Here is a 42,984-nt window from a genome sequence, read left to right as displayed (position 1 = left end):
CGTGCCCACGGCGTTCCAGCCCAAATTTTCTGACCGACCGGTTGTGCCCACAATATCATCCATGATTAACGCGCCAACGAAGCCAATTTTCACAAACTTCGCACACTGTCGCTGGACACAAACGACATGTAACTAGTTATCTAGTAACAACAAAAAACGCACATCGTACCAGCCTTACTGGTACAACATGCGTTCAAATTAATCATTGTCAGTCAAAATTTGGTAAATCGGTGCGCCTTCACACTGTTCAGGTACATGCGTCCCAAGTAGGGTGGCAATGGTAGGTGCAACGTCCACTTGGCGGATGACGCGCTTGGTGGTGTAGTTGGCCTTGATGCCAGGGCCAGCGGCGACGAAGGTTGGGGTGACGGAAGTGCCGAAGTAGCCTTCAGCGGTGGATAAACCATCACCGTGGAGCCGGTTGAAACCTTCGTTGACGGTGAAGAAGATGTCGCCGGCTTCGTCACCATTGGTACCGAAGACGACAGCGTCCTTGTTGCGGACGGCCAGCCCGACAACCCGTTTTCCCGTTGCGGGGTCGCGGTAGTTGTAGAGGTCGTTGATGACCTGTTCTTCAAGGTCGTATTTGTCCTTTGGATCCACGATACCGTGCTTGTCACGACCCTTGACGTTGATGTAGATGTAGTTACTACGAATCTGAACAGCGGTGGTTTTATCCCAATCCACTTCATCGATCTTGTTACCATCAGCGTCCGTCTTCAGGGTGGTGTAGCCGAGTTGTTCCATGACGGAGACGTTCAAGCCACCGTATTCACCCAAGATTGGGGGAACGTTTTCGCCGACCAGCAACCCGTGATCGGAAACGACGAAGATCGTGTAGCCTTCGTCCAAGAAATGCAGGAAGCGGCCGATGTAGTCGTCGGTTTGTTGGAAGACCCGTTCGATGAAGCCTTGGTAGACCTTTTCATCGGTATTTTTCCAAGGTTCCAAGGTTTTACCTAAGTGCCAGAGTTGGTGACCAGCGCAATCCACGTTGTGCAGGTGACTGAAGATGGCGTCGAACTGCTTGTGCTGTAGGAGGTACTCTAGGCAATCTGCTTGCCACTGGCAGTAGATGTCCCAAGATGGGATGAAGACTTCGCGAACGAGTTCGGCGTCTTCACCGCCGATGAGGCTAACGGGAGGAATTGGGCCGACGTTTTTGACGATGTCGTGGAACAGGTCGTTATCCGACCACAGCATGCTGTTAGTGGTATCTAGCGCGTTGCTGATCCAGAAGCGGAGGTTTTTACCGTCTGGTGAGAGTTCCAAAATCTTGTAAGAACGGCAGCTTGGCTTTGTGGCACCCTTTTTGGTGACGTCATCGATGATGCCAGAAACCATTTTCCCCTTGGGAATGACCGCGAATGGTTCGGCGTCATCCTTGGTGTGGTAGAGGGCAACGGCATCGTAGTCACCGTTGGCGCCCTTGGTGATGAGGGCGATGCGTTCCTCAGTCCCGCCGGAAACGACGAAGTGGAATTCTAAGGCACCTTCTGGGGCGTTGGCCCAACCTTCAGCGGGTTTGATGCCAGTGAAGAATTGATCGTACGCCACTTTAGCGCCAATCATCATTTCGGTGTCGTCTAAGGTTTTGATGTAGGTCCGAATCTCGTTGCCTTCACGGGATTTGTCGCCCCACCAGAGTTCCATCATTTCGTCTTCTTCGTCGGAAGCTTCACTAGATGGGTTCTTTAGCACTTCACCCAAATCGGTGATGTTGCACCCAACCCCGGCAGCTTTATCGGTGTGGCCGGTGAAGTGGTCCTTTTCGATATCGGCATTGGCGTAGATGATCTTTTCCCAGTCCATTTGCGCAACACCCATGTTTACGGAACCGGGTTGGGTACCATCAACAACGCTCAAGAGGGGACTCTTTGAAGTTGGGGGCCATGAACAACCTGGCCAGTGCCAGACCATGGTTTTCTTACCGTTCTTGGTGGTTTCGTTCCAGATTGGTTCGGCCTTGCAGTTGCGGGAGTCCATGTTGTAGACCACGGCGTCCAGACTTTCAGGGGCTTGGCGCCAGTAGCAGGTGATGCCGTGCGTGCCCGGATAGGCGCCGGTGGCTAACGTCGTCCAGCAAGGTGGCGTAATCGTGGGAACGGATCCCAGTAGTTTGATGCCTTTGTGGGCGGAACCCCGTTCAAGGTATTTTTTCAGATTGGGCATCTTGCCCTCGTTTACAAGTCGGTTGGCGGTGCGGGAGTCTAACCCGTCGATGCCAAGCACGATGACTTTATCGGTACGTGGTTTTTCGGTCATTCAAATGCCTCCAGTAATAATAGTAGTTTTTTAGTTTGATGACACCTGATTCACCGCGTTGAGGCGCTCTTGCAGGGCCTGCGTAATGACTTGGTGGTCTTCTAGGGTTGGTAAAAAGATGCTGTCGGGTTGAATCGCTGTGACCCGGTCACGAATCCGGTTGGCCAAGCGCCCGTCCGTCAAGAAAAGGCGTTGGACGATCAGTGGCTCGCTGTCCGGTTTGACGACGTTTTGAATCAGGTGATGTCCGATATAGTTAGCGCAACGCACGGTGACGCCTAAGTCGTCTTCAAGGTGTTCGGCGATGGCCTTCAACTGGGTGTAAGGTTCGTTGTAGTGCGGGGTACCGTGAGCAATCAGGAGAACTGGTCGCTCGGGGTTCTCCGCTAAGGCGTCGCTGATTTGGTCCCGCAGAAAGTCGTAAACGGCGTTGGTCGTTGCCAGCGGTTTGAGGAACGTCAGCGACACATCCGGTGAGACCGTTGCCAGTACCCGTCGTGGAATGTCTTGTTTCACGTGGGTGGCAGCGAAGAGCAGCACCGGCGCGATGATAATGTGGTCAACTTGTTCCTGCAACTGGCGTAAGCCATCTTCAAGGGTGAGTTGCTTACCTTCAAGGAAGCCGATACAAGCTGGCGTTCCAGTCGTTTCGATGAAGTCGCGGAGTAGTTGAATGTTGGCCTTAGGAAGCTTATTACGCCGGCCGTGAAGCACGTAAATGATGCCTGTCGCCATAACTTGTCATCTCCTTTAAATTAAATGATGGGTGTTAAATGCTGGTGATCGTTGCTGCAAGTTGCTTGAGGGCTTCGGTCGCTTCGTCATCGGGGGCGAGTTCAATCTTCAGTCCGGGCGCGATGATGTTGGCGCCGGCTTCTTTGACGCGACCTTCGATGTCGTCAACGGCACTGCAGAAGTCGTCGTAACTGGTATCGCCGGTACCGATAACCGAAACGTTAAACCCGTTGAGATTGGCATCCTCAACGTCATCGGCAAAATCAATGATGCCGTCTGGCAACTCAGCATCGCCATCGGTGTAACTCGCAATCACGTACGCATCGGCATCGGTAAAGAAGTCGTCCACTTCGATGCCATCATCACCGTCAAATGCTTCAACATCGGCGCCCTTATCGGTGAGGGCGTCACTGAGAACGTCCACGGCTTCTTTGGTGTTGCCGGTTAGGCTGGTATAAATAATCTTCACTTTCATTTCGCAATTTCCTCCGGTTTCAATTGATCAAAGTAGTGGGTCAGGACCGTTTGGAAGTGGTCCGTTCCTTGACGCTGGTAGTACTCGTAGAAGCTTTCGCTGTTTTGCAGATTATCTTGGTAATCTTGTAGCAGACTGGCCGTGGCGTCGACGATTTGGTCGGCTACCACCTTGCCTTTAAGGTTCTCGTTAAAGTGACCGCCATCGAGAAGGCTACCACCAACCGAGAACTGATAACCTTCCACCTTATCGCCGTCAGCGGTCCGGGCATGGACCCCTTCAATGCCGATGTCGGCAATGCTCCGGTGCGCACAGTTGTTACCACACCCGGTTAAGGTGATGGCAACTGGTTTTTCAAAGGTGAAGCGGGCGTCCAAGGCGTTGAGGATCGGCTCGAAGATTTCCTTAGTATGTGAATTGGCGAGGTTACAATATTCAGCGCCGGTACAGGTTGTTGCCAAGTCTAGTAATGTTTCAGGCTTCGTGTTGAAGCGGGTGAAGATCTCGTTGGCCTTAACCGTTTCGAGGTCGGCCGCTGGAATCCACGGGATGATGAGATTCTGTTCGTGATCAAAGCGGATTTCGTCACGACCGTATTGCCGGGCAATGTCGATAAATGCTTTGAAGTCTTCGGCATTGATCCGACCGGTGGGAACAGAAACACCAACGTAGTAATAACCCTTTTGGGCTTGTTCGTGGATGCCCAGTGCGCTACCTCCGTTGGACCAGCCGCGGACTTCACTGTGACCAGCCGTTTCGAGGTCGGGAAGTTGTTCGCGGATGGCAGCTTCAAACTTGTTGATGCCCCAGTCTTGGATCAGGAATTTTAACCGCGCCTTCGCCCGACTACGACGAGGACCGTTGTCCCGATAGAGTTGAACGACGACTTCCGCTAGGTCAGCGACTTGGTCGGGGGTCACGAAGATGTTGGTTGAAAGGCCTAAGTAAGGGACCATGCCGAGGCCGCCACCGATTTTAACGTTGAAGCCCTGAACGGTTTGACCGTTGATTGCCTTGGTCGCTGGAATCAAAGCTAAGTCGTTGATTTCCGCGTTGCCGGCGTTGTAGATGTTACTGTTGATCGAGATCTTGAACTTCCGGGGCAAGTTTGAATAATCGCGGTTACCTTGGAACCGTTCGTAAACTTGGAGCACCGTTTCGCGGGTATCGAATAACTCGTTGGGGTCGATGCCGGAAAGCGGGTTATCGACCACGTTTCTGGTGATGTCACCTTCGGCCCCGGCCGTGGTCAAACCAACTTCGTTCAGTTGGTCGAACAATTCCGGCAGTTTCACAAAGGGAATCCAGTGGTACTGAACGGCTTGCCGGGTCGTTAAATCAACGAAGCCGTGGCCGTAAGTCTCGGCGATCCAAGCAATCAAGTCAGCCTGTTTCAGGTTGATGCGCCCGCCGGGAATCTTGATCCGAAACATGAAGTTACCTTGTTCCTGCGGCTTTTGAACCGTTAGGCCAGCGTATTTAAAATACATGTAGTAACTCTTATCAACTTCCGAGAAGGGATGCTTGATCAACTCCGGAAGGTCCTTGAAGACGTCTAGGCCGTCCTCTTTTAACTTACTTTTTTCATTCTTGTTGATGCGTTGATCCGCCCAAATTGCGTCGTAACTCATAACAACACCCTCTATTCATCATGGTTGGTGGACCAAAAAACGCGCCCTTTTTCAGATTGCTCTGAAAAAGGACGCGCTTGGCGTGGTACCACCTTTTTTTAATTCAACATCATTGTTAAATCCTCAAGGTCAGCGGCATCACTCGAGATGACGCTGACAGCCTGATAACGGCGGCTGATCGTTACGGGCTTACACGTTGGCTCACCCGTAAAACTCCAAGACCATCTTCGGAGGCCCCACGTGACCTGCTTGCACCATCTCAGGCTCGCTATTAATGGTGGGGTGACTCGTACTCATCTTGTCATTGTTCCTGTGCGGTATTTAATTTTGATGTTATTCTAATCAGTTTTTAATTGACTGGCAAGGCGTTCGCAATAGCTAAAATTTATCACTGACGAGAATTTGAACCGCTTTGATGATGATGATTGCCGGTAATTCGCACGGACCGGCATAGTTAAATTCTATCAAGCCCCGATTTGTTGGTGATGGTTAAAATACTGTCGGAGCTCGTGCCGGGCCGCTGCCACGATTGGCGGAATGTCGGTGTTGGCGGTTCGAATCAGGAGGACGTGGATCGTATTAGCGCCCGTTAACTTTTTGGCAATCAGCCCAACCGAGGCTGGTGTCGTGAGTGGACCGAGGTCGGTGGCGTAAGCATCGGACTCTCGGATGAGGTCGACCGTTGTTAACGGATCATTGCAAGTAATGGTCGGGGTCGAACTAGGGTGGGTGTCGGGGGTGGCGATAACGTGAGGGTACGCGGTCAGATCAGCTAACCGGAGTTCGGCCTTGTCAGCTAACGGATGCGTTGGTCGCAGAAATACTTGCGTTTGATAAGTGCTGAGGGTTTCGTAAACGAGGTGTTGTTGCGCCAACGTGTTGGTTAATTGTGGTAAATCAAGGTCTGCCACGGCGAGAATGCCCAGTTGGCAATGAAACTGAGCAACTTCCGCAATGATTTTTTGGTAGTCGCCATCGACTAAGCGAAATGATTGATAGTCGGGATAGCTTGTCGTGAGTGACGTTAATAGGGGCGACAATGCCGCACAGTATTGACTGGCGATAGCGAAGCTTTGATGGTCGTGATGCACGTTCGCAAAGCGGTGCTGTAAGTTCTCAACATCGCCAACGATTTTACGGGCGTGTTTCACGAACTGGGTACCGGCAGGCGTTAAAAAGTTGCCCTGCCGCGTCCGTTTAAAGAGTTGTGCGTTGAGCTCCAGTTCTAGTGCTTTGATACCGTGAGAGAGGCTGGGCTGTGACACGTATAATTTTTTGGCAGCGGCGTGGAAGCTGCCGTTATCGACAACGGCGAGTACGTAACGCATTTGTTGAATGTTCATAAAAATCACCTTCCTTGGGGATACAAAAAGCCCTTCACAGCTTAAATGCTATGAAGGGACGCAGTTTGCGTGGTACCACCCAGTTTTGTATGGCAGTTGCCATACCTCAATTCGGTACCGGTTTGATACCTAGTCTGGTAACGGGGACGACCGGTCAATCAGCGTGAACTGACTGACAACTCCGAGTTCATATTCGCTGTGGTCACGGGGGTCCCTTTTTCACCATCCGGGTTCTCTGACGACGTGACTGACAGTTACTCATCTCTTCAACGTGATTCGTATTATTAGAAAATGATTAAAGAATACGGGCTAGTCTAGCGAGTTTCAGTGACCGTGTCAAGACGAAGATTTTTATCAGGCGGTGCCGAATTTAGCGATGTAGTAGTGACAAAACGGTTGGTGGTGCGGTTATCAATGGGGTCAAAAATAACGGATCGTTAGTCTGCGGCGTGAATCGCTGCTTGACAGTTATCTTGTGGAAGTGATAAATTGCCGAGTATTAAGTTTAAGGATAACTGGTGCTTACATAGTCATGTGAGGTTAAACCAACCAGTTTTTAGGAGGCGTGCTGATGCAAAGTGATGAGCATTTATATGATTTAACCGTCGTTGGCGGTGGTCCCGTGGGGATGTTTGCGGCCATGTATGCGGGAATGCGGAATTTGGATACCCAGTTAATCGAAAGCCTGCCAGAGTTAGGTGGCCAGGTCGAAGCGCTGTATCCGGAAAAAACGATTCACGATATTGCAGGCTTTGTGTCAGGGAAGGGGTCTGAGCTGATCGCCAACTTGAAACAGCAATTGGCCGAGGTCCAAGATCAAGTGTCGATCCACTTATCAGAAGAAGTGACTGGACTTGAAAAAAAGGCGGACGGCACGTTTATTCTGACCACGTCTAAGCGAACGACCCACACGAAAACGATTTTGATTTCAGTAGGGAGCGGTGCCTTTACCCCACGTCAATTAGCTTGCGATTACGACCACGCGTTGGATGGTAGACAGGTCCGCTACTTCGTTAAACGGTTAGCTGATTTTGCCGGTAAAAACGTGGCGGTTGCGGGTGGTGGGGACGCTGCGATTGACTGGGCGTTAGCGCTGGCGCCAATCGCGAACCACGTCTCAATCATTCACCGGCGTAATAACTTCCGGGGCTTGGAATCCAGTGTTGCACAGTTGCAGCAGTCTAGCGTGGAACTAGTGACACCGTTTAACATTACTGGTGTGACCGCTCAGGGTGAGGGCGTTCAAATCGAATTACAGGAAAACAAAGGTGACACCGCTAAGTCACTTACGGCTGATACCTTATTAGTGAACTACGGCTTTATTGCGGATAATCATTTGTTGAAAGACTGGGGCCTTGAGCTGGAGCGTCGGGCGTTGGTAGTTAACGAGTTTATGATGTCGTCTGAACCCGGCATTTACGGTATTGGTGATGCCTCAACCTATCCCGGTAAAGTGAAGCTGATTTCTAGTGGGTTTGGGGAAGCGCCGGCCGCAATTAATCATATTTCGACTGAGTTGTATCCGGATCGGCGGCAACCGTTGCACAGTACGTCGATGTAGTGTGGTGGCTGACAGTGTTTCACGTGAAACAGGCTAGATTGTTGATTTGACACCAATTTGACACATCATTAGATAGCTAGTTATCTGAAAATAATCATCATTCAGCTAATTTGCTGAACAATTATCGCTAAAATGTTCCACATGAAACATTTTTGTCACTTGATTTAGGTCAAGGTAGCCAATCGTTAATCAGACTATGCTAGAGACAAGTTGGAAACCAATGAGGGACTTAAGCTTTTTATTACTTCTTTTTTGGGTTTCCTTAAGGTTAATTCGGCATACTATAGTCATCAACAACGATAAGGAGCGTGAGGCACATGTTGCTTGATCACGATACAAAAATGGCAAATATCATTGCTGCTCAAATTACGAAGGTGTTCTACCCCTTCGTTGTAGCAAAAACCGAAACCGGTGAGTACTTACACCTCAATGTATCCGACACGGAACGTGCAGATCCGCTGTTCTGGGATGAACTTCGGAGTATCCTCCAAGCGAAATTGTGGGTTCCCGTTGGTAAGAAGTACCACCAACTACTTGATAACGGCTGGTTAGTGACAGACCCCGTTTTGGATTAACTTAAATTTGAATTGATTGCGTGCAACCGCCGACGTGTTTGTTGGTGGTTGCTTTTTTGCTGTCGCTTGGTGTCCAGCGTAAGCATTTTTCTGCTTAGTTTGTGAAGTGAAATTTGCGTAAACGGTCGATTCCGGTCAGCGGCTAGGTTCCTGCTGTGGGGCCGGCCTGAGCCAAAGGGCGGTCTCAGCCCTCGAATCTAAGCCTCGCCAAAACCCGCGCGAGTCTTAGATTCGTCCCCGATAATTGGCGGTTGTCGGAAGAGCGCCAACAACCACCAATTATCGCGACACAGCATCCACCTAGCCGCTGACCGAAATCTTACGTTGGCGCAATTCGGCACTGTTGTAGACCATCTCAAGTGCTTAGCTGGACATCTTGCGGCGATATCGCAATAACACTAACGTTGATTCGACAAACGCAGAATTGATCAGCAGTTACCGTTCCATAATCGCGATGGATAAGCATCAATACCTGCTTAATGCCAACGCAACGGTATTAAGTTCACGCAAACATGACGTACAACCGGCAGATTTAGCACTGCGCAATCGTTGATTCATTACGGTTACTGAACATTGACCACGATTATTTTCGCGTGTTGGGTTATCATTCAACGTTGTCATCACGCAGTTTCGTCAGCTTCAGAATGTGACAATCAGATGTTCTGGTCAACTACAGCGCGCCATGTAGCGGGAGGCGGAGGCGCGCGGGGCTCAGCAGTGTCGGTATGACTTAAGCAGTCGTGCCCCGTGGGGTTCGGGGTGCGAGTGCTTTAGTCATACGCCAGTCCGGAGAGATCCGGCATGGGCGGTTTTTGCCCATTCCTAGCTCGTAGGCTGGCCACTGCGTTCCAGTCCCCGCATAGCGCCGGAGCCTCCCGCGGCATCCTTCCACTATAGAAACCCATAATCATTTCACAAACTAAACATGCTTACGCTGGGCACAAGCGTAAATACGATAAATGTCTCAAAACGAGAACATCAGACTAAAATGTTTGACATCGTTAGCCAACCAACGTAAGCTTTGGACAGAGATTTAGAACTTACTTTTCGTAACCAGAAGTAAAAATGGTTAATTAAAATTGAAGGAAGCGTTACCCCTATGACAAAAGCTTTGATCGTATTAACCAATCATGCAAAGTTCGACACGCTTAACCGCGCAACTGGCGTATGGTTGAGTGAAGCGACTCACTTTAACCAAGTGATGGCAGACAACCAGATCAACGTCGATTACGTCAGTCCCGCTGGTGGCTATGTACCATTGGATCCCGGAAGCATTGCAGCGGATCAGTTAGACGATGTTAACTTAACGTTTTACACCGATGCCGATTTCCAAAACCGGGCGTTAGGACAGTCGTTGAAGCCAAGTGACGTAAACGCGGCTGATTACGACATCATCTACTTTGCGGGTGGTCACGGGACCGTTTGGGATTTCCCCAAGAATCAGGAACTGGGTCAGTTGGCGAAACAAATTTATGATAACGGTGGCATTATTTCGGCCGTTTGCCACGGAGTAGTGGGGTTGCTGGCGATTCAAAATGCTGATGGCAACGCCTTTATCGACGGGAAGCAATTAACCGGCTTTACCAATGAAGAAGAGGCAATCAATCAGTTGACTGATGATGTGCCATTCTTAGCTGAAGATGCGCTTAAGGCAGCTGGTGCCCACCACACCAAGAGCGACCCCTACACCGAACACGTTGTCACTGATGGGCGGTTAGTCACGGGACAGAACCCACAATCCGCTAAGGGTGTCGGTGAGGCTGTGATCGCGGTATTGAACAAGTAATTAGTCATTGATTGGGGTCGGTTGCAATCCGCAGTCGAACCCTATTTTAGATAGTGGAGGGTTTTATTAATGGTCACTTATGATGACGCATTTAAATTTAAATCAGGGATTACGGTTAAAAATCGGCTGTTTATGTCGCCGATGACGACGTTGCAGAGTTTCTTTGACGGGACGATCACAACCGATGAATTGAACTATTACGCCGAACGGGCTAACGGAGTCGGTGCGGTAATTACCGGCGTTGCGAACGTTGAAGCTGGTGGTAAGGGCTGGGAAGGCGAACTGAGTATCGCCGATGATGCCTATTTGCCAGGATTAACGAAACTTGCTAGCACAATCAAAAACCAAGGTGCGCGCGCAATTCTTCAGATTTTTGACGCCGGTCGAATGAGTACGCCGGAAGCCTTGAACGGCAAGCAGGCCGTATCTGCCAGTGCCGTTGCCGCCCAACACGGGAATGGTAAGGCCAAGTCGGCAGTCCCACGTGAAATGACGGTTGATGAAATTCACACCACGATTGCGGCCTTTGGCGAGGCAACTCGCCGCGCGATTCAGGCGGGTTTTGATGGCATCGAACTTCACGGGGCCAACTTATACTTGATTCAACAGTTCTTTTCACCACATTCTAACCGACGGACGGACGAGTATGGCGGCAGTCGCGAGAATCGCTACACCTTTATTAAGGAACTACTGGCGAGCGTTTTCGCGGCGGTTGACCAGTACGCTGACCGGCCATTCTTAGTGGGCTATCGGTTCTCACCAGAGGAATTTACAGAACCGGGAATTACGCTGGACGATACGTTCTATTTAGTTGATCAACTCGCTGAAACACGCTTAGATTATCTCCACGTCTCACTCAGTAACTACGACCGGAAGTCGCGTTCGACTGAGTATCAAGATAAGTCGATCTTAGCCTACCTCCACGACTACTTAGCTGGGCGCAAGCCACTAATTGGTGTCGGCGGCGTTCGCAATCGGCAAGACGTGACGGGGCTATTACAAAATGCCGAGTTCGCCGCAGTCGGGCAACAACTCCTCGTTGACCCAACTTGGGTGCAAAAACTTGAGACTGGTCACGATGCCGACATGGTGACCGCTGACTTTGTGGATGCCATCGAATACACGCATTTCAACCGACCACTGTATAATTTCTTGGTCGCTCGGTATGCGTCAGAACCAAATTTCTAATCGACAAACCGCTTATTTTGCGGTAGGATAAGCTACACTGAAATAGCGTCACGGATCCTTAGTCCTTACTAGGTTGAGGGGATTCGTGCGCTTTTTTTGTGCGTTTTTTGAGAAGTGAAGCTAAACAGACGGCATTTTAGCGCATCGCTGGTATATTATAAGTGATTTAATGACCTTGTGATCGTCAAGCTTTGCCATTTGTCAGGAGAGAAAGTGAGTTGAGGAACCTTGTTTGGCATTATTTTGCAACACCTGCATCATCGAGCGCGGTGGTGCTTCTTTTTAGCCCCGCTGATCATGCTGGGGGAAGTCTCGTGTGACCTCCAACAACCCACCTTGATGTCGCAGATTATCGACCGGGGATTGGCGCAGCACGATTTGAATTACGTGGTGAGTCATGCGGCGTTAATGTTGATGTTTGCGATTCTTGGCCTTGGATTTGGCGCCGGTAGTGGGACCTTGGGGACTTACGCCTCACTAAAAATGGGGGAGGCGTTACGGGAACGGTTGCTTCGAATCGCTCTACTGAATCGCAAGCCGGGTGGTTTAGCACCCGCTACGTTGATTACCCGAATCACCAACGACGTCACCCAGATGCAAAACCTCGTGATGCTAGTCACACGGGGGATGGTGCGGTCACCGATGCTGTTGCTTGGGGGCATTGTGATGTCGGTGATCGTTTGTCCGGATCTGTCGCCGATTTTATTTGTGATCATGCCGATTCTAGTCATTTTTCTACTAGTCGTTGTGAAGCGTAGTGTGCCGCTTTACACCAAAATGCAGCAAGCGGTTGATGGCGTTAACCGGAGTATGCGTGAGAACTTATTAGGGATGAAGACCATCAAAGCTTATGTGTTAGAAGACCACCAGTTGGCTAGGTTTAACACCAGTAATCATAACCTGCAGCAAACCAGTCAAAAAGCCACGCTAGCCACGGTACCACTATCACCGGTGATTCAGCTGATGCTCAACCTCGGTGTGGTGTTCGCGTTAGGGTACGGTGGGCAACTCGCAATCAGTCATACCATCAGTAACGGCCAAATTATCGCTTTCGTGAACTACATGATCCAAATCACCACGGCGATGATTCAAACTGTTAACATCATTACCTCGTTTTCGCGAGCGATTACGAGTTCGGCGCGAGTTCAGGCGGTGCTGGACGAACAACCAGCCGAAGAACTGGTGCAGGTAACCGCCGCACAACCGGCTGATAGTTCGCTGCAATTTGAAGACGTGACGTTTGGCTACGAACAGAGTCGGCCCATCTTGAACCATTTGACGCTACAAGTGCCTGATGGCCAGTGGCTTGGCATCATTGGGGCAACGGGCTCTGGTAAAAGTTCGATGATCAATCTGCTGACGCGAAGTTTTGACCAATATAGCGGCCAAATCAAGATTGGTGGCGTCGATATTCAACGCCTACCACTGGCGACAGTCCACCAACAGGTTGCGGTGGCATTGCAGGATTCACTCCTATTTTCGGGAAGTGTACGCGGAAACCTCGCGTACGGGGTACCAAATGCAACTACCGATACGTTGGTGGCCGCTGCGCACGTGGCGGATGCCGATGAATTTATCGATCAACTCCCGGGTGAACTTGATGCGCCGGTGGAACAACTCGGAAAAAACTTTTCGGGTGGACAACGCCAGCGGTTGAATCTGGCCCGGGCGATTGCCACCGATGCGCCTATTTTGGTGTTGGATGACGCAACCAGTGCGGTGGATCAGGTGACTAACGCGCGAATCAAACAACGCCTGCAAGAGACGCGGGCTGGTAAGACGACGTTGATTATTTCACAACGAGTGACCAACGTGATGGACTGCCAGCAAATTATTGTGTTAACGGACGGCCAGATTTCAGCTCAGGGGACGCATGATGAACTGATGCAACGCTCGACCTTCTATCGCGACCTTGTCACAACCCAGCTAGGAGGTGGCCAATATGCAAATTAATCGACGCGTGCCGCGAAACGTGCACCGGGAAAAGGTCGACGTTGGCGACTGGCGACAAACGGTGCGGCGACTTTGGCAGTATTTGGCAACGTACCGGGTGCGGTTAGTTGTGGTGTTTTTACTGACAATCGTCACAACGGTGGTCACGGTGGTCGGGACCCGAATCAACGGTATCGTGATCGACCGCTACATTGCGCACCATCAAGTACGCATGCTGATGATCGTTTGTGGCGCTATGGCGGTGATGTACCTGATTGCTAGCGTTTTTACCTACTTTCAAAACAGCATCATGATTAAAGTTGCGCAGGCGACTAGTGCTGCGATTCGACACGATATTTTTGCGAATTTGCAGTTATTGCCCATGCGGTATTTTGACACCCACGACAACGGTGACGTGATGAGTCGCTTGACGAACGACGTGGATAATATCAATACGGCGTTGATGCAGACTTTCGTGCAGTTGTTTACCGGGATCATCAGCATCGTGGGGATGGGTATCGCTATGTTGATTTTATCGCCGGTACTGACCGGTATCACGTTGTTGGGGAGTGTAGCGACTTACTTCTTCTCGCGAGGCATCGCGAAGATCACCCAAAAGGCGTTCATGACCCAACAACAAGCGTTGGGAAGCCTCAACACACAAATCGAAGAGTCAGTTTCGGGAAAACAGGTCGTTCAATTGTTTGACCACGTTGATGACACCATGGCAACTTTTGACGCCACGAACCGGGACTACACCCAAGCGGCGTTTCGGGCACAGGCCCTGTCCAGCATCATCGGGCCGTTTAACAATATGACAAATAATGTCGTTTACGTGCTGATTACGGCGGTGGGGGCACTGTCGATTTTAGGCGGCAATCATCTGATCACGGTTGGGGTCATTTTCACCTTCCTGATTTACCTCCGCAATTTCACGGGCCCCATCAACAACTTACTGGACCTAATCAACACCCTGCAACTCTCGCTGGTCAGCGCCCAACGGGTCTTTGAAGTGATCGATGCTGAACCGGAACGCGATGTGCCAAATGCCGCGCGGATGCTGACAACGAAAGGGCAAGTGACCTTTGACCACGTGTCATTTGCGTACGATGATACCCGAGTGATTCTAAAGGATATTAATTTAACTGCAGAACCGGGTGAAATGGTGGCGCTGGTTGGCCAAACGGGTGCGGGGAAGACGACCATTATGAATCTGTTGACGAACCTGTATCCGTTGCAAAGTGGTCGAGTGTTATTAGACGGCCAAGATGTTACCACGTTGCGACGGGACGACCTTCGCCACTTAATTACGGTGGTTCAGCAGGAATCGTTTTTATTTGGTATGACGATTCGCGAAAATTTGCGGATGGGTCGACCAGAGGCGACGGATGCGGAAATCGAACAGGCGGCTCAAGCAGCTAATGCCCACAACTTTATCAGCCAGTTACCAGGCGGGTATGACACCGAGTTACGGGAAAATGCCAGCGCGCTGTCGCAGGGGCAACGACAATTACTCAGCATCGCCAGAGCGTTCGTAGCCGCCGCACCGATTTTAGTCTTGGACGAAGCCACCGCTGCCATTGATAGTAATACCGAAGCCGACGTTCAGCGGGCAATGAGTCGCCTGATGACCGGCAAGACTAGTTTTGTGATTGCCCATCGGTTATCGACGATTCAGGCTGCTGATCAGATTTTAGTGATCGATCAGGGACAGGTGGTTGAGCGTGGGACGCATGAGGCGTTGTTAGCGCAAAATGGGGAGTATGCAGAACTTTATAATAGTCAGTTTGAAGGTTGATCGACTTACGTTTGTGTCCAGTGTAAGTGTTGGCTGTTTGTCATCGCTTCGCTCGCCAAAGCCGCATTGAAAAGCGCTCGTTCAGGCTACAAAATTCGGCGCTACTTAAACTGTTATTTCCAAGGCTTCTGACTTCGTCGAATCGTGCTGCGCTCAACCCGTCTCGCTCCGCACACTATACTCTGCTATAATAAATAAACGTGCACAAAACGAGACATAACCATTATTTTAGGAGGTACCAAGGTGAAAGTAACAGTTAAGAAAACATCGGAATTGACGGTGCCAGAGTTATTGATGATCACCAAGGAGCGGATTCGGGTCTTCGTGGTTGAACAGGATTGTCCGTATCAAGAAATTGATGATCAAGATGACCAAGCGCTACACGTCATGCTCACGGTTAATGCTGAATTTGCGGCGTATACTCGCATTGTTGAGCACGCTGACCACGTTCACATGAGTTTTGGCCGGGTGCTAGTGATCAAACGGTTCCGAGAACAACACCTTGGCTACCAAGTCGTGGCGGCAACGATTGCTGAAATTAAAGCGCGCTACCCAGAACGGGACGTGAAAATCGCGGCGCAGAACTACCTCAAGGCATTTTACGAATCCTTTGGGTTTAAGGCGGTTTCGGACGTTTATCTGGAGGATAATATTCCACACATTGATATGGAACTGCGGTTGTCGGAACCAACCAGCGATGAGATGTAGTGTTAATCAACTGAATTAAATTGAGAACGTCGTGGTGGCCTGAACATGGTTAGCCACGGCTTTTTTTACTTGGCATTTGCCAAAAAGCTATTTTACCAAGAATCTAATACTAATTATAAAAAATGTCATTTTTTGATTGACATTCTTTTTTGAGACCGATATGATAACCCCACAAGCTAACCAATTGAATGTGAATCAAACACGTTGAAAAGAACAGTAACGCTGGCAACCTTCTAAAGAGACTACCGAGTGGTGAGATGGTAGGTTGGACGTCAGGGTGAAGATCATCTTGGAGTGGCGGTGACGACAACAGTTGCCGATGGGAGCGCCCATTACAGCGACGGCTTATCTTCGGCAACGAACGTAAGCTTGAGGCTTTATTTTGAGAAGCAAACAATAGGTGGTACCGCGGAAACGCCCTATGGACTGTAATGGTCTGTGGGCGTTTTTTCGCGTTTAACGCTAATTTACAAACAAACATAAAGGAGTGGTCAAAATGATTAATGCAAGCACAAACAGCGTCGTTTCAAGTACATATGATTTGGTGAACATGCACGATATTCAGGAGGCCAGAACCATTGTGGGTCAATATGCCCGCAAAACACCACTCATGCAGTCGATGTTTTTGAGCCGCAACGTTACGGGTGGTGACGTCTTTTTGAAGTTGGAAAATACCCAGTTGACCGGGTCCTTTAAGTTTCGGGGCGCCAACAACAAAATTAATCATCTAACGGATGCTGAAAAAGCGCGCGGCGTTATCGCGGCCTCTGCCGGCAACCACGCTCAAGGTGTGGCACTGACTGGTAAGTTGCTGGGCATCGAAACAACCGTCGTGATGCCTGAAGAAGCCCCTCAAATGAAGCGGGATGCCACAGCAGGGTACGGCGCTAGTGTTGATATTCACGGGGCAACCTTTGACGACTCATACGCGTGGATGGCGGAACGGGCCGAACGCGAAGGTAAAACCATCGTGGATCCGTTCAATGACCGATACGTGATTGCGGGTCAGGGGACGATTGGCTTGGAGATTCTAGAAGATATGTGGGACGTTGATACGGTCATCGTGCCCATCGGTGGCGGTGGCATGATTTCTGGCATCGCAACGGCGTTGAAGTCCTATAACCCCAGTATCCACGTTGTTGGGGTGCAGTCCGAAAACGTTCACGGTATGGCGTCATCCTTAGCAGCAGGGCAAATCATGACTCAGCACGATGATTTCACATTGGCTGACGGGACTGACGTGGCCACGCCGGGTGATTTGACCTTTGAAATCTGCCGGAATTTGGTGGATGAAGTGGTCCTTGTGAACGAAATGGATATTGCGCGGGCGATGAAGGACCTTATGCAACGGACGAAAGTTGTCGCAGAAGGCGCCGGGGCCTTGCCAACGGCTGCTTTGGAAGCTCATAAAATTGACGATTACTGGGTTAAGAACAAGAAAGTAGTTGCCTTGGTTTCGGGCGGGAACGTTGATTTAGCCCGGTTAGCCGGGGTCATGGGGAAGTTTTGTTAACACATTTGAATATGAACTTATAGCGGCGTGACTTTCGATTTTGGAAGTCTGTGCCGCTATTGGTTTAAGTTCAGGTCGTAGTTGCGCTAAACTGGTTATTGAGGGAGGGGACGACCCATGATTCAAATAATTAACGCAACCTCGAAAACGGATTTCGATGCCGTTCGAGAACTCTATTACGAGACTTGGCAAGCTGCCTATGCGGGGTTGCTGCCGGACTCGTTCTTAGCGCACTTGACTAAGGCGCGATGGCATCCGGAAACGCAGTGGCGAACGATGCTACTGGCAGTGACGGAAACCGGTCAGATCGTTGGCGTCTGTCGATACGGTGAGGCCCGGTTGCCAAAATACAGTGGCTGGGGCGAGTTGCAGTCGATCTATGTGTTACCAGCGTGGCAACATCAAGGTGTCGGTGCTCAATTGATGCGGGTTGCCCAAACCCGACTGGCGGCCGAGTATGACCGGGCCTATTTAGCTGTGCTTGACAACAACCTAAGTGCACAACGGTTTTATCAGCAAATTGGGTTTCAGTTAACGGCGGATGTTCAGCACCAACAAACGCCCGATGGTGCGCTAACGACGGTCATTATGACCACCACCTTTTAACGGTTAAATTCGGTTAAAATTAGCACTGGTAAATCCACTTCCGAGCGATATAATGGAGGGTATCAATGGCGTGAACGCCGTAATTGAGACCGACATCGTGTCGGAACAGGAGGAGTAACATGAGCTACCAAGTTGATTTTAAGACGGTTTCAGAAGTGGGATTGGAAAGTTCACCGGTCGCCTCAGCCTTGGCTGGTTTGCGGGCGAACGAAGCGCGGTATTTTTGGAACAAATTCAAATTCACCTTCGTGACTGAACCAGCGGCCGACCATCCAGAAATTCTGGCGTACGTGAACGATGTGCTCAGTGAACGGGAGTTGGAAATCGCTGCTAAACCGTTAGAAGTCGCTCAATTTGAAGTTGAGGGGACGAAGTGGACTTACGTCTTCTATGAAGATGGCTTAAGTATCAACGTGATGTACAGCATCGATCCAGAAGGTAAGCGAGCAGTTGGCTTTAAGCTGTCTGACGGCATGGAAGTGCCAGCTGAATTAGCCGATAAGTTCAAATTCGCCCGACAACGGTCGAAGCTGGCGGGGACGATTCGCGGGAGTTATTTCAAAATTAAAGCGGAACATTAAATAGGACATACAAAAACACCGACGCCATGCGCCGGTGTTTTTGTATGTTTGAGGGAGTAGTTAAAATTAAAGTAGCTTGATGGGTGTAATCGAGGTTAATGCATCACTTGAACTTGGTGCTTATCGGCAGTGACGTAAGTGCCGTTGCTGAGTTGAAGGCGAACGTGTTGGCCGTCTTTGACGATCCGTTTAACGGACAGTTTAGCCTTAGCGTTGTAGTGGGACGCCTTCTTGCTGAGGCCCTTGTCGCGGAAGCTGTTAAGCCCCTTAGGCGCAATCACCTTAACGCGCGTGACCTTGCTGGTGTACTCAGTTGCCGTGACGAGTCGCTTGTTGGTGGTGATGTAACCCACCTTGTTGAAGGTCTTAGATTTACGGTTCAAATCCTTCACCTTGTAACGGTAGCCATCCTTGGTGTGAACCCGGTTCAGCAAGCTAAAGCGTGGCCAAAGGTTTTGCTTAGCAGCCTTAAACCAGCGGTGAAGCGTGGACTTCGTGAAGTGGGTGGACTTGTAGAAGCCGAGTTTGCCGGTGGCGTAGAGGTGCTTGGCTGGTTTAGTGCTTGGTGTTTGTGGTTTTTGAACGTTACCATCCGTGCCAGGCTTAGGTGTTTGAGTGTTGCTGTCTGTACCAGGTTTAGGTGTTTGAGTGTTGCTGTCTGTACCAGGTTTAGGCGTTTGAGTGTTGCTGTCTGTACCAGGTTTAGGCGTTTGGACGTTGCCATCCGTACCAGGCTTAGGTGTCTGAGTGTTGTTGTCCGTACCAGGTTTAGGCGCTTGAGTGTTGTTATCTGTACCAGGCTTAGGTGTCTGAGTGTTGCTGTCTGTGCCAGGTTTAGGCGTCTGAGTGTTGCCGTCCGTACCAGGTTTAGGTGTTTGAGTGTTACTGTCTGTACCTGGTTCTGGCTTCTGCGTTTCATTACCAGCATCTGGTTTTTGACCGGCAGTTTCGTTGAAGAGATCGACTAAAATTTCGTTCCCTTGAGCTGTCCCGACCATGGCCTGTTTGACCATAACCTTAGCGTCAGCCTTGGTAGTAGTATCTTTAAAGGTCAATTTAGCAAAGGCCTTCGTCGTTGGTTGCTTGTCGAAGCTAACGGTCAGCGTCAACGTGTTACCCTTAACCGTCTTCCGAAGTAAAGTTGTGCCCTTAGGTAACTTAACTTGGTCTAACGTTCGACCGGCTAAATCGATACGTAAGTCAGCCGTTTTAAGTTGGTGGTCACGCGTCTTTAAACTTAGGTTGGCGTGATCTGCAGCCTGAGTTAAGGTAATGGCTTCGACGTCCCGGTGCTTCTTGGCAAGATCCGTTTGATCTAAGAAGGCGGATGAATCGAAGACTTCGCCAGTCATGGATGCGGGTTGGGCAACGTTGAGGGCGTTCAACACAAGTGAACTAATATCGGCGTTGCTTCCGCCTTTGAGCCGACGACCATTATCGACCGTTTCGCCACCAAGGGCCATGAAGATGTTGGTGTTAGTTTGGGTGGTATCTTGGCCGTGACCGCGACCTAAGCCACCGTGGTCGGCGTTGGCAATCACCAAAGTATCGTGAATGTGACCGGTTGAGATCAACTTATCCATCACGGATTTGAATAACGCATCGTATTTAGCATATTCGCCCCAGTAGATGTCGTTGTAGAAGCCGGTTGAGTGACCAGTATGATCCATGTAATCGGATTGCATGTAGGTCAGAGCGGTATTGTTGAACTCTGGTTGGCCGATGTAGTCGGCAACGTCTTGGAAGGATTTTAAAGATGATGAGATTTTAGTTGAGACTGCGGCATCGGGTTCGATGATCCCGTTTAAGATTGGACTCCATTCAGCAAAGGCCTTACCACCTTGGGTTGGGTTAGCTGCCTGAAGCACTTTGAAAACGGATGGGAATTGGTCAGTAGTTTTGTCGAAGTCGGCAAAATACTCCTGGCCAGCCCGGCTGTTATCGGCCCGGTATTCCGATGGCATGGTACCCCAAGGAAGGCCGTGTAACATTGAAATGTAGTTTTGGGCCGAAATAGATGGCACTACCGAGTGGGCACTAGTACTCATGGCAAACTGTTTGTTGAACAGATCCATGGTATAAGTGTTCGTTCGCTTAGCTAAAACAGCGGGGTTAGTGGTCCAGTGAGGGCGAGAATCGGTACCCTCTGCATAGTACATCCCGTTTGGATCCCAAGGGTTACCGCCACCGTCAGTGGTCAAGACGATAACGTGCTTGTAAGGCCGAATGACAGCCTTTTCAGCAACCGCAGCTTGTTGATCCTTTGGTGCTAAGGCAACGTCACCGGCACCGATGATGCCATCGCCGTTAAAGTCATGAGCGCGTTGAGCGTGGATCGTAACGGCTTTTTGGCCATCAAATTGGAATTGTGGGTTCTTCACCGTTTTACCTTGAATCGAAGCAACGCCGTGACTGAAACTGATTTTAGTTGAAGTGGTGTTGCCTGCTGTCAGTGGCTTAGCCTTTAATTGAAGCCGTGCCAACCGTGTTTTGGCAAAATGCTTAAAGCTATCACCAGATAATGGTGCGTTATCAATCACTTTAAGTTGACCAGGCGCAATTTGTTGCACCGTAACGTGTTTCATTAACTGGTTGGCACCGAGATACTCAAAGCGGTCAGCGTCATAGTTGACCGTGTAGCTAATTTGGTCAATATCGTCGCTTGATTGTTGGCGAGTGTGAACGTCTAAGTCATAGGTGTGACCAGTTGCGACTGAATCGGCGCCAACTAAGCGTGATTCTAACGTTTGTTCAACATTCGCTTCGGGCGTAGGCGTAGGCGTTGCGACAAAGTCTGCGCGGGCGGCGTTGCTTAATGCCGTCACATCATTGGCAGAAAGCGCATGGTCGTAAATTCGGGCAGTTTTAACTTCACCCGTCATCATTGATTCCGCGCGACCGCCACTGGCGCTGTCGCCACCAAGGACGAAGTGGGGTGCGTTATTAGCAAATTTGAGTTGACCAGCAGGTACCTTGATTGATTCCGCTAACTGACCATTGATGTAAAGGTTAACGGTTTTGGCTTGTTGGTCGATTACTCCAACGGCGTGAATCCATTGCCCAGCCTTTAGCCGAGCTGTAGGTTGCTTGTAACCACCATCAACGTGGGCAAAGAAGGTGATCTCGCCGTTTTCGATTCCTAAGCCAACGCCACCAGAATTTTGGTTAGATAAAATATCGTGTTCACCTGAGGTGCTGGCTTTAGGATCGTACCGGAAAGTGGTTTCTAAGGCCATGCCCTTCGTTAGGTGAGCGTATTGGGCGTCACTAACTGGCATACTGTATGCTGAGCTACCATCGAATTTTAAGACGTTTCCAGCAATACCCGAAGTTGTAGTGACCTGAGGATGGCCAATTGGGTTAATGGTTTTAAACTGGTTTTGCGCATCAGTTAGTTGACCATTAGCGGGGTTGAAATCACCGAAGCTCGTTGGTAACGTCACTTGGCGGGCTGCTTTCGCGGTAATACTGGTACTTGGGGCGGTGGTGCTGGCTTGAACAACAGCCGGTACATCAACGGACAACAAGGTGGCGGAACAGAGTAAGGCACTTGCGATAACTCTTGGTTTCACTATTAATCACTCCAGATATCAGATTTAGATGGGTGGGTGAGCAGACAAAAACGATCAATTAGTGACAGTGCATAGGCGAACAACTTAATTTTTTATGATTAGAATTTGTAAGTTGACTATGCAGTTGCCGTAATTGGTCGAATTCACGTTGCTTAACCTCAACTAAGAGTGTAGCAAGTGGATGTAAAGGTTCGTTGTTGGTTGTGTAAAAGATATGTATCTATTACTTAAACGTTATGAAATTCCGTAGAAAATGACTTAAATTTGTGATAATTGGTAATCAAACTAAGTTATAAAAGTGAATGAATATCTTGGAATTAGTGGGTAAATGCAATGTCGAATTACGCCAATTAAAATCAACCGCCTATAAACGTTGTTATATCAAGGGTAATCAACGATTAAAACATGAATCATTTGGTGAATCAATGCATAAAAATTAACGCCTTTCTTCCTATTATATAGTGTTTACAAATCAACATGAAAAAGTCCCCACCAGCATGATTGCTAGTGGGGACTTCTAATGATTTAAATTTAGTTACCCATGTAAATCCGAGTAATCACCGATTCACCAGTTTTTTGAATCCACTGGTTTGAGGCGATCATTGGGTGGTAAGTATCCAAGATGAAGGCGGGTTCCAATGATTGAGCGGTCCCGAAGTTCAGTTGGTTGTTGTCGATGCACAGGCCAATATCGGTGGATTTGGCAAGCAATGGTGCAACGGCGGTTAAAGCTTTGATGTTCAGTTGGCTCAGGGTGATGGCGTCAATGTTGGCGGTCCGGGCAATCTTGATGCGTTCTTGGATGCCCTTCAAGCCGTAAGTTTCAAAACCACTGAGGTTGATCATGAGTTCGATGTCGGTGCCAGCTAAGCGTTTACTCACCTGCTTCAACAGTTTGTTGAAGTTAAGGGTGGTGTAGGGGTGACCCTCGGCATCGAAGTCGTTAATGATGATCGTGTCGGCGCCGTTGTCTGCCAAAGTTGCGGCCGTGTCGGCGATGCTGGTTGCGTCAGTAAAGGTGGGTGCTGCTTCAGCCAATAACTTGACATCAGTAGTGGTCCTCATGCACTTAAGATACTGGGCATATTCGGGTAGGCTGAGCGCTTCATCAGTGTTGGGGCCTAATAATTGAGCAGCCACGGAGTTTTGGTCTAAGTAGAGTGAATCAAACCCTTGGGATTCAAAATATTTTGCCATTGGTGCATTAGCGGTTGCTAGGATAATACTAGATGTCATTGATATCATTCCTTTCAAAGAATTAAGTGAGTTATCGACTGTGGTGGTGACGTTTGAGAACAACAAGAAAGCGCCCTTTGAAGAAGCGAGTTCTTCAAAGGGCGCTTTTAACGCGGTACCACCGTTATTTTACAGTTATTAATTGACTGTCTTATCTGATACGCGGTTGCGTACCAGCTGGGATAATGGCCAGAGCCAGAAATCAAGTTACCATGGAGCTACTTTCGTCGTTGGGTTGGATTCCGTTTCAGCTTACCGGAATTCTCTGAGCCGAACCTGCGCGATTACTTTTTCCACGTTGAATTTCTTAATCGTGTTCTCATTTCTGTTTAATATAGCACAGTTTATCACAAAAGGATAGGGGTAAAGCAAATTTAAATTTAGATTAGAGAAACTTAAAGTGTCCGGGTGTATTAATAGGAAGTTTTTGCATATTAATAGTTATTTTAGTGGGGATTTTGTTGATGATCAAATGATGAGCTTTTAGCAAATTGACGGCCAGCGCTGGTATTAAGGCTATCCTGAATTAAAAAAGTTAAAATATTTTCACCAGCGTTATTAAGTAGTATAAAAAAACAAAATGCATAACTAAATTAAAAAAACATTAGATTTCGTGTTGACAATTCTCACGGAGATGTTAAAGTAATACACATCACGAAGCACATAGCACAAACGCAACACCAACAAGTTAATCTAATTTTCATTTTCGTTTCGTGAGATTAGGTTTGATATCTCGAAAGGATGTGAATCAATATTGTGTGCAAATAAAGTTGAATCAGGGGCCGCGATCCTTGTCGATAGTTTAAAGCAACAAGGCGTAGACAAAATTTTCGGTTATCCAGGTGGCGTTATTTTAGGATTATTCGATGCCATGTACGATGACGATTTCAACTGTATCCTCGTTCGTCACGAACAGGGCGCAACACATGCAGCTGAGGGCTACGCTAAAGCAACTGGTAAAACGGGTGCCGTTATCGTCACAAGTGGTCCAGGTGCTAGTAACACAATCACCGGTATCGCTGATGCCATGATGGATTCCGTACCATTAGTTGTTTTCACTGGCCAAGTTGGACACGCCGTTTTAGGCACTGAAGCTTTCCAGGAACTTGACATCATCGGCGTTTCAAAGCCAATCGTTAAAGCCAACTTCCAACCTAAGAACGCTGCTGAATTACAACAAACGATCAAGCGCGCCTTTGAAATCGCACAAGAAGGTCGTAAAGGACCAGTATTGATCGACTTACCGAAGGATGTTCTTGGTGGTGAAGCAACCTTTGATCCAGATGCGAAGGCTCAGCCAGAAGCAAAGGGTCAAGACTTCTCAACTGAAACGCTTGAAGCCGGATTGAAAGCTTTAAGTCAAGCCAAGAAGCCAATTGCAATCGCCGGTGGCGGGATCACATTATCAGAAGCAACCGACGAATTCAATGAGTTTATACATAAATGGCAATTACCAACCGTTTCAACCTTACTAGGATTAGGGAACGTGAAAGATGACGATCCATTATTCTTAGGCATGGGTGGTCACCACGGCACTTACGCATCAAACATGGCGTTAGCCGAAACCGACTTTATCGTCAACATCGGTTCTCGATTCGATGATCGGTTAGTTCCAACCCCAGCAGGCTACACGGACGGCAAGACAATTCTACATATTGACATTGATACGAAAGAATTAAACAAGACGTTCGAAACCAAGTTTGCGGTAAATGCAGATGCTAAGGCTGCTTTAAAAGCTATCTTAGCAAGCGATACCCAACCTGGTGACACTTCTGAATGGCGCAAGACTACCGCTGAATGGCGGGGCACGAAGCCTGATCGGGCAAAGGGTGCAGATCAACCTGATACCTTTGATCCAGAAGAAGTGATTGCTGCCGCTGGGCGCGCAACGAACGGTGACGCAACTGTTGTTACCGACGTTGGCCAACACCAAATGTGGGCCGCTCACGCTTATCCATTTAACCGACCACGTCAAATCATCACTTCTGGCGGATTTGGGACAATGGGTTACGGCTTACCAGCTGCTTTAGGGGCTAAGTTAGCTCGACCTGACAAGGAAACGATCTTATTCGTTGGTGATGGTGGCTTCCAGATGACGAGTGAAGAACTCGAAGTTGCCGCTACCGAAGACATTAACATCAAGATCTTCTTGTTAAACAACAACGTGTTAGGCATGATTCGGCAATGGCAAGGCGCCTTCTTCGGCCAACACTATTACCGGTCAGAATTCCATCAACAACCAGATTTTGAAAAGTTAATGGAAGCGTACGGCTTAAAGTACCGCAAGTTATCTAAGGATGAAGACTTGGATGCTCAAATGAAGGACATTTTTGCGGATCCAGCAACGACTTTAATTGAAGTCCCAGTTTCAGACGCAGAACAAGCCTACCCATGGGTTACCCCAGGTCACAAGAACAACGAAATGATCGGCATGTAACTACCCGCTCACACTTTAAGGAGGTGAGGCGTATAAGGTCACAGGAACGTTCATATAACAGCGGTTGTTAACCACTGTTGCACCACAATTATAAAAAATTCATTACATATATCGGAGGAATTCACATGAGTGTAGAAATGTTGTACGAAAAAGATGTTACCACTAACTATTTGCAAGGTAAGAAAATCGCGTTTATCGGCTATGGTGCCCAAGGTCACGCCCAAGCTAACAACTTACGCGATTCAGGCTACGATGTTATCGTCGGTGTTCGTCCAGGTAAGTCATTTGACGCTGCCAAGACTGACGGCTTCGATGTATTCACCCCAGCAGAAGCAGCTAAGCAAGCTGACTGGATCCAAATGTTAACTCCTGATGAAGTGATGTCAGACGTTTACAAAGAATCCATTGCGCCTAACCTTGAAGAAGGTAACGTATTAGGCTTCTCACATGGTTTCAACGTGTACTACAAAGAAATCGTTCCTCCTACCAACGTTGACGTTGTTATGATGGCCCCTAAAGGCCCAGGTAACCTTTGCCGTCGTACTTACAAAGAAGGTTTTGGTGTTCCCGCATTATACGGTTACGAACAAGACTTCTCTGGCCATGCCGAAGACCTTTCAAAGGAATTCGCCAAGGGTAACGGTGCCGCTCGTGCCGGCCTCTTGAAGACTACGTTCAAGGAAGAAACTGATGAAGACCTCTTCGGTGAACAAAACGTCCTTATGGGTGGTGTTACTTCCCTTATCGAAACTGGTTTCGAAGTCTTGACTGAAGACGGGTACTCACCACAGTTGGCTTACTTCGAAGTTGAACACGAAATGAAGTTGATCTGTGACCTGATCTACGAAGGCGGCTTCAACAAGATGTACGCCGATTGCTCAAACACTTCAGAATACGGTTCATACGTCATCGGACCTCGTGTCATCGGCCCAGAATCAAAGGCTGCTATGAAGCAAGCTTTGAAGGAAATCCAAGACGGTACTTTTGCCAAGAACTTTATGGATGACTACCGTGCCGGCTTCCCAGACTTGTACAAGATGCGTGAACGTTCAGCTAACTCACAATTGTCACAAGTTGGTGCAGAACTCCGTGCCCACATGCCATTCGTTACTGAAGCTGACAAGTACAGTACGCCAGAAAACTAATCTGATTCCTTTCGCGAGTTAATTAGATTAATAAAAGAGAGATTCGAATTCGAACCCAGAGAGGTTTGGGTTGGGGTCTCTTTTTTTAGAGTGCGAAATAGGGCGCCCAGAGACCGGAGCATAAGTGCCTTCCGCCTAAAAGCCCCGGGTTTTGGGGCTTTTAGGCGGAAGGCACTTATGTGCAGGTCTTTGCCCTATTTCGCACGTTTCGGCGCGGTGGTCAGAAGGTTCTTAAGGCAGACAAACTTCACAGTGGAAACTGAACCCCAAGAACGAAAAGCCAACCAAGCGCCGAAAACAACGTAATAGCAAAGCACGTCGCCAGCACCACATTGCGTAAGCGAACGGGCCCGGGCTTGGCTTTTGGGTGGGACGCCCTTAGGTGCAACGCTCAGTTTTATTTCGCACGTTTCGGCGCGGTGGCCAGAAGGTTCTTAAGGCAGACAAACTTCACAGTGGAAACTGAACCCCAAGAAGTCAAAGCCAACCAAGCGCCGAAAACAACGTAATAGCAAAGTGCGTCGCCGGTACCACATGGTATAAGCAAACTGTCCCGGTTTTTGGGGCTTTTAGGTGAAAGGCATTTATGTGCAGGTCTTTGCCCTATTTCGCACGTTTCGGCGCGGTGGCCAGAAGGTTCTTAAGGCAGACAAACCTCACAGTGGAAACTGAACCCCAAGAAGTCAAAGCCAACCAAGCGCCGAAAACAACGTAATAGCAAAGCACGTCGCCGGTACCACACAGTGTGCAGCGTGCTCTAAAACGATTCCGCTCCGTAACAACGTCATCAATAACAAATAAACAAAACATTCCCGCCACCCAACTCACGACGGGAATCCTACATAACTTAACTCATTATCGAAAGAGGTGCTCCAATGGAACGAATCCTAAAATTTGACGACGTCTCCGTCACCCGTGGCGTTGCCCGTCAAGGCTACAAAGAAATCTTAAAGCACATCAACTGGGAAGTGAAGAAGGGCGAAAATTGGGCCATCCTAGGCCTTAATGGTGCCGGAAAGACAACCATGTTAAAGATGATCCAGGGTGATTTATGGCCAACTAGCGGTCACCTTGAAGTGTTAGGTGGTGTCTTTGGTCACGTCAACATTCCCGAATTAAAGACCAAGGTCGGCTGGGTCAGCACGGCGCTACAGGATCAACTGCATCCTGGCGATTCAGTTGAAAGTATCGTGCTCTCTGGTAAATTCGCTAGTATCGGAGTTTACCAAGAGGTAACGGAGGCCGACGTTGAAGAAGCGCGGCAGGTGTTAACTGACATGGGTGGTGCTAAGTTGTTAGGACGCCCATACGCCATTCTTTCGCAAGGGGAACGCCAATTGATTTTGATTGCTCGCGCAATGATGGCCCATCCGCAACTATTGATCCTGGACGAACCATGCAACGGCCTCGACTTATTTGCGCGTGAAGAATTACTAAAACGGGTTGCCCAAATCGCCGAAATGCCGGATCATCCAGCATTATTAATGGTGTCTCACTATACGGAAGAGATGCTCCCATGCTTCCAAAACGTGCTGTTACTTCGGCATGGCGAAATCATCGATCAGGGTGCCCGGCATGATATTTTGAACGAAAAGACGCTCTCTGACTTTTACCAAAAGCCGATTCAAACGGTAACGATGCGGGGAGATCGGTTGGCGGTGTATCCAAAGTAGAGAGAGTGTGGAGAGAGGCGGTTAGGGACTGGAGCCCAAGGGACTTCCACCATAATCCCTGGGTTTTGGGGATTGTGGTGGAAGTCCCTTGGGTGCAAGTCCCTGCCTCTCGGAACACGTTTAGACTTGAGGACAAGAACGCAGAGAGTGTGGAACAAAACGGGTTGAAAGCGGAGCCTAAGTTACTCCCGACAGAAAGGCGTGGTTTTCGGCTTTATGTCGGGAGTAACTTAGGTGCAGTTTTCAGTTTTGTGGAACACGTTTAGGCTCGAGGATAGGAACGCAGTGCACGGAAATGTATTAGGTATAGGTTCATACCATCCCAAGACGTCACCGCTAAAAAATATTTTCACCATCAACTTCCTCACATCGCCTAAACTTCGCCCTCAAACACGCCAAATCAACTCGCACCAATAACCTCAATCTAATACACAATAGAATCGCCCCATATCACCTGGCATGCGCAGTCACACCAGCAATATGGGGCGGTTTTCTTTGAGCTAAAGTATTTGTTCGCCTTCCAGATTCCTGCTACAATAAGGCAGCATTTTGAGGGGAAGGTGATCATTGTGAAACAAATTGTCTGGCACGAACGCACGGCGTTTGGGGCCTTACTGACCATGGCCGCAGGTGGGCTTGATGCCTATTCCTACCTTGAACATGGGGAAGTATTTGCTGGATTGCAAACGGGGAATTTAATTCTATTCGGTGTTCAATTAGGCCAAGGTCACTTCGCTGGCAGTGGACGCTATTTGATATCGTTGGCAGCGTTCTTTATCGGGACGATTATTGTGCGCGCCCTTCAAGAACATGCGTGGTTGGGGGCGCATGATAAGACGCGTAGGGAAACGATCGTGCTCTATGCGGCAGCGCTATTACTAGTCAGTGCGGCCATCAGCCCGTGGGTTTCTGATCAGGTTGCAACGGTGTTTTTATCAATCGCAGCTGCTGCTGAGTTGCAGGAGTTCAGAAGGTTAAATGCAGGGCCGTTCACGCCGTTAATGATGACGGGGAACCTGCGAACACTTGCTGATAGCTTTTTCAGTGCGACGTGGCGCCATGATGCCGCGGCAAGTCAGCAATTACGACGCACTGGCACGATTATGTTAACCTTCGCAATTGGCGCTGGCTTAGTCGCATTTTTGCGTCAGTGGATGGGTGACTTCACCGTGGTTGTGCCAGCGGTAGTGTTGTTAATCGCTTGGGGTTATCTGTTGATGACGCCGGCGGAAACGGGTGAGGCGTAACCTACTTTGCATAGTTTGGGTAGTTGCGGTCGATGATTCGACAATCATAGCGTCCTGGCGATTTGCCGGGACTTTTTAGGTTACCAACAACTGTACTTTCAAAACAAAACCTTCCTATTATATGTCCAATTTGATAAAGGTTATTTTACGAGGGATGCCAATGAATGTTAAGATTAAAATACAATGTGAAATTATATCCAAAATATGCTATATTTAAGTCATTAATTGCTGTGTAGAAGGACGTGACAATGTGAAGGCCTTATCTGAATTAAAGGAACGTGGAAAGTACATCATCGTCCAAGTGATTGGCGAGACGCGACTCGTTAAGCATTTGGCGGAAATTGGCATGATTGCCGGGAAGAACGTGACGGTGATTTCGTTAGCCACGGATAGCTCTGGCATGATGATCTACTTTCAAGGTCAACGTTTGGCCATCAGTAACGATATTGCGCAGCGGATCGTTGTTCGAAACGTTGATGATAAATCCCCAGTAAAATTGAAGTCCTTAGCTGACCTGCACGTTAAACAGGCGGGAGTCATTCGAAAAATTCTGGGTGACCGAGCGTTGCGACGGCGGTTAATGGATATGGGACTGACGAATAATACGTTGATTAAAATCAAGCAAGTGGCACCGCTGGGCGATCCAATCGAGTTGATCGTTCGGGGCTATAAACTGAGTTTACGTAAACAGGAAGCCGCTTGTATTTTGTTAGAGGAGGTTGATGACGAATGGACATGAGTACGACCCTTGCCTTGGTGGGCAATCCAAATAGCGGAAAGACCACGCTGTTTAACGCGTTGACCGGGTCTAACCAACATATCGGTAATTGGCCGGGTGTGACGATTGAACGAAAGAGTGGCAAGCTAAAGCAAGATCATCAGATTGAAATTCAAGACTTGCCCGGTATCTATTCGCTGTCGCCATATAGTTCTGAAGAGATTATTACCCGAAACTACCTGCTTAACGACCAAGCGGACCGGTTGCTTGACGTGGTGGATGCGACTAACTTGGAACGAAATCTCTACCTCACGCTTCAGCTAATGGAAACGGGAATCCCACTGGTCATGGGACTCAACATGATGGACCGCCTGCAAAAAGAAGGCAACCGGAAAATTAATTTAAAGAAACTCGAATACATATTAGGGGTGCCCGTCGTCAGCATTAGTGCGCTGAAGAAGCAACATATGCCGCAACTGATCAACCAGCTAGAAGCAACGAAGATCCCGGAATATAGTTATCCGGAGTATGATGGCCGACTAGAATCCGCCATCAGTATGATCAGTGACCAAATTCGCGAAGTCGTGCCGGCGAAGCAACTGCGCTGGTACGCTATTAAGTTATTTGAACGCGACGAAGAAATCAGTGACACCCTAACGTTAACGCCGGAACAGGAACGCGAAATTGAGGCCACCATCAACACCACCGAAAAAATCTACGATGATGTGAGTGATAGTATCGTCGTTAATGCGCGGTACGACTTTATCGCTCGGGTGATGAACATGTGCGTGATCGATGCGGATGATTTCCGAATGTCGTGGAGTGATCGAGTCGATCGAGTGGTGACGAACCGCTTTCTGGCGTTACCAATCTTCGTGTTCGTCATGTGGGTCGTCTACTACCTGTCGATTCAAACGGTTGGGACGATTGGAAGTAACTGGATGAACGACGTCCTGTTTGGTAAATGGGTGCCGAATTTTGCTACCAACGTGCTAACGATGTGGCACATCCAACCGTGGCTGAAGAGTTTGGTGGTGAACGGGATCATCAACGGGATCGGTTCGGTGCTGGGCTTCTTACCACAAATCATGATGCTATTCCTATGTTTAGGCATTCTTGAAGATTGTGGCTACATGGCACGCATCTCATTCGTGATGGACCGCGTCTTTCACCGGTTTAACCTCTCCGGCAAATCGTTCATCCCGATGCTGATTGCGACTGGTTGCGGCGTTCCCGGTATCATGGCGACGCGAACGATTGAAAGCGAAAAGGACCGTCGGATGACGATCATGCTAACGACGTTCATGCCCTGTTCCGCAAAGCTGACCATTATCGCGTTGGTCAGCGGCACCTTCTTCCCGCAAAATACCTGGGTGGCGCCATCGGCTTACTTTATGGGCATCCTCGCCGTGGTATTTTCCGGCATCTTCCTTAAGAAGACGAAGTTGTTCAGTGGTGCGCCGGCGCCGTTTGTGATGGAACTGCCAGCTTATCACTTGCCACGATTTACTAACATGGTCCAAAGCGTTTGGTTGCGAGCCCGGTCGTTCGTGATCAAGGCGGGGACGATCATTTTCCTATCCTGCGTGGGCATCTGGTTCCTGTCGAGCTTTAACTGGCGCCTCCAAATGGTAGGGCAGAATCAGAGTATGTTGAAGACATTGGGTTCACTGATTGCACCGCTGTTTGCGCCACTTGGATTTGGCGACTGGCACGCAACCGTAGCCGTTATCGCTGGGTTGGTTGCTAAAGAGAACTGTGTGGGTGTTTTGCACATTACCTTTGGTGCCGGCAGTAATCAGGCGGCCTTTGCGACGGCACTCCGGACAGTGTACACCCCGATGGCTGGTTATGCGTTCTTAGTATTTAACCTCCTGTGTGCCCCGTGCTTTGCGTCTATCGGGACGATGTACAAGGAGTTTGGTGATACGGGCTGGACGCTGCGGGCAGTGGGGTATCAAACCTTAGTTGCCTACATGGCCTCAGTCGTAATTTATCAAGGGTCGCAAGTGTTTGCGGCGAACTTCTCACCAGTCGGGCTGATCATTGCCGCGGTTGCGTTGGGATTAATGATCTACGGTGTCTTCTTAAAACGAGAACAAGCAGAACCCGAGTTAACGTTGAGCTAACGCGAGTGGTGACAAACGAAGGGAGTTTTGGCGATGTCGACAATTATCTTAGCAGCGTTTATCTTGGTTGCAGTGATTTTAGTTGTTTACTTACGCTTCTTCAAAAAAGGTGCCGAATCTGGCTGCCATAGTTGTTCAGAGGTCGGCTGTCCGTTGGCGGATCAGGCAAGGTTGATGAAGAATAAGAAGGCGTAGAGTGCGAACTGAAGCGGTTAAAGAGTGGAGTACAAGAAGCCCCCAGTAAGACTACCCGGTTTTGGGGTAGTCTTACTGGGGGCTTCTTGTATGCAACTCTTTGCTTCAGTTCGCACGTTTCGGCGCGGTAGCCGGAAGACGCTAAAGGCTGACAGGTTAGCCAAATGAAATGGACCCCCAAGAAGACCAATCTACCAAGCGCCGAAAACAACGTAATAGGAAAGCACGTCGCCGAAACCGGACGGAAATCGAGGCGCACTGTGTAATAACACTTTGCTTCAGTTCGCACGTTTCGGCGCGGTGGCCGGAAGGCGCTAAAGGCTGACAGGTTAGCCAAATCAAACGGAACCCCAAGAAGACCAATCCACCAAGCGCCGAAAACAACGTAATAGGAAAGCACGTCGCCGAAACTGGATGGAAATCGAGGCGCACTGTGTAATAACACTTTGCTTCAGTTCGCACGTTTCGGCGCGGTGGCCGGAAAGCGCTAAAGGCTAACAAGTTAAGTCAAAACAAACGGAACCCCAAGAAGTCTAATTCAATAAGCACCGAAAATAATGTAGTGGGAAAGCACGTCGCCGAAACCACTCAATAAAACGAAGGCCACAATACTAAAACACACATTTCTAATCAAAACAGTCAATTTAAGTTAACGTTAAGCTCCAGTTAAGTTGCCATTAAGCTCCCCTCGGTAAACTATAGTAATTAAGTTGATAGAGAAAAGCAACTGCCAATAACGAAAGGATGTTTTGCCTTATGACTGTAACGACCGCACCGATGAACAACAACCCAATGAACACTGTTTTGAGAAGTAACCAACACCTTGTGATTAAAATGCCACCAGTGACCTTGCCAGAGGATCCAAAGCAGCGGATTTTGCCAAGATAGCAGAGAGTGGAACGAAACGGTTTGGGAACGGCGTGTAAGGTGACTTTAGTGAAAGCGCCTGGGCTTTGGCGGTTTTACTGAAGTTATCTTACACATAGTTCCCAGTTTCGTGGAACTCGCTTCGGCTCGAGGACAGCAACGCACTTAACAACCCGTCTGTGAGCGGGTTAGTGCTAGAAAGTAGTGGCAGAATTATTTGTAAATTTGATAGAGAACAAATGAAAAAGACGTCATCGTGAAGATCCTTTGTGGGGATTTTCGGGATGACGTCTTTTAGATTGTTTGGGTTGGATTTTTACTTAAGTATCAAGGGTTGGGCTCGTGACTATCCTCAAGCCGAAACGTGTTCCACAAAGCAGAGAGCTGCACGTAAGTCACTTTCACCACAAACCCCAAAAACCGGGGTTTCTGGCAAAAGTAACTTACGCTCCGCTCTCTAACCGCTTTGTTCCACACTCTGCTTTGCTGTCCTCGAGCCGAAACGTGTTCCACAGGGCAGAGACTTGCACCTAAGGGACTTCCACCACAATTCCCAAAAACCGGGAATTCTGGCGGAAGTCCCTTAGGCTCCAGTCTCTAACCGCCCTGTTCCACACTCTCTCTACTTTGTAAAATCAACCTCCTTAGTCTCCTTAATCGTAACCAAAGAAATCAAGCAAGCCACGGCCATGATTCCCAGGTAAGCACCAACTGATTGGATGCCCCAGTTGGTTGAGAGCCAAGTAGCGATGGTTGGCGCGAAGGCTGCACCGACGATGGCGGCAACGTTATATGAGATGCCGGCACCTGAGTAACGAACCTTAGTTGAGAAGAGTTCTGGCAACACTGCGCCGACTGGGCCAAAGGCGGTTCCCATCAAGATGAAGCCGATAATGAGAAATGCCATGGCGCCAACGAAGTTTCGTTTACCTTGTAGCAGGTAAGGGAAGGCAACGGAGAAGACGACCAGTAAAGCGGATGCGGTGATCAACACACGCCGCCGACCTAATTTATCAGCAAATTGAGAGGCAATCACGATCATCACGGCAAAGACGATAACGGCTGCCATCAACATTAACAGGTACTCTCGGTTGGTAAAGCCTAACGTCGTGGTAGCGTAAGTCAATGACCAAGTTGCCAAGGTGTAGAACAACGTATAAGTCACTGAAACGATGAAGGTGCCTTGGATCAATTGACGCCAGCTGGTCTTGAAGACCGTTGTTAATGGCGACTTGGTAACGTTGTTTTGTTCTTGTGCTAAACGGAATAATGGGGTTTCTTGCATCCGTTCCCGAACCCAGAAACCAACGATAACCAGCAAAGCTGAGGCTAAGAATGGGATCCGCCAGCCGAAGCTGATCATTTGGGCAGGGGTCAACGTTGATTCCAAGATGAAGAATAACCCGTTACTAAGGAAGAAACCTAATGGCGCACCCAGTTCTGGGAAGGCACCGTAGAGGGCCCGCTTGTTGGCTGGCGCATTTTCAGTCGCCACCAAAGCGGCACCGGACCATTCACCACCAAGGCCGATTCCTTGGATAAACCGACATGCACACAGTAAAATAACTGAAGTGATCCCTAACGTGGCATATCCTGGCAAAACACCGATCAAAACGGTTGAGCAGCCCATTAATAATAGCGAGACAATTAAAGTGTTTTTACGGCCGATCTTATCACCGAAGTGACCAAAAACCAGTGACCCTAAAGGCCGGGCAACGAAGGCCACCCCGAAGGTCAATAAACTCAGTAACGTGGCAATAACGGGTGTGACTTCAGGGAAGAACACCTTTGGAAAATACGCCGCTGCGGCAGTCCCGTAAGCGTAGAAATCATAGAATTCGATCGCCGTCCCGATCATTGACGCAAAAATAACGGTTTTAACTGGATCTCGTGTGATGCCCTTCTTAGTGAGGGCACTTGTAGCATCAGTTTCTTGCATAATATCGCCTTCCTGAATAAGTATTTGGGTAATTCAATGACACTATGTGACGTGAAACAAACGACTCCTTCCCGTATCCAAACCGATAACAACAAAAAAGCCAAGAACCATCTGGCCCTTGGCTGTCCAAGCAGGGCCCGCAATTTGCGGGCATTCAAATAGTACCCGCAATCTAAATAATAATAATTTGGGCAATCTTCTTAATAATTTGAATGTTTAAAGTTGCTTGGCTCATGGTTGCACCGTCCTTTGAATAACTAGAATGGTTGTAGCTTAACAGACTGAAAATGAAAAGTAAATGAGAAAATGATAAAATCGCTTAGCGTTTACCAATGTTTGTGCAAGCCAATCGTAGACTTATCAAAGGATTGACCGGTAATTTCGCTTGTCTGAAAATAAATTGAAAAACTTTTTTTAGTGGCGAATAAGGCCAAGAAGCGTGTGCGCAATAGTCAACCTTAAAGCTATATGTATGAGAAAATGATGTGATAATCAATAAGAAAAACGGCTATTACAGCACGGATGCCGGGAAACCACTGGTTGACAAATTAATTTTTGATGATAGTATTTTTAATAATCGGACGTTATCGGGGGCGGTCTAATTTGCTCACTAGCGTTCAAATTAATTGAATATCGGAGGTTAATGTCAATGAGTGATACCTTGAATTTCACCGTTAGCGGTGACGACATGCAAAAGCGCAGTGACGAAATTAAAGTCGGCGTGGATCGTGCACCAGGTCGGAGCCTGCTATACGCTACCGGGATGGTTAAGAATCCCGAAGATATGAAGAAACCGTTTATTGCAATTTGTAACTCCTACATAGAAATTGTTCCAGGGCACGTGCACTTAAGAGAATTAGCTGATATTGCGAAGGAAGAGATTCGCAAAGCGGGTGGGATTCCATTCGAATTTAATACGATTGGGGTCGATGACGGGATCGCCATGGGCCACATTGGGATGCGCTATTCACTGCCAAGTCGTGAAATCATTGCCGATTCTGCTGAAACGGTGATCAACGCGCACTGGTTTGATGGTGTGTTATTCATGCCAAACTGTGACAAGATCACCCCAGGAATGATCATGGCCTCGTTACGGACTAACGTGCCATGTGCATTCGTTTCTGGTGGCCCAATGAAGGCCGGCCTTGATCCAAATGGGAAGGCTGCTAACTTGTCCACTGTGTTTGAAGCCGTTGGGGCCTTCAAAGATGGCAAGATGAGCAAGGAAGACTTCTTGGAATTGGAACAAAACGCCTGTCCAAGCTGTGGCTCGTGTGCCGGGATGTACACCGCCAACTCAATGAACTCCTTGATGGAAGCCATCGGGTTAGCCTTACCATACAACGGGACTGCCTTAGCTATTTCTGACGAACGGCGCGAATTAGTTCGCCAAGCTGCTCGCCAAGTCATGACCAACGTTAAGAACGATTTGAAGCCACGTGACATCATCACCAAGGAAGCGCTAGACGATGCCTTTGCTTTGGATATGGCCATGGGTGGTTCAACCAACACTGTTTTGCACGGCCTTGCCATTGCGCACGAAGCTGGCATTGACTACAGCGAAGCTGAAATCAACGAAGTGGCTAAGCGGACACCGCATTTGGCCAAAATTGCGCCATCTTCTGCTTGGAACATGGAAGACGTGCACGCCGCTGGTGGGATTCCTGCCATCATGAACGAACTGATTGAAAACGGCTCCTTACACCCAGATCGCATTACCGTGACCGGGAAGACGATCCGCGAAAACGTGGCTGGTGCGCATACACTGAACCCAGAAGTTATTCGGCCACTGGATAACCCATACTCTAAAGAAGGCGGCTTGTCCGTCCTCTACGGCAACATTGCCAAGGACGGGTCAGTTATCAAGGTTGCCGGGGTTGATCCTGACATCCACAAATTCGTGGGGACGGCTATCTGCTTTGACTCCCATGACGAAGCCGTTGAAGGCATCGATAACGGGTCCGTTAAGGCGGGCAACGTTGTTGTCATCCGCTACGAAGGCCCTAAGGGTGGCCCTGGGATGCCTGAAATGTTGAACCCAACCTCAGACATCATTGGTCGTGGCTTAGGTCGGACCGTTGCGTTGATCACTGATGGCCGGTTCTCCGGTGCCACTCACGGGATCTGTGTCGGTCACGTGTCACCAGAAGCCGCTGCTGGTGGTGAAATTGCCTTGATTCATGACGGCGACAAGATCACCATTGATCTGACGAACCGGACGATGGACGTTGACGTTTCCGAAGCGGAATTTGCTGAACGGCGCAAGTCATTGAAGCCATTCCAGCCTAAGGTGCGCTTTGGTTACTTGGCGCGTTACCAATACCTGGTAACCTCAGCCAACACTGGTGGTGTCATGTTAGGCGCCGACGAGTTGTTTGGTAAAGCCGACGACGAAACCAAGGATTAAACCATGAGGGGCGGTGTTCGCAATGGCGGAAAATGCAACAGCTGAAGCGGCGGACAAAGCCGCTGATTTACAGGACCGCATGATCGATGCGTTGCAGTCGGTGATCGACCCAGAACTAGGCGTTGACTTAGTGAATCTAGGATTGATCTACGGCATGAGTTTGACTGATGGCGTGGCTACGGTTAGAATGACGTTAACGACCATGGGCTGCCCAATCACTCAAGTGTTATCCAACATGATCGAAAGTGCGCTGGAAAAGCTGCCGGAGATCGACTCAGTTAAAATTGACTTGGAGTGGGAGCCCGCTTGGACCCCGCAACGAATGAGTCGGTATGCGCGGATGGCATTGGGGTATCATGGGTAGCTGAGAGAAACTGAATCGAACGGTAATAACATAACAATTGAATTAATCACAAAAGACACACTGTCAAAATGTTCTTCGCCAGTGTGTCTTTTGGTATTACATAGTAAGCAGGTGAGGACAATTGAAACAGCCAAACTGGCAACGCAATCTCTACTTTTTATGGTTTGGTAACTTTATGACGGGGATGGGGTTTTCAATGACGATGCCCTTCCTGTCGCTGTTCGTGGCAACGTTGGGGAATTTTACGCGACCGCAATTGAACCTGTTGAGTGGTTTTGCTTTCGCGATTACCTTCCTCGCCAAAGCCATCGTGTCACCGTACTGGGGCAAGTTGGCCGATCAATATGGCCGCAAGTTGATGTGTTTGCGCGCCTCGCTAGGGATGGCATTTACGATCACTGCCTGTGGGTTCGTCCCAAATGTATGGGTTTTGATCGTGCTCCGGGCCATTCAGGGGTGCTTCTCAGGTTACATTAACAACGCGAACGCCATTGTCGCAGCGAGTGTACCCATTGATCATAGTGGGAAGGCGTTGGGAACGTTGGCCACTGGTAACGTGGTCGGCACGCTACTCGGTCCCTTAGCCGGTGGTGTTTTGGCGCAGGCGTTCGGCTACCGGAGTTCGTTTTACGTCACCGGGGTCATGATGGTGATCGTGTTTGTCACCACGCTGGTATTCGTCCATGAGGACTTCACGCCAGTCGACAAACAAGCAATGGTGCCAACCAAACAAATTTTTCGGGAGTTAAAATACCCGATGTTGATCTGGGGCCTCTTCATCACCACGCTGGTGATTCAAGCGGCCAACATGTCGATCACGCCAATTATCAGTTTGCTGATCAAGGATCTGTTGCATCATGGCGGTCAAGTTGCGATGGTCAGCGGGGTGATTTCATCACTGCCAGGGATCGTGACGTTGGTTGCGTCGCCGTTGTTGGGGGCGTTGAGTGACCGCATCGGACCGGAGAAGGTGCTTGGTGTCGGTTTAGTTGCCGCCATTATCTGTTTTATCCCGATGAGCATGGTACATAACGTTTGGCAACTGGGTGTTTGGCGCACGTTATTGGGTGTCTCGGATGCGGCGATGTTACCAGCCATTCAAACGTTGATGACCCATTACGTGCCGAAATCGGCATTTGGTCGAATTTTCAGTTACAATCAATCGTTTCAAGCGATGGGCAGTGTCAGCGGGCCAATGTTGGGTTCGGTTGTCGCTAATGCGGTCAGTTATCAAGGGGTGTTTATGATGACGGCCATTTTGGAGACGTTGAACCTGATGTTTTTGGTACCGGCGATGTGGTCGTTGTTTAAGGCTAAGCGGATTGAACAGAGTTAAATCACAAAGTGACTAAAGTCAAAAACGCGCGACACCCAAGAATAGGGCGTCACGCGTTTTTGCTTTGGGGAAGCAAATTAAGGTGTTACCGATTACTCGTGCCGGCGCCGGTGACCGAGGCCGAACAGACTGAGGAGGGTGGCGACTAGCAGCCCAACTAAACTGGTTGTCGCAGGTGCTTGGGCGTCATCCGTTTGTGGCAACGTTGCCGAAGGGGTAGTCGTTGTCGCAGATGATTGCCGAGGATCATTGGCAGTCGTGCCAATCACCACAGTTGCTGATTGAACGCTGGTAGCGGTCGGCGAAGTTGCGTTCGCCGCTTGAGCTGGTTGCGCCTCTTCAACTGTCGTGTTGTCCTGTGCTGCCGGGGTTGTTGGTGTCGCAATCGTGTTGACTGGAATCTCATCGGTGATAGTCGGTTCGGTTGGTGTATCAGTTGGCGTAGCAGGTGGTGTGACCGGCGTCGTTGGTTCGGTTGGTCCAACCGGGTCCGTTGGCGGTTTGGTGTTGTCGTAGTAGTCCTCAGGTGTGACGAAGACTCCTTCAGGTACCTGTGTTTTAACCCAAATACCGCCACCAGGAATCCCAGCGGGTCCCAGTTCGACTTGAAGGCCAGCCTTTAAGCCTTCGGTTGGGTTCAACCCATTGGCACTGATACTGTAACTGATATAGGCGGTTTGGCCAAGCGTGGCCTTAGCGTCAACTTTGACCGGAATGGCAAGCTGTTGAACGTCGCTAGGAAGGTAATTGTCGCCGTTATAGGTGAGTTTAAACCCGACGACTTGGCCGAAATCGGGAACGTCGGTTGCGGCAACGTACGTGGTTGGATCACTCGCTAGCGCGTAGGTTACCGTGGCGGCTTGCCAACCATCAGGTAATGTGATGGCACCGGTCAACGTGACGGGCATCGTGGTTCCCCGGTTAACGTTTGAGTTTAAAATAGCCGTGTCGTTCAATGTCGGTAGTGTCCCGATAATCGTCACGTTTTGAAGGGCACCATCAGAGGCCGGCGTCAGGCTTAAGCCAAAGTGGGCAGCTTGCCCGGCCTGAACTTTAACCAAATCACCAGTGTCACCCGCGAGGTTTGTTGCCGTCGCTGCAGCGTGAATTTGGTGTGAATCAACGGTGGTTGCGAATGACTTGCGGAGTTGGAACAGGGTGGTCGTGGTTGCATCGGCGTCAAGGTCATCGTTATCGGCAACCGCCTGGACGTCAGAGGCGCTCGCTGGGTCAATCGTGCCCGGCGTCACGGTGTCGGTCTCCTTAACAGTTGAATAAAGGATTGGCGTGATGGTGCCGAGGCTCAAACCAGCATCAATGTTAATGGCTAAATCGAGTTTGTTTTGGTTGGTAGGCGCTAGATTCGTCCGCGTCCAATTGATGGTTAACTGTGTGCTACCGTCAGTTTGAGCGGTGGCAGTCACTTCCGGATTATTGCCGGTGTAAGTAACGCCCGCCGGTAAGATTAGGATGCTCTTGAGGTCGCTAAATGCCTGCAAGGAGGCCTTATTATTCTCAACCATCACGTGAAGCACGTTGTCACCGGTCGAAACGAAGCCGTTGGTTTGGTTAGCGAAATTCAGGGCTTCGTTCAACACCCGCGGCGTATTTTCAGCGGGTTTAACGATCTCGGCCGTTTTGGGCTGCATGTAGCGGTTGTAGGCTTCTCGATAGTCGCCGGCTGATCCCGGTTCGATTGGTTGGCTACCGTTTACAAGGTGAACTTCTTGGCCCACTTTAACAAGTGGCGTCCCGGATGGTGAATCGGGCACTAGACTTTGAACGTAGGCGCCGTCTTTACTGTATAAGATGTCGATCCAACCCATGCTGGTCCAACCGGCTTCTTCAACGGTAAAGTCGTTCGAAACGGTGCCGTAATAGCCAGCTTTAGGTGACATGTTGAAGTCCATGCTGGTACTGAATTTAACGGGAATGTTGGTGTAATCGAATTGCAGTTGGGCAACGCCGCGTTCGTTATCGACCAAGGTGTTCATATCGAGAACCGGCGAGTCATTGATTGTTTCTTGGGTGTAAACGGGTGTTTCTTCAAAGTTAGTTTCATCTTGATAGCGGACGTAGACGTTCAGCTTGGGCGTGATGTTCGGTGCGTAGTAGTTATCCGCCAAGTAGGATTTTAAATGATAAATTTTTAAGTTGTTAACGTTCAGGTGAGGGTCAACGTTATAGGTCACCGTGTACTTGATGATTGGGTTCATCTTTGATTGAAAGACGCCGAAGAAATTGGCCGGGCCAGTTAAAACCTTGTAGGCCAGGTTGGCATCAGGCGTCACTTGGGGATCAACGTTATCCTTACTACCAGCGAGGTTACCGTTGCCATCGGCTGGGCCCCAACTGTATTGGTAAAGTTGGCTACCGTCCGTTGGAATGTAAGGTAATGCGAGGTCCATAGCAGTGGTGATCGTGCTGGCCGCAACGTCGGACATGACGGTTGTGCCATCAATGGTCGTTGCTTGAAGTTGGGAGACGGTGGTCAGTTCAGTCCCGGCAGGCGCATCGGCGTCAATTTTAGCCACTAAGTTAAAGTAGTCCGCAAACAGGTTATCGCTGGCCGCTTGCTGTTCAGCTAACGTTGGCGCTGGAATGGTGAACTCGATAACGGTTTGCCCAGTATCGGGATCAACGCCGTACTTGTAGGTCGCTTTGGATTGCGTGACCGTATCGATTCGGTCAAATGACAGCCCTTTAGGGAGTAAATACACTAAGTCGATCGGCGTATCTGGGTCAAAGTAGGCTTGCCCGAGTAATTGTTTCGGCGCCGAAATGCCGATTTGGTAGGCCAGATAGTCACCAGCGATCCCCGTCATTTTGGTTTTGTCGATCGTGCTGTTACCATTTTCGTCAATCAGTAAGTTACCATCGGCGTCGTGTGGAAGCACACCAATCAGTTCATTGGTGACGCCGTAAACCGGTTTGGTGGTGATGATGACGGTTTGGGGACCAGAGGTTGCGAGTTGTTGGTCGCCGTCAAAGTAGCTGGCAGCCATTGAGATCTTGGTGCCGT

Annotated in this window: 30 protein-coding genes (1 of these 30 cut by a window edge); 21 read left to right on the top strand and 9 right to left on the bottom strand. The window is 49.2% G+C overall.

Features of this window, described 5'->3' with window-relative positions; all coding sequences use genetic code 11:
* Positions 1–198: 198 nt before the first annotated feature.
* From ACYVR3_RS02055 to ACYVR3_RS02035, 5 genes are all read right to left on the bottom strand, one after another.
* The gene (locus ACYVR3_RS02055; protein WP_461242934.1) at positions 199–2,265 is read right to left on the bottom strand and encodes an alkaline phosphatase family protein; all 2,067 of its coding nucleotides are present in this window, start codon (positions 2,263–2,265) and stop codon (positions 199–201) included.
* Between the two features lie 30 nt (positions 2,266–2,295).
* Positions 2,296–3,000 (bottom strand): sirohydrochlorin chelatase, encoded by a 705-nt coding sequence (locus tag ACYVR3_RS02050; RefSeq protein WP_461242933.1) that lies wholly within the window; start codon positions 2,998–3,000, stop codon positions 2,296–2,298.
* A gap of 34 nt (positions 3,001–3,034) precedes the next feature.
* Positions 3,035–3,475: a flavodoxin domain-containing protein gene (locus tag ACYVR3_RS02045; protein ID WP_461242932.1), complete on the bottom strand. Its 441-nt coding sequence runs from the start codon at positions 3,473–3,475 to the stop codon at positions 3,035–3,037.
* Positions 3,472–5,106 carry a nitrite/sulfite reductase gene (locus ACYVR3_RS02040; RefSeq protein WP_461242931.1) on the bottom strand — a complete coding sequence of 545 codons (1,635 nt, stop codon included), beginning with the start codon at positions 5,104–5,106 and terminating at the stop codon, positions 3,472–3,474. Before ACYVR3_RS02040 ends, ACYVR3_RS02045 begins: the two co-directional genes overlap by 4 nt.
* Positions 5,107–5,570: 464 nt before the next feature.
* Positions 5,571–6,449, bottom strand: coding sequence for a LysR family transcriptional regulator (locus ACYVR3_RS02035; RefSeq protein ID WP_461242930.1), 879 nt, complete (start codon positions 6,447–6,449; stop codon positions 5,571–5,573).
* 571 nt (positions 6,450–7,020) lie between these two features.
* Between ACYVR3_RS02035 and ACYVR3_RS02030 the strand changes: the two genes are divergently transcribed.
* From ACYVR3_RS02030 to ACYVR3_RS01985, 10 genes are all read left to right on the top strand, one after another.
* Entirely contained in the window at positions 7,021–8,010 is a 990-nt protein-coding gene (locus ACYVR3_RS02030) for an NAD(P)/FAD-dependent oxidoreductase (protein WP_461242929.1), read from the top strand.
* A gap of 317 nt (positions 8,011–8,327) precedes the next feature.
* Positions 8,328–8,585 (top strand): hypothetical protein, encoded by a 258-nt coding sequence (locus ACYVR3_RS02025; protein WP_054733406.1) that lies wholly within the window; start codon positions 8,328–8,330, stop codon positions 8,583–8,585.
* Between the two features lie 1,099 nt (positions 8,586–9,684).
* A complete protein-coding gene (locus ACYVR3_RS02020) occupies positions 9,685–10,371 on the top strand; it encodes a type 1 glutamine amidotransferase domain-containing protein (RefSeq protein ID WP_461242928.1) in 687 nt (228 codons plus the stop codon).
* A gap of 69 nt (positions 10,372–10,440) precedes the next feature.
* Positions 10,441–11,559 carry an NADH-dependent flavin oxidoreductase gene (locus tag ACYVR3_RS02015; RefSeq protein WP_461242927.1) on the top strand — a complete coding sequence of 373 codons (1,119 nt, stop codon included), beginning with the start codon at positions 10,441–10,443 and terminating at the stop codon, positions 11,557–11,559.
* Between the two features lie 228 nt (positions 11,560–11,787).
* The gene (locus ACYVR3_RS02010) at positions 11,788–13,512 is read left to right on the top strand and encodes an ABC transporter ATP-binding protein (protein ID WP_461242926.1); all 1,725 of its coding nucleotides are present in this window, start codon (positions 11,788–11,790) and stop codon (positions 13,510–13,512) included.
* Complete coding sequence (locus ACYVR3_RS02005; RefSeq protein ID WP_461242925.1) at positions 13,502–15,289, top strand: ABC transporter ATP-binding protein; 1,788 nt, start codon at positions 13,502–13,504, stop codon at positions 15,287–15,289. Before ACYVR3_RS02010 ends, ACYVR3_RS02005 begins: the two co-directional genes overlap by 11 nt.
* 294 nt (positions 15,290–15,583) lie before the next feature.
* Complete coding sequence (locus ACYVR3_RS02000; RefSeq protein ID WP_461242937.1) at positions 15,584–15,997, top strand: GNAT family N-acetyltransferase; 414 nt, start codon at positions 15,584–15,586, stop codon at positions 15,995–15,997.
* A gap of 496 nt (positions 15,998–16,493) precedes the next feature.
* Entirely contained in the window at positions 16,494–17,510 is a 1,017-nt protein-coding gene (tdcB, locus tag ACYVR3_RS01995; RefSeq protein ID WP_461242924.1) for a bifunctional threonine ammonia-lyase/L-serine ammonia-lyase TdcB, read from the top strand.
* A 117-nt stretch (positions 17,511–17,627) separates the two neighbouring features.
* Positions 17,628–18,116 carry a GNAT family N-acetyltransferase gene (locus ACYVR3_RS01990; RefSeq protein WP_461242923.1) on the top strand — a complete coding sequence of 163 codons (489 nt, stop codon included), beginning with the start codon at positions 17,628–17,630 and terminating at the stop codon, positions 18,114–18,116.
* Between the two features lie 119 nt (positions 18,117–18,235).
* Positions 18,236–18,697 carry a phage tail protein gene (locus ACYVR3_RS01985; RefSeq protein ID WP_461242922.1) on the top strand — a complete coding sequence of 154 codons (462 nt, stop codon included), beginning with the start codon at positions 18,236–18,238 and terminating at the stop codon, positions 18,695–18,697.
* Positions 18,698–18,792: 95 nt separating this feature from the next.
* Here ACYVR3_RS01985 and ACYVR3_RS01980 read toward each other — a convergent pair whose 3' ends face one another.
* Entirely contained in the window at positions 18,793–22,269 is a 3,477-nt protein-coding gene (locus ACYVR3_RS01980; protein WP_461242921.1) for a LamG-like jellyroll fold domain-containing protein, read from the bottom strand.
* A 531-nt stretch (positions 22,270–22,800) separates the two neighbouring features.
* Positions 22,801–23,505, bottom strand: a complete 705-nt coding sequence (locus tag ACYVR3_RS01975; protein WP_054733423.1) for a hypothetical protein — start codon at positions 23,503–23,505, stop codon at positions 22,801–22,803.
* Positions 23,506–24,259: 754 nt separating this feature from the next.
* Here ACYVR3_RS01975 and ilvB point away from each other — a divergent pair.
* From ilvB to ACYVR3_RS01935, 8 genes are all read left to right on the top strand, one after another.
* Positions 24,260–25,942: a biosynthetic-type acetolactate synthase large subunit gene (gene ilvB, locus ACYVR3_RS01970; RefSeq protein WP_461242920.1), complete on the top strand. Its 1,683-nt coding sequence runs from the start codon at positions 24,260–24,262 to the stop codon at positions 25,940–25,942.
* Positions 25,943–26,067: 125 nt separating this feature from the next.
* Entirely contained in the window at positions 26,068–27,087 is a 1,020-nt protein-coding gene (ilvC, locus tag ACYVR3_RS01965; RefSeq protein ID WP_461242919.1) for a ketol-acid reductoisomerase, read from the top strand.
* An 875-nt stretch (positions 27,088–27,962) separates the two neighbouring features.
* Positions 27,963–28,760, top strand: coding sequence for an ABC transporter ATP-binding protein (locus ACYVR3_RS01960; RefSeq protein WP_461242918.1), 798 nt, complete (start codon positions 27,963–27,965; stop codon positions 28,758–28,760).
* A 569-nt stretch (positions 28,761–29,329) separates the two neighbouring features.
* On the top strand, positions 29,330–30,007 hold the full coding sequence (locus tag ACYVR3_RS01955; RefSeq protein ID WP_461242917.1) for a YoaK family protein: 678 nt from the start codon (positions 29,330–29,332) through the stop codon (positions 30,005–30,007).
* A gap of 250 nt (positions 30,008–30,257) precedes the next feature.
* Complete coding sequence (locus ACYVR3_RS01950; protein ID WP_057151629.1) at positions 30,258–30,746, top strand: FeoA family protein; 489 nt, start codon at positions 30,258–30,260, stop codon at positions 30,744–30,746.
* On the top strand, positions 30,737–32,854 hold the full coding sequence (gene feoB, locus ACYVR3_RS01945; RefSeq protein WP_461242916.1) for a ferrous iron transport protein B: 2,118 nt from the start codon (positions 30,737–30,739) through the stop codon (positions 32,852–32,854). Before ACYVR3_RS01950 ends, feoB begins: the two co-directional genes overlap by 10 nt.
* Positions 32,855–32,887: 33 nt before the next feature.
* Positions 32,888–33,049, top strand: a complete 162-nt coding sequence (locus ACYVR3_RS01940; RefSeq protein WP_156301651.1) for a FeoB-associated Cys-rich membrane protein — start codon at positions 32,888–32,890, stop codon at positions 33,047–33,049.
* A 756-nt stretch (positions 33,050–33,805) separates the two neighbouring features.
* Entirely contained in the window at positions 33,806–33,937 is a 132-nt protein-coding gene (locus tag ACYVR3_RS01935) for a hypothetical protein (RefSeq protein WP_461242915.1), read from the top strand.
* Positions 33,938–34,538: 601 nt separating this feature from the next.
* Here the strand turns inward: ACYVR3_RS01935 and ACYVR3_RS01930 are convergent.
* Positions 34,539–35,855 (bottom strand): MFS transporter, encoded by a 1,317-nt coding sequence (locus tag ACYVR3_RS01930; protein ID WP_461242914.1) that lies wholly within the window; start codon positions 35,853–35,855, stop codon positions 34,539–34,541.
* 649 nt (positions 35,856–36,504) lie between these two features.
* Between ACYVR3_RS01930 and ilvD the strand changes: the two genes are divergently transcribed.
* From ilvD to ACYVR3_RS01915, 3 genes are all read left to right on the top strand, one after another.
* Entirely contained in the window at positions 36,505–38,262 is a 1,758-nt protein-coding gene (gene ilvD, locus ACYVR3_RS01925; protein WP_054733431.1) for a dihydroxy-acid dehydratase, read from the top strand.
* 22 nt (positions 38,263–38,284) lie between these two features.
* Positions 38,285–38,626, top strand: coding sequence for a metal-sulfur cluster assembly factor (locus ACYVR3_RS01920; RefSeq protein WP_461242913.1), 342 nt, complete (start codon positions 38,285–38,287; stop codon positions 38,624–38,626).
* A gap of 121 nt (positions 38,627–38,747) precedes the next feature.
* Positions 38,748–39,962 (top strand): multidrug efflux MFS transporter, encoded by a 1,215-nt coding sequence (locus tag ACYVR3_RS01915; protein ID WP_461242912.1) that lies wholly within the window; start codon positions 38,748–38,750, stop codon positions 39,960–39,962.
* 92 nt (positions 39,963–40,054) lie between these two features.
* Here the strand turns inward: ACYVR3_RS01915 and ACYVR3_RS01910 are convergent, their stop codons facing one another.
* Positions 40,055–42,984, bottom strand: the 3' portion of a protein-coding gene (locus ACYVR3_RS01910) for a hypothetical protein (RefSeq protein WP_461242911.1). The gene runs 763 nt beyond the window's last position; only the last 2,930 of its 3,693 coding nucleotides appear in the window; the start codon falls outside the window, past its right edge; its stop codon occupies positions 40,055–40,057.

The organism is Secundilactobacillus muriivasis (genome assembly GCF_054785195.1).
Note: the sequence above shows the minus strand (reverse complement) of the source record. Positions and strands in the feature narration are given on the sequence as shown.

What these genes read in the sequence shown, in the direction of transcription:
- ACYVR3_RS02055 (WP_461242934.1), bottom strand. Translation starts at nt 2,265, where the DNA reads ATGACCGAAAAACCACGTACCGATAAAGTCATCGTGCTTGGCATCGAC.
- ACYVR3_RS02050 (WP_461242933.1), bottom strand. Translation starts at nt 3,000, where the DNA reads ATGGCGACAGGCATCATTTACGTGCTTCACGGCCGGCGTAATAAGCTT.
- ACYVR3_RS02045 (WP_461242932.1), bottom strand. Translation starts at nt 3,475, where the DNA reads ATGAAAGTGAAGATTATTTATACCAGCCTAACCGGCAACACCAAAGAA.
- ACYVR3_RS02040 (WP_461242931.1), bottom strand. Translation starts at nt 5,106, where the DNA reads ATGAGTTACGACGCAATTTGGGCGGATCAACGCATCAACAAGAATGAA.
- ACYVR3_RS02035 (WP_461242930.1), bottom strand. Translation starts at nt 6,449, where the DNA reads ATGAACATTCAACAAATGCGTTACGTACTCGCCGTTGTCGATAACGGC.
- ACYVR3_RS02030 (WP_461242929.1), top strand. Translation starts at nt 7,021, where the DNA reads ATGCAAAGTGATGAGCATTTATATGATTTAACCGTCGTTGGCGGTGGT.
- ACYVR3_RS02025 (WP_054733406.1), top strand. Translation starts at nt 8,328, where the DNA reads ATGTTGCTTGATCACGATACAAAAATGGCAAATATCATTGCTGCTCAA.
- ACYVR3_RS02020 (WP_461242928.1), top strand. Translation starts at nt 9,685, where the DNA reads ATGACAAAAGCTTTGATCGTATTAACCAATCATGCAAAGTTCGACACG.
- ACYVR3_RS02015 (WP_461242927.1), top strand. Translation starts at nt 10,441, where the DNA reads ATGGTCACTTATGATGACGCATTTAAATTTAAATCAGGGATTACGGTT.
- ACYVR3_RS02005 (WP_461242925.1), top strand. Translation starts at nt 13,502, where the DNA reads ATGCAAATTAATCGACGCGTGCCGCGAAACGTGCACCGGGAAAAGGTC.
- ACYVR3_RS02000 (WP_461242937.1), top strand. Translation starts at nt 15,584, where the DNA reads ATGATCACCAAGGAGCGGATTCGGGTCTTCGTGGTTGAACAGGATTGT.
- tdcB (WP_461242924.1), top strand. Translation starts at nt 16,494, where the DNA reads ATGATTAATGCAAGCACAAACAGCGTCGTTTCAAGTACATATGATTTG.
- ACYVR3_RS01990 (WP_461242923.1), top strand. Translation starts at nt 17,628, where the DNA reads ATGATTCAAATAATTAACGCAACCTCGAAAACGGATTTCGATGCCGTT.
- ACYVR3_RS01985 (WP_461242922.1), top strand. Translation starts at nt 18,236, where the DNA reads ATGAGCTACCAAGTTGATTTTAAGACGGTTTCAGAAGTGGGATTGGAA.
- ACYVR3_RS01975 (WP_054733423.1), bottom strand. Translation starts at nt 23,505, where the DNA reads ATGACATCTAGTATTATCCTAGCAACCGCTAATGCACCAATGGCAAAA.
- ilvC (WP_461242919.1), top strand. Translation starts at nt 26,068, where the DNA reads ATGAGTGTAGAAATGTTGTACGAAAAAGATGTTACCACTAACTATTTG.
- ACYVR3_RS01960 (WP_461242918.1), top strand. Translation starts at nt 27,963, where the DNA reads ATGGAACGAATCCTAAAATTTGACGACGTCTCCGTCACCCGTGGCGTT.
- feoB (WP_461242916.1), top strand. Translation starts at nt 30,737, where the DNA reads ATGGACATGAGTACGACCCTTGCCTTGGTGGGCAATCCAAATAGCGGA.
- ACYVR3_RS01940 (WP_156301651.1), top strand. Translation starts at nt 32,888, where the DNA reads ATGTCGACAATTATCTTAGCAGCGTTTATCTTGGTTGCAGTGATTTTA.
- ACYVR3_RS01935 (WP_461242915.1), top strand. Translation starts at nt 33,806, where the DNA reads ATGACTGTAACGACCGCACCGATGAACAACAACCCAATGAACACTGTT.
- ACYVR3_RS01930 (WP_461242914.1), bottom strand. Translation starts at nt 35,855, where the DNA reads ATGCAAGAAACTGATGCTACAAGTGCCCTCACTAAGAAGGGCATCACA.
- ilvD (WP_054733431.1), top strand. Translation starts at nt 36,505, where the DNA reads ATGAGTGATACCTTGAATTTCACCGTTAGCGGTGACGACATGCAAAAG.
- ACYVR3_RS01920 (WP_461242913.1), top strand. Translation starts at nt 38,285, where the DNA reads ATGGCGGAAAATGCAACAGCTGAAGCGGCGGACAAAGCCGCTGATTTA.